This is a genomic window from Pseudoalteromonas nanhaiensis, assembly GCF_051235485.1.
Classification (GTDB): Bacteria; Pseudomonadota; Gammaproteobacteria; order Enterobacterales; family Alteromonadaceae; genus Pseudoalteromonas; species Pseudoalteromonas lipolytica_C.
In genome coordinates, this window is sequence record NZ_JBPNYQ010000016.1 from 1 (window position 1) to 57,671 (window position 57,671).

Below are 57,671 nucleotides of genomic sequence, written 5' to 3' on the forward strand. Positions count from 1 at the left end.
CGTTGGGTCATTTTCACACCTTTGTTGTTGGACTAATTATCCTTCACAAAAGTGTGCGGTGCCATTAAATCAGATCAAACAATCAAGTGAACGAAAGTACATTAAATAAATTTCGTACATGAACGTAATAAAATATAGTTATTCGTACACAACACGGATAGAAAATGAATGACAATTCTAACTATCAAGTGACTTAATTATTCCACACGCTTCAATGGTGTTTTCAGTTGTACACAAACTTGCCATTTGTTGAAGCTCAGCTTTTAGTGCTTTGAGTTCTCTCATTCGATTGTTAACTAAGGCCAATTGTTGAGCAATGAGCTTATTAACACTTGCACAGCTTTCTTCTGGCTTATTTTTCAGTTCCATAAGGCGTTTAACATCTGTTAGAGGGATATCCAAACTTCGGCAATGCTTTATAAACTCTAATTCTTTTAAAGCCCGTTCACCGTATAACCTGTAATTCCCTTCAGTACGTTCAGGAGTTGAAAGCAACCCTTCTTTCTCGTAATACCGAATTGTTTGTATCGAACACCCTGTCGTTTTTGAAAGTTCACCTATCTTCATAAAACTTTAGTCCTAAATCTTGACTCTATAGTCACTATAGACTTTATAGTTAAGTTATCAAGCAAATAACTAAGGCCGTGCAATGAGTGGTTGTGGTTGCGAAGTCGAACTAAAAGATGCGAAACAAAAACATGTGCTGTATTGGTTGCTAGGTATTAATGCGGTTATGTTCTGCATTGAGATTACTGTGGGCCTATATGCAAACTCAACGGCTTTGATAGCAGATTCAATGGATATGCTGGCTGACGCAATTGTCTATGGTATTGCTCTATATGCCGTGAGCCGATCTTTAAAGCATAAAGCCAATGCAGCCCTTATCAGCGGTTACTTTCAGCTGACACTCGGAATACTGGTAATCTTTGACATAGTAAGAAGACTCGGAGAAGGTGAGCCTCACTCTTGGTTCATGATCGGCTTTGGTTTTGTAGCATTAATAGCAAACGTCATTTGTTTAGTTTTAATCAGAATGCAAAGCAATGGTGAAGTCCATATGCGTGCAAGCTGGATATTTTCAGCCAACGATGTGATCGCAAACTTGGGGGTCATTGCTGCTGGTGTTTTAGTGATGCTACTTGATTCTCGCTGGCCTGACATTGTAATTGGTAGTGTGATTGCAACCCTAATTTTAAGAGGGGCTTACCTGATTATTACTGATGCGAAGAAAGAGCTGAGCAACGCAGAGTTAACAAGCGAAAACAATAGCTGTAGTGGAAGTAAATCAAAATCATGTTCTTAAAGGAGATGGATAATGAGTGCTAATTATTTAGAGAAAACACAAATATTAGACTTAGATGATCACAGCATCCAATCTCTAATAGCAGATCGGAATTGGAATACAATGGATGAATACAACACAATAGGAGCTGCTTACACCTTTGTTAAAGATGAGATTCAGTTTGGTTACAACCGCAGCGATGATATATCTGCGAGTGAAGTTTTAGCGGATGGCTATGGACAGTGCAATACCAAGGGAAACTTGTTAATGGCTCTATTCCGAGCGCTTGGTATTCAGTGCCGATTTCATGGTTTCACGATTGACCAACAGCTTCAGAAAGGCGCTATTCCTTCTTATGTATTTTGGCTTGCCCCAAAATCCATTATCCATAGCTGGGTAGAAGTGCTCTATGAAGGTAAGTGGATCAATTTAGAAGGCTTCATTCTCGACGAAGCTTACCTAAGTTCAATTCAATCCAAATTCAGTCAAGCTAAAGATAATTTTTGTGGTTATGGAATAGCTACTACCTGCATAAGTAACCCAGAGACGAACTGGGTTGGTAAAGATACTTATATTCAAAAAGAAGGCATACACGACGACTTTGGCTTTTATGACTCACCCGATGAATTCTATGCTGAGCAGGGAACCAATCTAACGGGTATTAAACGTTGGGCGTACCAAAACTTTATCCGTCATATCATTAATTGGAATGTACAAAGGCTTAGAAGAAAAAATGTAACCGCCGAGGCTCAACATGCATAACCACTCTCACGGTCATGATCACCCTCACAATGATGAGGACGCTTCGAGACGCATTGGCTGGGCTTTTTTTCTAAACCTCACGTTTACCATCATCGAATTTATCGGAGGTTGGTTAACCAATAGTACGGCAATCATGGCAGATGCTATCCATGATTTAGGAGATAGCATCTCCATAGGCACCGCATGGGGATTAAATAAGCTCAGTAACAAGCCTGCCTCTAGCCAGTTTTCATATGGTTACAAGCGCTTTTCATTGCTTGGCGCATTGATTAACGGTTTGGTATTAACTGTTGGTTCTGTTTTTATACTAATTGAGGCCATACCAAGATTAGCTAACCCCGAAATGCCTCAAGTCGAAGGAATGCTTTTATTAGCTATTTTTGGCATGGTGGTAAACGGTTACGCTGCCTATAAGCTAAGTCATGGAAAGACCTTAAATGAACGAGTTTTAAACTGGCACTTGCTTGAAGACGTTTTAGGTTGGATAGCTATATTTATTGTATCAATCGTATTGATGTTTGTTGAATGGCCCATACTCGATCCTATTTTATCAATTGGGTTTACCCTTTTTATTTTATTTAATGTTGTAAGAACACTGAAAACGACACTTATGCTCTTCTTGCAAGCGACACCAGATATTGATCTTATTGAAAATATTAAATCGAAAATAGTTTCTAAAGCCATTGTGGGTGAAGTACATCACTTACACATCTGGTCACTTGATGGTGAACACAACGTTTTAACCGCCCATATTGTTTTAAACACTGAAATATCTAACGAAGAGCTGAAATCGTACAAGCTAGAGTTGCGACAGGAGCTTAAAGAGTTTGATTTTGCTCATACAACAATTGAAATAGAGTTCATAGACGAGCAATGTCGTGACGCAAGCTAAACGATAGTGTTAACATTGGCATAACTAAGAGATAGTTGAAACGAAATGAATATTAAACAATTCCCTGCATACATCATGATAGTGCTGATATTACTTCAGTCATTTTCTGCTGTGGCAAAAGTTGCTGATGTTCATATTGTTGATTCCGAGCATATAAAAACCGAGCATGTTCATGCTTTAGATGACCACATTTCTTCTGAAAAATTAATACAATCATCAGCAGATAATGACCAACACAACCCCGCTGATTGTCATCATTGCGGACACTGCAATGGCTCGCATGTACAGTTTGCTACGCATGTTTACATCAGTAGAGACATTGATTTCAAATCAAGTCAGGTATTTGATTATTTAAAAGTAGTCATTGAAGCTCCCCCTTCCAGATTACTTCGACCTCCCAAAAGTTAGTCCTTTTATTTAATTGGCGCGTTAGGCGGTGAAGCCAACGCTCGTTTCATAAAATAAACAGGACAAAATATGAATATGTCTTATTTTAAGGCCCCCGTACTTGCTTGGAAGAAAGTAAAACGGTTGCTTCTGTTGTCGTTTTTAGTGACAACTAATAATGTATTTGCAAATGACTTAACTGTTGATTCAGTTTCATTGTCAGAGGCAATACAACGAACACTTGCAAACAACCCACAGCTAACAGCTTTTAAATACAAACAAAAGCGTTTAGACGGCGAGTTAGCTACCGCAGGGTTAAAACCTGAATATAACGTCAGCGCTGAATTGGAAAACTTTGCAGGTACAGGTGATGTATCTGGATTCAGCGACGCTGAACTTACCTTATCAATATCTTCCGTGGTGGAATTGGGAGATAAGGTAAATAGCAGAAAGCTTTATGTTAATGCCCAACAGCAAGCAATAGCTGTTGAAAAAAGAATACAAACACTCGATATTTTGGGTGAAGTAGCAGCTCGCTATATCGATGTTTTGACGTTACAGCAAATCATGCTCGTCAATGAAAATGCAGAAAAGCTAGCACGAGAAACCTATCAAACTGTCTCCAAAAAAGTTCGTGTTGGTTCGGCACCGTCATCAGAGCAAAAACGAGCTGATGCAGCTTTAGCAACAGCTCGACTAAAGACGCTAACCATTTCCAAGCAGTTAGAGGCCAGTGTTCGTAAGTTAGCTATTATGTGGGGAGAACAATCACCGCAATTCTCTCGTGTATCAGGCGATTTATTTGCACTTCCCAAAACAATATCACTCGAATACATCATGGCTCAACTTTCTCAAAGTCCTCATATATTAGCTTATGCAGAGCAATCGAGAATTCAGCAAGCTCAATTACAATCAATCAACGCACAAAGCCACGCTAATATAACGTGGAGCGCAGGTGTGAAAAGACTTGAAGGTAGCAATGAGACTGCGTTGGTTGCAGGAATTAGCGTCCCTCTGTTTACGAGTGATAGAAATAGAGGCAGCTATCAATCTCAAAAAGCAAAACTCGATGAAGTTGAGCAGCAACGGAAAGCCAGTGAGCGAGCAATTTACAGCCAATTAGCGACATTTTATGCGGCTCAGGAAGAGGCTCGCCTTACGGTTGAAACCTTACAAACCAGTATTATTCCGCCTCAAGAAAGTGCTTTGTCATTAGTGCAAAAAGCCTATTCGGACGGGCGCTTTAGTTATTTAGAGCTAGTTTCAGTTCAAAAAGAGCTTATTGAGATGCAATATGCGCTTATTTTTGCCGCAAGTGAGGTTCACAAACAAAGCGCCTCCATTGAGTCCTTATCAGGCATTCCATTAATTTCTTCCGGCAATACAGAAAGCCAACTTTCAAGCTTTATTGAGAATTAATCATGAAAAAGAAAAATATATTAAATTCACCAATCAGCCTTTTCAAATTAATGCTTGTTGCTGTAATTGGTTTCACCTCCATCACGACCTCAGCCAGTGAAGAACACAAAGATGAAATAGTCTCTATGTCTGTTGAGATGGCTAAACAAAACAGCATTGAAACAGTAGCAGCAACTAGCGGTGTTATTCATAACGAAGAAGTTGTATATGGAAAAATCGTTGCCGATCCTGCCTCACTTGCGCACGTTAACGCTAGATTCGATGGTGTTATTAAGGAAGTAAAAGTCAATCTCGGCGAAGAGGTCAAAAAAGGTGAAACGTTGGTAGTGATTGAATCCAATGAGAGCTTAAATCAATATTCGATAAAAGCACCAATGTCTGGGCGTATAGTCGCTAGGCAAGCCAATATTGGCGAGCTTACAAATGGTGAAAACTTGCTGACAATAGCCAATTTTGACGTGGTTTGGGCACAACTATCAGTGTTTCCTACTCAGCTAAGTAAGGTTAACGCTAACCAGCAGGTGCTAATTCATAGCACTGAATTTAATCAAAGTGCGCAAATTAGCTATTTAACACCATCACTAAACGACAAGCCATACTCATTGGCATTTGTAAAATTGGATAACAAAACCAACAAGTGGCCGCTTGGCACTGTAATTAAAGGTGCGGTTACGACCAGTCAACACTCTGCTCCAGTTGTTGTGCCAAAAGGAGCCATTCAAGAGTTTGAAGGCAAAGATGTTGTTTTTATTAAAGAAGGCAATGAATACCACCCTAGCGCCGTAAAAACTGGCGCTTCAGACGCTATCAATATTGCTATCATCGACGGTTTGAACGTCGGCGAAAGTGTGGTTGTAAAGAACAGTTATCTGCTAGTTGCTGATCTAAAAAAATCGGAGGCTGGACATGAACACTAATCTCCGACCTTTTTGTCCTCTACATATTGGCTTCAGTATTATCGAGGTGAAAATATGATCGCTTGGATACTAGAATTATCTATCCGTAGACGTGGTACTATGTTGCTTATGGCCTTGTTTATCATCGCTTTAGGAATATGGAACTATCAGAAGCTACCTATTGACGCTGTGCCAGATATAACCAATGTACAGGTACAAATAAACACGCAGGCTCAAGGTTATTCACCTTTGGAAACAGAGCAACGGATTACGTTTATCGTCGAAACGGGCTTGGCGGGTTTACCTAAGCTGGATTATACCCGTTCACTTTCTCGATATGGCCTGTCGCAAGTGACTGTTGTGTTTGAAGAAGGCACAGATTTGTATTTTGCCAGAAACCTAATCAATGAGCGACTTAGCGCAATTAAGGAGCAACTACCGTTTGGCATTGAACCAGAAATGGGACCAATTGCTACGGGCCTCGGTGAAATATACATGTACAGTATAACTGCCGACGAAAGTGCAAAGCAGAATAATGGCTTACCCTATGATGCGATGGCGTTAAGGGAGATCCATGACTGGGTAGTGAAACCACAACTTGCATTGGTTAAAGGGATTACGGAAATCAATGCAATTGGTGGCTATAAAAAGCAATACCATATCAATCCCGATCCGTTAAGGATGTTGCACTTCGGTATTACCAGTGAAGCACTATCAAATGCAATAATGCGAAATAATGCAAATCAAGGGGCTGGATTCATCGAAAGAAGCGGACAGCAAATTCTTGTTCGTTCACAAGCTCAGTTGCAATCTATTCAAGACATCCAAAACGTCATTATAAAAAGCGACGACGGCACACTTGTAAAAGTTAAAGATGTCGCCGAAGTTGCGATAGGAAAAGAGCTAAGGACAGGAGCTGCATCACTGGAAGGCAAGGAAAGTGTGATTGGCACCGCAATGATGCTGGTAGGAGAAAATTCACGCTCGGTGGCATTGGCTGTTGGTGACAAGCTTAGTGAAATCCAAAACAGTTTACCTCAAGGCGTGTCCATAGTTCCCTTATATGACAGGACAACTCTGGTTGATAAAGCAATTAGCACCGTACAGAAAAATCTTATTGAAGGTGCATTACTGGTTATCTTCGTATTGTTCCTATTACTGGGTAACATACGCGCCGCTTTGATTACCGCCGCAGTAATTCCTTTGGCAATGTTGGCAACAATCACGGGCATGGTTCAAAGCAAAGTCTCTGCGAATTTAATGAGTCTGGGAGCCTTAGATTTTGGATTGATTGTCGATGGCGCGGTAATAATCGTTGAGAACTGCATTAGGCGGTTAGCAGAAAGCCAAAAACGAAATAGTTCTGTCATTTCCCTGAAAGAACGCCTAGACATTGTTTATTCTGCTACCAATGAGGTTATACGACCTAGTGTTTTTGGCGTATTGATCATAACGATTGTCTATTTACCTTTGTTTACCTTATCGGGTGTCGAGGGCAAAATGTTTCATCCGATGGCCGCAACGGTGATAATCGCTCTATTGTCTGCAATGGTATTTACCTTCACGCTAGTCCCCGCTGCGGTTGCTTTATTCTTGAAAGGCAAAATCAGCGAAAAAGAAAGTCCAGTAATTGTCGGCGCTAAGTCAGTTTATAGTCCTGTTTTGAAGTGGGCTTTAAAACTACGTTGGCTAGTTGTTTGCGGCGCTGCTTTACTTGTGACATTTAGCATATTACTTGGTAGTAAATTAGGATCTGAATTTGTTCCTCAACTTAATGAAGGTGACATTGCACTGCACGCGATGCGTATTCCGGGCACGGGTATTGACCAAGCTGTAGAAATGCAGAAGGTACTTGAACAACAAATTATGAAATATGATGAAGTTGTTACGGTGTTTTCAAAAACGGGCACAGCAGAAGTTGCGACAGACGCGATGCCGCCAAATGTGACTGATACTTTTCTGATATTAAAGCCGAGAGAGCAATGGCCCGACCCTAATTTAACGAAAGAGGATTTTGTTGAAAGGCTGGAAAAAGATCTCAGCTCTATTCCCGGCAATAATTATGAGTTTACTCAACCAATTCAGATGCGATTTAACGAATTAATTAGCGGAGTAAGAGCTGATTTAGGGATTAAGCTCTACGGTGATGATCTATCCCAACTTGTCATTTCTGCACAAGAAGTTTTGGCTACACTCAATACAATTTCAGGTGTTGCTGATGCGCGGCTCGAACAAGTTGATGACGTGCCTATCTTTACCGTTAACCCCAAGCCTGAAGCATTAGCGCTATACGGGTTGGATGCAAGCGACTTACAGTCTTGGTTAAAAACAGTCGTGTCAGGTGAAGGCGCAGGGTTAATATTCGAAGGTGATCGTCGATTTGAAATTGTAGTTAGATATCCTGAGCTGTTGAGAGCCAACCTTGATCAGCTAGGTAATTTGCCAATCGCGACAGAAAGTGGTGAGTTTGTACCTGTAAGCGAAGTTGCAGAGTTAAATTATACGACAGTTCCAAGTCAAATAAGCCGAGAAAATGGTAAGCGACGAATTGTAATTACAGCAAATGTTAGAAACCGAGATCTAGGCTCATTCGTACAAGAGGCACAGCAAAAAATTCAACAAAATGTTGAATTGCCTGCTGGTTATTGGCTTGAGTACGGCGGAACATTTGAGCAACTTGAGAGTGCAACGCAAAGATTATCCATCGTAGTACCTGCCACATTGTTTGTAATTTTGACACTGCTTGTCATAGCATTTAGTTCAATAAAAGATGCCCTGATCATATTTAGTGGTGTGCCTTTAGCACTTACAGGCGGCGTATTGGCTTTGTGGTTAAGAGACATGCCTCTTTCAATTTCTGCTGCTGTTGGATTTATCGCTCTTTCAGGGATAGCTGTATTAAATGGACTGGTGATGCTGTCATTCATTAAACAGCGATTACTTGAAACAGGAGAGCTAATAAACTCAATTATCGAAGGTGCAACTATCAGGCTTCGCCCTGTATTAATGACCGCTTTGGTTGCTAGCTTAGGTTTCATTCCTATGGCATTAAACGTCGGAACTGGGGCTGAAGTTCAGAGGCCATTAGCAACGGTGGTAATTGGAGGGATTATTTCCTCTACTTTACTTACTTTAGTTGTTTTGCCTGTTCTATATAGAATTGTTTACAGTAAATACAAATCTTAACTTTAATTTAGAGGCTTCTCGTAATGTTTTCGAGAAGCCTTTTGTTAAGTTACTTTTGCTCGTTCAGGTGTGTAAAAAGACCTATTTAAAACTAAATTACTTTTAAGACGCCGCGATACATTTGTATCTGACAATGAAACTCATGCTCTCCCTGTGACAAGTTTAATAAGGTAATTTGAGTAATTTCATTTAACTTAAGCTGTTCGCTTATATCCAATGAAGGAATAAGCATTATTTCAGCGCAGGGGGATTGCTCTTTATGACCGTTATGAACGCACGTCATTATTGCTAATTGCGCAGATTATGAATGAAACTGGTAAACGGATTATCATTTTTTGTACTGACAGAACCATTAATAATCTTTGAACAATCGCCCCGTTTGTGAGTACTTTCAATGTCCTCAAGAATAGACTTTAATGATCGGCCTAGCCGATCAAGGCGAGTAACTATTACCTCATCACCCTACCTGATGAAATCGATTAGCTTCTTTAACTTTTTTCATTTCTAACCGAAGTACCAGACACATTGCCTTATAATATTTTTTTACAACCATAATAGCCCAACTGAACAGTTGAGCATTCAAATCTTGTTCTCTAGTAGATACTCTTGCAAAACCACTTTCATGTGTAGGAAACTTTTAGCTTTCGGACATGAACGAGATAAAAGATCAATATTCGTTCATTTAAAAAGTGAAATAAATGACAACTCTAACTATCAAGATTAATTCTTCCACATGCTTTAACTGTGTCTTCACTTGTACACGAGCTTACATTTGTTGAAGCTCAGCTTGTAGTACTTTGAGTTCCCACATTAGATTGTTAACTAAAGCCAATTCCGCCTGTGTCTATCACAAGTTCAAAACTCAAACTCTAAATATAAGCTGATTTGATCTCCTTCAAAGAAGATTTTTTGCCCATAAACTCTTACACCGAAATGTGTAGATTAGTACTGATTCACAATAATTGCGCTGAAATTGAGTCAATCGTATTACAAATACTCTTATTGATACTGGCTCATTACTTGCAATTTTTCGAGAACATGACCACATGTAGAGAATAATAGGCTAACAGTGGGAAATATTTACACTATCAATGTAAGGATTACTTATGAAATACTCAAGATTTGCTGCAATGATCATCACCTCAACCATTGCTATGTTTGTCATGATGTATCTCAACACTTACGCAGTATCACATATATGGTTTAGTGAAACGCGTATCTATATGGCGTTGTATATGGGAGCAGGTATGGCAATGATCATGCTGGCCTTTATGCTTGGCATGTACAGTAACAAGAAGCTCAACATGGCTATTTTTCTATTGGCGACAATACTGTTCGCCATATGTCTTTATCTTGTTCGCTCTCAAAGCACAATTTCTGACACTGCCTACATGAAAGCGATGATTCCTCATCACTCCATTGCTATTCTTACTAGTGAGCATTCAACTTTGGAGGATGTACGCGTGCGTGAATTGGCAAATGGTATTATTAAAGCCCAACGAAAAGAAATAAAAGAAATGGAATGGCTGATTAAGGATATTTCTGAAAATGGAAAGGTCAGCTCACAAGCTCAGGCTGAGCAACGACCGCTCCCAAAGTTTGAAGGCACACTGAACAAAGGAGACTAAGATGACTAAGACAGCTACCCTGTACAGAATGGTCACTGACGAACATATCTGCCCCTATGGTTTAAGGTCGAAAGATTTGCTGGAGAGGCAAGGGTATGATGTAGAAGATCATAAGCTCACGTCAAGACAACAAGCTGATGACTTCAAAGATAAGCATGATGTCAAAACTACGCCACAAACCTTTATTGAAGGAAAGCGTGTCGGAGGATACGATGACTTAAGAGAGTATTTTGGTAAAGATGAAGCAGGTCAAACTGGCACAACCTACACGCCAGTTGTAGCCATTTTCTCGATAGCTGCACTTCTTGCTGTCGCATCTCAACATTTTGCTTCCGGCTCATTTATCTCCATCAGAACACTGATGCTATTTATAGCTTTTTCAATGACGCTCTTAGCGGTGCAAAAACTGAAAGACCTATACAGTTTCACAAATTCGTTTATTACTTATGATTTACTAGCGATGAGATGGATAAGATATGGTTATATTTATCCCTTCATTGAAGCATATGCAGGTATTGGTATGGTTGCCCAACTACAGCCTCTCGCAGTGGCACCATTTTCATTGTTTATCGGCACAGTTGGAGCAATTTCAGTTTTCAAAGCCGTTTACATAGACAAACGCCAGTTAAAGTGTGCCTGTGTAGGCGGCGATAGTAGTGTGCCACTTGGATTTGTATCGCTATCTGAAAACTTATTTATGATCGCGGGAGCATTGATTATGCTGCTGATGTAAAGGTATAGCTCTATTCGGCGGCTCCTTAACTGTTAAGATTAGACCTAGGATGCCAGCCCACACCTTTCTAATCCATATGTAACATTTTTTCTGTCGTACTGGCATCAAGATAACCAGAACTGAGCAAACAATCTCAAAGGTTGTACAAAATAACACTAAAGCTTTTTCATTAAGTTTTATTGTTATGCTCTTGTGGTGGCTTTCGCCACCACTTTATTAGTTTTCAAGTTCCACCATATCTTTCGCTGCAATGTCACCAGACACTAGCTTTACAGTTGCGAAATGATCATTCACAATTTTAGTAATTTGTACCGTTCCTACCTTTTCGATAGTGTAGGGATCGTCACCTTCACTCAATACTATTCTTTCATGGAATCTAATAACACTGTATTTTTGCCCAACCTCTGCGCCATGCTTAGCACCAATACAGATTAGAGTTCGATTATCAGAACTTTCTACTACCTGACCTCTCATCATGTATTTATGATAAAAAGTGGTATTAGAACAACCCACTAAATATAAACCGAATGTAAGCAATAAAAGAGCTTTTATATAGGGTGTTTTCATCACTGTTACCTCATTTGACTAACTAATTATCTATACACTTTTTTATGAATTCATTTGTTTTTCCGGCCAGCCCCCGAAGGTGCTTGATGACAACTCCAAGGCTTATGAACAGAGTTATCTTTGATGTTCTGATCAACAAATTTATAGTAACTTTCTTTAGTATGTGTCCACCAATCATCATGAACATCTGCGCCATACTTACGGATTACCTCCTCAATCCCATCAAGGCTTACGTTTGCGGCATCATAGGCAAGGTGTATTTCACCTTCTTTGATGTTGTAACTAACTTCATCTATACCAAAAAGCTGATCTATTTCTTTTACTAACTCGTCACAGCTTTCTTCTGTGACATTGCTAAGCTTTAGATTTCGAACAACTAAATTCTGCTCTCTAACGCCAACTCTATGATCTAAATCGCTCATAATTTTTCTCCTAATGTTTGTGTGAATGCTGTTGATTGCTATCTTTAATTTCTTCCATTTTCCGGTTCATCTGCGGCATCATGTTTTCCATCATTTCCAGATGATGTTCAGCCATTGCAATTTGTTTATGTATAGGTTTGTCTTCCATATCTCGATGCATGATCTGCATAATTTTCATCATTGAACGTCTATGTTTATGCATCATTCTTTTTTGCTTTTCAGGATCTTGTTCAGATTTAATTGCTAAAACTTCTTTTTTCATTTCCATCATCTTTTTATGCATTTTTTCCATATTTTCATGCGACATTGCCATGCCTTGATGCATATCAGAATTATTCGCACCTTCATGTTTATGCTCATTGTTTTGAGCAAATAAACTTGTGGCCGCCAATAGTGAGCTGACAAATAAAATTGATTTACCTAACGTTTTCATGATTTTTACCTTCTATGTTTTTATTAAAATTTGGAATCCAACTTGGTGTCGATTCCATATATCTGTGGTACTCCGAACCAAACTCGGCAATCGCTTGTGCTTCTTCGCGTTTCGCTAGCTTGACGTAAACAACGACTAAGATTGGAAACATCGCAAGTGTTGGGATGGTCGGCCACTGCAATAAAAAGCCGAACATGATTAGAATGAATGCTACATACTGTGGATGACGACACCTTGCATACCATCCTGTGGTCGCTAATTGATGATTTTTTTGCGCGTGATGTAATACATTCCATGCTGAAGACAACATAAAGAAGCCAGCAACAATAAATACCATACTCGCTATATGAAATGGGTCCCAATGGGCATCACCTTCAAAACCAAAGAAAGTATGCAATAAGTGCCCATTTTCATGCGCAAAGAAGTTAACTTCTGGATAGGTCTCCGTCAGCCATCCCGATAGAAAATAGATAGTTAAAGGAAAGCCATACATTTCAGTAAATAGGGCAACAATAAAGGCGGAGAACGCTCCAAGGCTTCGCCAATCAGTAGATGTTTTTGGTTTGACAAAACTAAAGGCAAAAAAGATAAAAATTGCTGAGTTCAGTATCACCATTGACCATAAGCCATAATCATATGTCTCATTCATCACTGTTCTCCTTTTTATGTGATTCCTTACGTCCTTCTTCTAAACCTTGTATGTAGCCGTCACGATAGGCAGCATTTTTATCCGTGAGTTCTTGAAAGCTCTCTTCCTTTTTCTCATCAGGCGCATGTGAATGATCGTGGCCATGTTTGCCATGACTGCCATGCATAAATACGTGCATCAACGGGCATAGCAATAAAATCAAATAAGGAAGAAATTGCAGTACATGCTGTCCATGTTCAAAGATTAAAAAATAGGTGGCTGCCGCAATAAGCACCAATGCAGCCCAACCCGTGGGTGTTGACCAAAATTTAGGGTGCTCATTTTTCATATTGGCCTCCTATTGACCTTAAATCTTCCGCTGAAGCTTCAGACTTAGAATTTATCCAGAAGAGATTATCCACAGGGGAGATACTAACTAGTCCTTCTCCTTCAACGTTGGTATACGCTGCATCAAGCAAAACTTTAGCAACATGTTCTGCATCATCAAAAGCAACATAAATTGTCATAACTATATGTGCTGATAAGTGATTTCTGTTGTAAGTATCAGCATATGCACCTCTGCCCGTTGCTTTATGAATGGTAAAGCCTTTATAGCCATGTGAAAGTAGTGCCTCTTCTACTCGTGTTAACACCATTTCATCGAAAATGGCGGTCACTTTTTTCATGTTCATAAACCCTCCTAAACAACCTTTAAGACACCGCGATACATTTGCATCTGACAATGAAACTCATGCTCTCCCGGTGATAAGTTCAATAAAGTAATTTGAGTAATTTCATTTAATTTAAGCTGCTCGCTTACCTCCAATGATGGAATAAGCATTGTTTCAGCGCAGGGTGATTGATCTTTGCGCATAAACTTCAGAGTGACAGGTTGACTAGCAGACACTTGGATTGAGGATGGTGAATACACGCCATCCCTCACTTCAATGAGTACTTCATTACCTTGAACAATTGTTTTATTGGGTTTGAATAGCCAAAACCACCAAACAATCAGTGCGATTAACACTAAGCCTAATAAGTTAATTAACATCATCGTGTTTCTCCTTAATTCTCTTTTGCTTTAAACAAGCGAAGTCGATTTGCATTTGACACTACAGTCAATGACGAAAACGCCATTGCAGCACCTGCAATTACAGGGCTAAGCAGAATGCCAAAGAAGGGATATAGAATCCCCGCAGCAAAAGGAATCCCAGCTACGTTATAGACAAACGCGCCAAACAAGTTTTGTTTTATATTTCGTAAAGTAGCTTTGCTTACCGCTATGGCATCAGCTAGGCCATGAAGTGAACCACGCATTAGGGTAATGTCAGCACTTTCGATAGCTACATCAGTCCCTGTGCCTATTGCGAAGCCAACATCGGCTAACGCTAGCGCAGGAGCATCGTTGATGCCATCTCCTGTCATACCAACAATTTCGCCGCCTTCTTGTAGCTCTTTCACCTTGTTGGCTTTATCTTCTGGCAGCACTTCAGCAAGAAACTCACTAATACCCGCTTTTTTGGCAACAGCAGCAGCGGTTTCCTTGTTATCACCCGTTAACATGATGACGCGTATACCATTAGCCTGAAGTCGTTTGATAGCAGAGATTGAGTCTGACTTAATAGGATCTGCAACAGCAATGATTGCTGCAAGTTCACCATCTACAGCAAAGTACATAGGTGTTTTGGCTTCTTTGGCTAAAGACTGCGCTTGTTCAACAAAGCCTGTGAGGTCTATGCCTTTTAACTTCATTAGTTTATCGTTTCCGAAAAGCAGGGCATTATTGTTGCAGTTTGCTTCTACACCAAAACCCGTAATGGCGTTAAACGCTTCAATTTTTAGTAACTCAATATCCTTATCTAACGCACTTTCAACAATCGCTTGCGCTAAAGGGTGCTCTGAGCCGCTCTCTAAACTTGCAGCAAGCTGTAGTACGTCTTTTTCGTCCGTAGCTTTTGCTAAAACAATATCGGTTACCTTAGGTGCCCCTTCAGTAATAGTGCCCGTTTTATCTAAAATCATGGCAGTGATTTTAGAGGCGGTTTGCAGTGCTTCACCGTTTCGAATAAGCACGCCTGCTTCTGCGGCCTTTCCTACTCCGACCATGACAGACATGGGCGTTGCCAAGCCCAAAGCACATGGGCAGGCAATAATGAGTACAGTAGTTGCTGATACGATGGCAAAAGCAATTGCTGGCTCAGGTCCAAAGTTAAGCCATGCTAGCGCACTTAACACAGAGATGATCATGACAACAGGAACGAAAAAAGCTGAAATAACATCAGCCAAGCGGCCAATCGGCGGTTTAGAATTTTGTGCTCGTTTCACCATATTGATGATTTGCGCAAGCGCCGTGTCTTTTCCAACACGTGTGGCTTTAAACATAATCATGCCTGATTTGTTCAAAGTACCAGCGACAACCTCATCTTCTTCGGCTTTTTCAACAGGCATAGGCTCGCCTGTCAGCATGGACTCATCAATAGAGGTGTGCCCTTCCAATACCACACCATCGACGGGAATTTTTTCGCCCGGTTTTACCTTTACAATATCGTTAAGTAAAACCTGCTCAATACCAATCTGAACTTCTTTGCTATCACGAACTACGGTTGCCGTTTTGGCCTGCAAGCCGATAAGACGCTTAATGGCCTCAGAGGTTTTACCTCTGGCTTTTATTTCTAATGCCAGACCTAAATCAATTAAGCCAATGATCATGGCGGTAGCTTCAAAATAAACATGCCGTGCCATTAATGGAACGGCGTCAGGTGCAAACACGACAACCATCGAATACACCCAAGCTGTACCTGTTCCTAAAGCTATTAAAGTGTCCATATTAGCGGAGTGGTTTTTAAAGCTTTTCCAAGCGCCAACATAAAAATGCTTACCTGAAAAATACATAACACCAAAAGTTAAAATGCCTACAACCAGCCAAGACATGCGTTCAAGGTTTGTTTCAACCGTCATTTCTCCAACCACAATGCTGTAGATCATCAAAGGAACACCGAGTGAAAGGGCAATAAACGTATCGCGCATTAGTTTTTTATAATATGCCCAATCAGCCGCTTCTTTCTCGTCAAGCGCATCTGCTGCCGAGCTATCATCAATTGGCTTCGCGTTATACCCCACAGACTCAACAGCTTTGATCAATTCTTCTGTCTTAGCTGTCCCAGAAACTGTTACAGTCCTATCAGCAAAATTCATTTCCGCACTGACTACACCAAGAGTTGCCTTTAACGCCCCTTCAATTTTGCCTACACAGCTAGCACACCCAGCTCCTTCAATGATGAGCTGTTGGTTATGTGATACTTTCTCCAACGTATTCTCCTTACTTTTACACGAAGAGGATTGAGCTTTTGCCTGACAGCAACAGCCTGATTCGGTTTCTATATTTGTATTAGTAGTCACCATTTTTCCTCCTATGCCTTTTTAATTTGCTCAAAGTTTTCGATGAGATGACAAACCATGTTTGCAGTCGGCGCTTTGTCTTCCATTTCTTCCCATTGAGAAAGAGCTGAAGACATTTTTCCTCGAAGTGCCAACATTGCTTGAAACTGTTTTTCTGTTTCTTCAAGCCTCTCTTTGATCAGGCTTCTGACTAATGGGCACGCACTTTTACCATCTTCAGATTCATTAAGAATTTGCTTGATATCAGCAACGGAAAAACCAAGGTTTCTGGCACTTAAAATGAATTTAAGTCTCGATACCTCTTTATTCGAGTATGACTTGTAGCCGTTCACTGACTTAGCAGGTTTTAACAGTCCCAATCGAGTGTAATAGCGCACCGTATCAGCAGTCGTTCCAAGGCTTTTTGCCAACTCTGTTACTTTCATATTTACTCCTTAGTTTTTCACCTAAGTTTGTACTCTCATCTACAGCTTAGACCTGTGTCTAAGACACAGGTCAAGCGCTTCCTTATGATTTAATGTACTCAGCTATTGCTTTTATCTGTTGCTCGTTTAGCGGCATTTTAGGCATAGGCGAAGATGAGTTATTAAACTGAGGGTTTTGGAGCTTCTTAATAAAGAAGCCGATCCCTTTGTTTTTAATCGTTTCATCTAACGCTGGGCCAACAGTGCCACCATCACCTTTCAATGAATGGCAGCCTTGGCAACCAAATTGAGTAAACAATTGCTTTCCATCAGGCGCAATCATCTTTTCTGGCGCTACTTTTTTTGCTAAAGGTACGCTTTGGCTAGTTAGTTCCAAAAATTCAAGAACAGCTTGCGTTTCTTTACCTGTTAAATGCGCCTTTTCTCGCATATGCGGCATAATGACTTTCCATTCGGGAATAGAAAATTCATGAACAGCGCGAGCGTTATGGCATCTTGCACAATTGTTATTGATCACTTCCGCACCGGAAATCTTCTCTTCTGCATGAGAGCTAAAAGCAGACAAAAGAGATAAGCTGACAACCAGTAATATTTGAATAATTGATTTCATCTAAGTATCTCCCCTTAAAAGCCATAGCTGTATTGGATAGCGAAGCGCTTGTCGTCTTCCCCATCGTGAACGGTGGTATCTTCGTATGTCGCCTTAATGACAGCTCGACTGTCTAACCAGTAATTAATGCCATAAGCCCAACGCTCTGCTTCGTTAATTTTATTGGTCTCAGCATATTCAACGACGAAATCTGTTCCTTGTAATACATTGAACATTTTTCCTGCCATAAAAGTTGCTTGGAGATACCAGCCATTGCGATCAAATGTGATCACTTTGTTTTCTTCATGTTCATCTTCTTCGAAGGCATCAGTTTCTGTTTTGATGTATTCCCCTCTGACGATGTAATGGTTACCAATCCAGTTGATATCAAAGCCAGTTGCTGTAAACCCTAGCTCTTCATCATCATCATATTTTGCCGTGTAATAGGAAGCGCCAACCTCAATGCCCGGAAGAAAGGCATACGCAATACGCCCCCCAAATGCTTTGTCAGAGTTGTTATCCGCACTCGTTGCTTCAAACGCGAGTTCAGGAAGTTCCAAAGCGTGATCATCAACTTCTTCATGCTCGTCTTCCTCTTCAGCATGTTCATCGATAACCTCCTCTTCGTGTTCATCCTGCACAGGCTCTTCATCATGGGCATCTTCTTCATCTTCATGAGGAGCCTCGGCAGCAAGCCCATTTGTCATGTATACATCAAAGAAAATTTTCTGATTTTTACCCAAAGGAATTATGTGTTGAATGCCAATACCAATATCACTCATCACGGGTAACAAACCTTGCATAGGTTGATAACCACCATGACCACCTAACCCGCCATAAATACCGGGAGAGAACGCTGAGCGATTAATCCAGCTAGGATGTAGATTCGGCCCATACTGGCCAAATGGGAGTAGAAATTTACCTGCGGTAAAAGTAGTTGTATCTGAAAGGAAATAATGAATATCAGCGTATTCAAGCTCGACTTCAGTTTCCCCATTTTCATCGACTGAGATTTCAGTTTCAGCTTCTATATGCATTTTGTCATTGAGACTAAACAAGAAAATAGGTACAAATCGCGCACTGAATGCACTTGTATCCATCAATTTGCTGTCTTCGTATTTTACGTCTCCATACCCCGCTAACGCGAAGCGACTATTATTTTGTTGTTCATTCGCTAAGAGATGTCCACTCGCAACAGCGGTAGCTATTGCAAATGGCAATAATTTGAGCATGTTCATCGTGCCTCCCAAAAATATTGTGCTAATTGTTCAAAACAGTTGGTTATTTAAACCAATGAATAAATCGTTCTATTTTTGATGGGAGTGGCGAAAAAAAGACGCACTGATCCCGTGATTAGCCAATAATTGGTGGACGATAAAGTAAGAGATGGATACCAGATTTTGGTAGAGGTGTACGCTGTAGAAATAGCTCAGAGTAAATATTGCAAATACCTTCCTCTTGCGCTTGCACAAGATAGGCATTTAAATGAAAGCTTGAACAAAATCCCCCCTCACAACAAACACAATCACTAGCTTTGCATTTTTCACATACTTCATCACCATGACGGTGTTTAGAGTCTTGCGAGTTTACAGTGTGATAGTGACTATTGTCATTCATTGATTGATGGTGAATATTTTTGCTTCGTTGCATAATATGAGTGTCGGAAGATCCATTTTGATGTTCTTCACAATTCATTGGCTTAGCTGTAACAAAACTATGCTGCGTAAGCAACACAGTTATTATCACTATTTTAAACCACCTGAAAAGTCCAAACATTATCATTCCTTCTTTAGCACCTACAATATTAGCCACTTTGTAAAAATAATTTTATGATCTTGATCAAACTTTGAACTAAAACCTAAACTTTTTACTTTTTACTTTTTACTTTTTACTTTTTACTTTTTACTTTTTTAAACAGCTTAAACTTAACAAGTATAAAAGGGGTGTCTAATTTATACTCATGAGATTGAAGCCAAGCATGAGCACCATTAAAAAAATAAAAACCCTACGCTCATAACTAGGTATTGAGAAAGGGATCATTTTTCGAATTGTTCAGCTTTAAGCGCAGTACTTTGCAACAATCGGTTCTATCCCGAGCACACCCAATTCCCGTTCATCAAAAGTGATAAAATAGCCTATTGTACGTCTTTCAATGGCGATGTTTTTTGGCTTGACTCTTTAACCTTAAACATTCGCCAACTTTACTTCTTAGCTGATATTCCACCTTGATAGGTATACACCAGACTGGCACCGACTGAAAACAAGAAGTAGCTTACTATTACTGCTCTTAGTTCTTTCCAAAAAAACTATTAGCTAGGCCTTTCCTAACATAACTAAAATGGTTTAAATCCCAAAAAACGAAAGCTACCATCAATATAGTTGCGGTAGCTCTCATCAAGTCAATATAGTATTTCTTCACATCAGAGCCAGAACTTGATACCTGCAACAAAAGCAGTATCACGCGTACTTTGCCCATTTAACTTCGCAAAGTCGGCTGTATTACCAAATTTATTTGTCCACTCAACGCCAACATAGGGAGCAAACTGGCGGGTAAACTCATAACGAACCCGAAAACCAATAGCACTGCTAGATAAGCCACTACCAAGGTTATTTTGGACGTCATCCTTACCGTAAAGCGTCAACTCTGCTCGTGGTTGAACAATTAACTTTTGAGTAAGTAATAGCTCATACTCAGCTTCGATCGAAAATGCACTATTACCTTGCTCTCCTAAATACGCAGTCATATCAATTTCAAACCAGTAGGGGGCTAGACCTTGTAAACCAAAAGCTAGCCATTTGCGGTTTTCACCTTCGTTATTGTAATCAAGTCGAATACCGACTTGTGTATCCCAATAAGCAGATATTGCGTGGCCCCATAGAAAATCTGTTTGGTTCTCCTCTAAATTACCTTCGCTAAAATCTCCCTCAGTTTTGATGACTAATCTATCAAAAGTAGTGCCATACCATGCCTGAAAGTCAAAAACACCTGCGTTTGTTTGCTCATTATATTCAAGACGATCCCCTAGTAGCGCGTAAAATGAATGCTCATCTGCCAAAGTCAGTCGTTTGTCGCTATTGAGTGCATAAGGACCTTCAGTCAATGTTGTACCTGCGGCATAAGCATGAGGGTCTCTAGCATCTTTAGGTGCATCTCCACCTTGTGCTTGCATTTTAGAATCACCCATCTCAGTCATCTCATCTTTTGCAGATACAGATACACTTATAAGGGGCAAACCTATTAATAATAGTTTTAACGTATTGGTTAGTATTAATTTTCTCATGATACAACTACCTCTCTAAACATACCTGCATCCATGTGGAATAATAAATGGCAATGCCATGCCCAGCGACCTACGTCATGAGGTGTTGTTAAAAAACTAATTCTTTGCGCTGGTTGTACAGGGATAGTATGGCGACGAACCTGTACATCACCTTTTTCATTCTCCAAATCGCTCCACATACCATGCAGGTGCATTGGATGTGTCATCATTGTATCGTTTTGTAAAATAACTCTTAAACGTTGATTATGCTTCATGTGAACTGGCGTGCTTTTTCCAAATTCCAAGCCATCAAATGACCAGCTATAACGCTCCATGTTTCCAGTTAAATGTAATTCAATTTCAGCCTCTGGCTCTTGCTGGTTTGTAATTCCCTCAAGAGAATGTAAATCTGCAAGTGTTAAAACACGGCGTCCATTTTTACGTAAACCTATACCGGGATCATCAAGGTTTGTTCTAGGCATATCAACACGCATATCAACAGAAGCTCCATACTCTGTTTTTGCATGACGCACTTTAGTGCTAGCAACAGCTAATGGGTTTTTAGTCATTCCATGTTTACTATGCTCCATTGCCATCGCTCCATGACCCATTGCCATCGCTCCATGACCCATTGCACTATGATCCATTTTATTAGAATTCATGCCCGACATACCTGCCGTATCAGCCATTGTAGAATGCACACTATCATGGGTCATATTGCCCATCATATCTGTCATCGTTAACCACTCAACGGGGTCTAAAGAAGGTACTGGTGCATCAACGTTAGGTGCCATTGATAAAGTACCTTTAGCATAACCTGAGCGATCCATGCTTTGTGCAAAAATCGTATATGCGTCATTTTTTGGCTCGACAAGTACATCATAAGTTTCACCGGGACCAAATCTAAATTCATCTACTGTCACAGGTTCAACATTTTGTCCATCAGCTTGTACAACTGTTAACTTCAGCTCAGGTATTCTTACATCAAAAAACGTATTGCTAGAACCGTTAATAAATCTAAGCCTAACCTTTTCGCCAGCTTTAAACATTCCACGCCAATTTGTCAAAGGCGCACAACCATTCATTAAAAAAGTCATTGCAGATGCTGATAAGTCTGCAAGATCTGTAGGGTTCATTCTCATTTTATTCCACATTTCCCGGCGTTGTAGCGCATTTGAAACGCTGCTATTTGAAATGTCATCAAAAAACTCTGGAACAGTAGGTTGATTAAAGTTAAATACATCGCTCTGTACTTTTAACTTGCGAAACAAATCCATTGGGTCATCATCAGTCCAATCAGACAATTGGATGACATGCTCATTGTCAGCACTAATAATATCCTTTTCTCTTGGCTCAATAATTAATGCGCCGTACATACCTGTCATTTCTTGAAAACCACTGTGTGAGTGATACCAATATGTGCCGCTTTGTTGCAGCTTAAATTTATAAACAAAGGTTTCACCCGGCATTATACCTTTAAAGCTAATACCCGGTACGCCATCCATTTGATACGGAAGAATGATCCCATGCCAATGAATTGAACTCGGCACTGATAATTTATTCGTTACCCTGATAGTAACGTCATCACCTTCTCTGAGGCGCAAGGTAGGAGCTGGTATTGAGCCATTGATTGTTGTAGCCATTCTTACAACACCTGTGAAGTTTACTGGTGACTCATCTATCACCAGATCTATGACTTCCCCACTTAGTTCGGGCGCAGTACCTGTTGAAGTTCCAGCAAGCAAAGATGAAGCTGCATGAAGAACACTTGGAAAAGCAGCTAATACACCGCCAGCAGCTAATCCTTGTACAAAGCGTCTACGTGGCGTAGAAACTTGATGTAATGGATTGTTATTTCTCATTTTACTCTCCGTTGTTTGAACAATAAATTAATGTGACCAATGAATGTGCTTAATCTTCCATTCACCATTTTGTTTTTCCAGCACCATCGTTTCCATGCCTTGATAATCGCGTTCAACACCTTTATGAGTACCTGTAGTTTGACTGCGCGACGCAGAGATAGCGGTATTTCCAAGTATCGTCACTTGATGTTCAAGTGTGTCGCTCTTCATCGCTGCTAAATACTTCATATCCGACAACATATGATGATGAGCATATTCATCAGCGCTCCTTTCAACGCGGCCTCCCTCGAAAATGGTGACATCATCCGCTAACTGTGCTCTAGCCTGTTTTTGATTGCCAGTTTCAAGTGCTTGATGAAATGCCAAAACAACTTTTGCGGCTGGGGTATCTATACCTTTAAACAAACCTTTGTCTTTGTTCTTATCACCATGAGCGTTTGCTGCGAAACTAAACGTCATTAATAAAACGAGTAATATATTTATTGTTTTCATTTTCATTTTCATTCTCTCTTTTAGGTTTTAATTTGCAGGGCCAACAACACTAGTAAGCCCAGCCGTTACAGATAAAATGGCAAAAGCTACTACCATTTCTATCGAGATAGATTTAGATAAAGCCTCTCTGCCTTGACTATTTTTAAGTTGTGGAACGAGTATTAGTTTATGTTTAGCAGCAAGTGCCAAAATAGACACTACAAGGGCCAATTTAAACAACAGTGTTTGTCCGTAACTTGAGCTTATTAGTGCATCAAGACTTCCGACCAATTGAATCACGAGCCAGAGGCCTGCTACCAACAATAGGCTCAATGTAAAACTTGCTTGTTTGCCAAAGCTTTCCATCAGCAAATGAAGTTCTGCATAACTTAGCTGATGGCAAGCCTGTTTTAGTGGCAATAACGCCCCAAACCACCATGCCATAACGAGCACATGCAAAATAAGCAAGCCTTTTTCAATTGTGCCTAACTCAGAAATATGACCCAGTAACGTGAATGAGTATGCAAGGATTAATAAACTCAACATTAAAGCGCTTTGTTTTAAGTACGAGTTCACAGCGAGTTTGAACCTTAAAGCTAAAGCGATTATTGCGGTAACTAGCCCAAGCGCTCGAAGCAAAGCTCCAGTGCCGACAGAGGAGTCCCACATAATAGCCAATATATCAGCGTCTATCGCCCCCTGAATTCCCTCTTCTGCCATTGCACCAGTACTGGCAAAGAACCAAGTAATATTAGCGATCAAAGCCATAACTATATAAGTTCTTGTCCACGTTAAATTCGCTATTACAGCATTACTATGAGATTCATTATGCTCAAAAATTTGTCTGAAAAATGTATAGCCGGCAATACAGGCAAAGCCGACGTAAAATACAATTTTTGACAGTACAATGACTGTATTCCAGATATACATTTCCATATCAATCACACCGCCTATTTTAGTGAACCATAAAGCCGAAGCTATGTTTCATTTTATGACCATCGTTACCTAAGAAGGTTACATCCACAGTATAGTTTGCAGGAGCTAATTTAGGTAGTTTCCATGTAAATTTGCTAGTAGCGACTTTAGAAGGCTCGAATCCAAATTTAAATTCTTCGCCTTGTTTATTGGCCAATGAAACTTTTACAACCCGTACCTCTTTGGTGAACACCAAAGTTAACTCTTCTGGAGGATTCATTAGCATTGCATTATCAGCAGGCACACTTTTTTCAAGATGCACATGCGCAAATACCGCACTACTAAAAACGACACTGATTACGGTTAAAAATTTAATTAGTTTTTTCATATTTACCTCTATTTATTTAATGGATTAACGACTAAATTTATCTTTGAAAATTTGATTACTTGGAATCCCAGCATCTGTAATTATTTTTTCCACTTCACTCATCATTGCTTCTGGACCGCACAAGTAAAACTCAGCCAAAAGCAGTTCTGATTTTTGGTTCATATACGGCAGAAGTACTTTTTGAACATAGCCTGAGTGCCCTTGCCATTCTTCTGAAGGATTAGAAAGAGTAGGAATATAAGAGAAGTTTTTATGCTTCTCACTCAGTGACTTCAATTCATTATGGTATAGCAAGTCATCTTCAGTTCGCGCACCATAGATAAGAGTCAAACCACTTTTATCTTTATGCTTTTTCAACTGTTCAAAAATAATAGACCTTAGTGGTGCAAGTCCTGAACCCGCACCTATAAACACGCGACTAACTTTTTTATTTGAAGTGGCATAAAAATCAGAAAAAGGGCCTTTTGCAGTTATCGTTTCACCTACTTGGAGTGAACCTAAATAACTTGAACCTATTCCTGCTTTAAAACCATTCTTTGCGGTCTGCCAACGGATATTAAACATTAACTCATCAGACTCCTCGTCAAAGTTAACTAATGAGTAGTGGCGAGTTGCACCGTTATGAGAAAATTTTCCATGATAGTAGCTATCCCAGTATTTTTCATAGCACTCTGGCATATCATCTGGACGTAAGCTATTCATCCCTGCTGGCACATCAAATTGCATATATGCACCAGCTTTAAATGCCAACTGTTTGCCTGATTTCAGCTTAAATTTCACTTCCTTGATAAAAGGAGTAATGAAATTAGTCGCAACCACAACTAGCTCATGATTTTCAATATTGCGATCAGTATTAACTTCAATTGAACTAATTTCAGAGAACCTATGCTGACATCCAAGCCGATAACCTTCCTTAAGTTGCTCCTGAGATAAATGTTCCTCTTCAGATAGTGTGATAGGTAATTTAGTTGAACTTAAGAACACGCATTTGCCACAAGTACCGCCACCACCGCAACCTGAAGGAAGGTATACATGTGAACTAGCTAGCCCTTCTAATACAGTTGAGCGACCAACTGCTGAGATGTCAGTAATAGTATTTTCATTGGAAAACGTCACTGCCACTTTTTGCCTATTAGTGCCCCAACCTAGCTTCAGTAAACCACTTCGATACTGTTGTATCAGCCAAGTAACACCAGTAATTGAAAGGAATAGCGTTGCAAAAGCAAATGCAATGATCAACCAATGGTTAAATCCTCCAGAATTGCCATAGTCCATAAAGTGAAGCTTCATCATCAGATCTTTCAATCTGAAATCATCATTGGCATGGCGAAGTACTTGACCTGTAATACTATCTAAATAAATAGTTGTATTGTTCTCATCCTCAACGGCAACTTGCCACATAGGATTTTGCTGCCTTACGTGATCAGAAAACGGAGGTTGAGATAACACTGGAGTAGTTAACTTACCCTGTCCTGAGTAGGAGTTTTTTGCCAAAGTTAGTACTTGTTCTTCAGACAAATTAAATGGCTTTCCTGTTACAGCATCAAATAGCTTTGAGTGGCGTTCTTGATAGCTATGCTGCCCCTTATCGAACACAAAATGATAGTAAGGCTGATGTAAAACCCATATAAGGTTTACTTCCTGCGGAGCATTACTAGTAATGTCTTTAATAGGGAATAGGTCAAAGCCTGTAATGCTACCTTCATGATGAGAATGAACTCTAAGTTCATTACCACTGGCTTTACTGTGATCCATCAAATTGAAGTAAAGGCCCGTTCCCAACCAAATAAGCAGTTGTAAACCAACAAATAAAGAAAGCCACTTGTGTATCGTTGTATTTAACTTAAATAGTCGCATCAAATGACTCTCTTTTTATTTGGGGAAAGCACTCGGTAATAAGTCAATACTGCGCCAGTAATTGCTCCCATTAGACCTAGAGTTGCGACCAAGAACAAAAACCAGTTAGATACGTTTTCTCCATCATAGTAATCCATAATGTGGAACCGCCACATCCAATCAAACAATCGCCAGTAATCATGACGCTTGGCAACAAGTGATCCTGTTTGTTGACTTATATAAAATGTCGGTGTGGAGAATTGCTCAAACGTCACTCTCCAAACAGGTAAATGCCTTGGGGACAACTCAGCAGGCAAGTTTGTCGCTGACTTAATCAACCTTATGCTGTCGATTTGATGATTCAGCACATAATGGTATTGTGCGATTTCTTTAGCCTTGGTTTCATCTACAAGGGCCTGAACAGCTCCAGTTTTAGCATCTATTGCTACTTTTCCATTTTCTCCATTAATAAAAGAATACAAAGGACGGCCCATACTTTGAGTAAGTGTAACTTGGCTAGCTTTAGGATAATCCGCAGCTAGCTTTACAATGGAGTAATCCATACTTGCTAAATCTATTTTGGCTTCCTCACTCTTAGCCAAGGTTTCGCCGTGTATATAGTGAATATCCATAGTCACCATATACACACCAGTAATCGACCAGAAAAGGAATTGTATCCCTACAAATGCCATTAGCCATTTATGGTACTTCCTAGCTTTTCTAAGCATTGTTTTTTAGCTCCGAGTTAGAAAGTTCCTTGTTAAAGGCGTTTACTTCGGGCTTTTTAACGATTGAATAAATCGCGGGTAAAACAATTAGGGTTAGCAGGACTGCACTTGTCATCCCACCTACCATTGGTGCAGCAATACGACTCATTACCTCAGAGCCTGTTCCTGTACCATATAAAATAGGCATTAGGCCGATAATGATTGTCGCTACTGTCATCATTACAGGACGAACACGTAATCCAGCACCGTGCAATAAGGCATCTTGATATTCATCTTCTGAGATGAGTTCTGCTCGCTCTTTCGCTTTTTCCTTAAGTTCAGCGAGCGCCTGATTGAGATATACCAACATTATTACGCCAATCTCAACAGCTACTCCAGCCAGAGCAATAAAGCCTACACCAACTGCTACAGAGAAGTTGAACCCTTCTAAATACATCAACCATAACCCACCGATCATTGCCATCGGTAAAGTCACAATGATGATCGCAACTTCGCTAAACGCTCTGAAGTTCAAATAAAGCAAAATAACAATAATGGCGAGCGTCAATGGAACAACGTAAGTAAGCTTGGCTTTGGCTCTTTCCATATATTCGTATTGACCAGCCCAAGTAATCGAATAACCTGCTGGTAATATAAGATTTTTAGCTAAATGCTCTTTTGCACTTTCAACATAAGTACCTACGTCAACGCCCTCTATATCAATGAACGTCCAACCATTAATACGTGCATTTTCACTCTTGATCCCCGGAGGGCCTACTTCTACTTTTATTTCAGCTACGTCACCTAGTGCGATGCGTTGTCCATTTGGAGTGACAACAGGCAAGCGCGACAACTGCTCTGGAGAGTCACGATAATCTTGTGGGTATCGCAAGTTGACAGGATAACGCTCTTGACCTTCTACTGTTTGAGTGACATTCATCCCACCAATAGCAGTTGAAACTACTTGTTGTACGTCATCGATGTTTAATCCAAAACGACTTGCTTTCTCACGAGAAATATCAACTTTGATATATCGTCCACCTGCAACTCGTTCAGAATAAACTGAAGCGGTTCCTGTCACCTCTGGTAACAATTGCTCTATTTGTTGCCCTATCTCTTGAATCGTATTTAAATCAGCTCCTGCTACTTTAATACCTACTGGCGTTTTAATACCTGTTGCCAACATATCAATACGAGTTTTGATTGGCATAACCCAAGCATTCGTCAAGCCCGGAAACTTAACCAACTTATCAAACTCAGCTTTTAGAGATTCTGTTGTAACTCCCTCACGCCACTCTTCTTGAGGCTTCAACTGAATGAAGGTCTCAATCATAGTTAGAGGCGCGGGATCAGTTGCAGTTTCAGCTCTTCCTACTTTACCAAATACTGTTTCAACTTCTGGCACTGTTTTAATTAGCTTGTCTGTCTGCTGTAGAATTTCTCTTGCCTTACCAATGGAAATTCCCGGATAGGTAGTCGGCATATACATAAGATCGCCTTCGTCTAAAGGAGGAATAAATTCACTACCAATTTTATCGACAGGCCAAAAACCAACAATCGTCACTAATATTGCTGCTACTATTGTCGATTTAGGAAACTTCATAACTTGCTTTAAAACAGGCATGTAGATAGCAATAAGCAGTCTGTTTAAAGGGTTTTTCTTTTCTGAAACAATTTTTCCTCGAATAAAATACCCCATTAAAACAGGAACTAATGTTATCGCTAAGCCTGCTGATGCGGCCATTGCATATGTTTTTGTGTAAGCAAGTGGAGAAAACATTCTTCCTTCTTGCGCTTCCAAAATAAATACTGGCAAGAATGAGACTGTAATGATGAGCAAACTAAAAAATAGTGCTGGACCGACTTCACTTGCAGCTTTCGAGACTATTTGCCAACGATTTTCATCCGTTAGCGGTGTCTTTTCCATATGCTTATGCATATTTTCAATCATCACTATTGCGCCATCTGTCATCGCACCAATTGCAATAGCGATACCACCTAATGACATAATATTCGCATTGATACCTTGCATATGCATGATGATAAATGAAGCTAAGATGCCAATAGGTAGAGTGACAACTGCAACAATCGAAGATCGCAAATGAAACAGAAATGCAACACATACAATCGCGACGACAGCAAGCTCTTCGAGCAATTTACTCCATAGGTTTTCTACCGCCTCTCCTATTAAGCCAGAGCGATCATAAACCGTAACTATTTCAACTCCTTCGGGTAAACCTTTTTTTAACTCTTCTAATTTGGCTTTTACTCCATCAATAGTTTTTTGTGCGTTTTCACCAAAGCGCATAACAACAACACCACCAACGACTTCTCCTTCACCATTTAGTTCAGCAATGCCTCGTCTCATTTGTGGACCTAGGTTGACTTCCGCCACATCGCCAATGGTAAGCGGGGTTCCTTGTGCGTTAACACCAAGAGGGATCAACTCTATGTCGGAAATACTTTTGATATAGCCAGTTGCGGTAACCATGTACTCTGCTTCCGCCATTTCAACAACTGAGGCACCTGTTTCTTGGTTACCACGTTTAAGTGCCATTTGAATGTGACTAAGTGGTATACCGTAGGCTCTTAATTTATCGGGATCGACTTGTATTTGATATTGTTTAACCATGCCACCAACAGCAGCAACCTCAGAAACTCCCGGTACAGTTTGCAATTCATATTTTAAGAACCAATCTTGAATACTACGCAATTGGCTAATATCTAAGCTGCCCGTTTTGTCTACAAGGGAATATAAATAAACCCAGCCAACGCCTGTGGCGTCAGGTCCTAGTTGTGGGCGTGCGGTAGCAGGTAGCGAAGGGGCTACTTGACTTAAATATTCAAGTACTCTGCTCCTTGCCCAATATAAATCGGTGTCTTCATCAAAGATGACATAAACAAAGGAGTCTCCAAAAAATGAATACCCCCGAACTGTAATAGCCCCCGGAACTGACAGCATTGCTGTTGTTAAAGGGTAAGTAACTTGATCTTGCACTACTTGTGGTGCCTGACCGGGATAATTCGTTTTAATTATCACTTGAACATCAGAAAGATCTGGTAATGCATCAACTGGTGTATTTTTAATTGAGAATAACCCACCACCAATCAAAATTAAGGTAGCTAAGATGACAAAAAAGCGATTACCTATCGACCACCTAATAATTGATTCAATCATTATTTATCTCCTAACTTAATGATTTGAATGGTCAACAGCACTTTTAGGTTCATGCTTTAGTTGCTCATTTGATTCAAGATAGATTTCAGTGATAACCAAATTATTTCTCACCTCAAAAGTGAAAGTGACGTTATCACCAACATTGAAATCAACTATTTCTATATTGTCCGCGACGATAAAATCCATCGTCGCAGCAGGTCTATCCCATTTCTCTATTGGGCCTCGGCTAATATTTAGAATACGCGTATCAACATTAATCGCATTGATTAGACCTGATACTGTTGCAAAAGATACTTCTTCACTCATATCAGCAGACTCACTCATGATATGAATTCCAGTAATTTCATATCCACCATCTTCGGTTTTACTCACCTCAAAGTGCAAAGATTGACCAGACTTTAATGAGTCAATATCAACTTTTTCAGCCACAGTAAAATCCATAACCATCTCAGGCCAATCCCAAGCTTCAGCGGGGCCGTGACTGATATTAACCATGCGATGCCCAGTCATAACACTATTAACATCACCTTGCATCCAAACAGAGTTGGGCACTTCATCGTGAGTCATTCGTTTAAAGTCAGAGCTTTTACTTGATTCAGAATCAATCAAGAATTGAGCTGATGTCACCACAACATCATCTTCATTAAGGCCCTCTAAGATTTCGATACTATCGATATCAACACGGCCAATAGTCACTTCAATAGATTTAAACTGGCCATCCCCTAACGCAAGTACAACTCTGTCTTGTTTACCTGTTCGAATAACAGCTTCTTTAGGCACAAGTATGGTGCTATCAGCTTGATTAGCGTGAATAGAGACTTGTGCGAACATGTTTGGTTTTAATTGATAGTCAGGGTTGTCAAACTTCAACCTCACTCTGAGTGTGCGTGTTTTACTGTTCAAGGTTGGATAGACATAATCAACGACACCAGCCCAGTCCTCACCGGGTAAATAGTCAAGTGTCATTGATACAGGAAGTCCCTCTTTAATTAAGGCTGCGTCACGTTCAAACACTTCTGCTTCAACCCAAACTTGATCTAGCTGACCAATGCTTAATATGGTGTTTCCCGGCTTTACATAAAAACCCTCTCTAATCTTCAAACCATCAACAACACCTGCCTGAGGGGAGTAAAAGGTGATGTTTTGCTGAACCTTTCGTGTCTTTTCTAGCTTTTGAATAAAGTCTGCTGAAAGCTGTAACGCTTTAAGCCGATCTTTGGCCGCCGCAATTAAGGAACTATTATTGCGCTTTATAGCTATTAATAGTTCTTCTTGCGCGTTAACTAGCTGAGGAGAATATAGTGTATATAGAGGCTGCCCTTTCTCAACAGGATTACCTGCGGCTTTGACGTAGAGCTTTTCTATCCAACCATCTACACGTGGATGGATGTGAATTAGCTTATCTTCATCATATTGAACGTAACCTACGGTTGATATTTCAGTATGCATATTTTTAAGCTCAACAGGAGCAGTGCGAACCCCAAGATTATTCACTACATGAGGCGCGATTTTTACGGCTCCGGGGCCAAAGTCATCACCAGATGATCCTTCTTCATACACAGGAATTAAATCCATACCCATAGGCGACTTACCGGGCTTGTCACGACGGTAATTAGAATCCATCGGTGCAACCCAATACAGCGGTTTTTTCTCTCCTGATGTAGCTTCATTGCCATTACCGCTTGAACCTGTACCTTGATATAAACTTAATGCTCCAGCACCTAGTGCTGCCCCAATGATGATGGCGGCTACTAGTTTCAAATTTGGTGTTTTAGTATTCGTTGACATTATTTTTCTCCAAATTGCTGATTGGATAAGTGTTGATTCATTCTGTGCGAAGTGTGCATTGGCTTATGCTCAGCATTTGAGTTAGTTTGAGAGTACGAAAAGAAATAGTTAATGCGAGCAACTGTTTTAAGTGCGTCAACATCAATTTTTAAGGCTGCTATTCTGGCATTTAATTCTGCGATTCTTGCTCGAACAACTTCGGCAAAATCACCATCATCGTTGGTGTAAGCCGTCAATGACGCTTCAGCTTGGTCATGCGTTTGTTTGAGAAGTTGTTTTTGATAAATAGACTGCCTGTCAGATAAACGTTTAAGCTGTCTAAGCTCCTTTTCCACCGCACTGATCATTTGTTTTGTCAGCAATAATTTCTCGGTTTTTATAGCTTCTGAATCAGCAATAGAAGCTGCAACTTGCTTATCTTGTCTATTCTCAGTGAACAAAGGCAAATCAAACGTTACCCCAACAGAAAATAAATCAGCTCGGCTATCACCAGAAGGCATATTGTCACGATAGGCATAGCTCGCATTGACACCCCATTGCGGCTCATATTGCTGTTTGGCTAACTCAACTCCTTTTTCTGAAGCTTTGCGTTTTACATCAATTGCAAGTATGGCTGGATGATTAGCAAGTTCCTGAGCCAATAGATTTCTTGAGTAATTAGATGCTTTTAGGACTGTTGGATTATTCAGAGTAATTGCAGGTAACTTTTTAGAAACCCTAAACTCTAATGGTTGCGCGTCAAAGTTGAATGATTCATTCAAACGATCCGCATCGTAAATATGAAGCCACTCATTGAGACGAGCGATTGTCGTTTCTAGTTTCTGCTTTTGCGAAGTTAATCTGTCATCTAACTGCACGATTTCCAACTGAGCACGAATAACATCTTGCTGTCTAGTTTTACCAACAACGTTTGAATAGCTAGCTTTAGCCACTTCCGCCATCTGCTCAAAAAGAGACCAATCATCTTCAATCAATTTAATAGTTTGTTGGGCTAAGTAAGCATCTAACCAAAGTTGTGACACTTGGCTTTTCAACTTAGCTTTACGATCCTCTCGTAACAGTGGAAATTTCGTGGACTCAATTTGTAACTGGTCTTTCTTGATCTCTAGACTGTCGCCTCTCGGAAACATTTGAGAGACGCCAACCTTTAGCTGAGTCATTCCTTCCTGATCTAAATCCCAAGTATCTGTTGGTAAATTCATTATCCCTAGCGATACTTTCGGATCAGGCAAAGTACCTGAAGCAATACTTCTATTTTCAACTGCACTTTGTTTCAACCGGCTACCATGAAGCCAAGGATCATTTTGCTGAGCTAAGGTGATAGCTTGTTCAAGCGACACTACTTTCTCAGCTTGAGCTGAGAATACAGATAAGCCGAGTATTAATGCAGTTGAAAGTGAAGTAAGGTTTGAAGAGTTCAATTTCATTAGAATTGCTCCTCGTATGTTTTAACTTTTGCATAGACTTTGCTCGTTCCATCTTTAAATAGAATTAACACGTTGTATGGCATAAAGCGGTCATCGACTTCCATACCGGGAGAGCCAACTGGCATTGCTGGAACTGAAAGCCCAATCGCATTGGGATGTTCTTCTGATAAGAACTGCTGAATAAATTTAGCAGGTATATGACCTTCAAAGGCAAATCCATTTCTACTCACTGCCGTGTGGCATGAACGGTAATTAGGTTTGATACCATACTTAGTTTTGATGTTGCCGATGTTTCGGAAATCTTTGGAATGCGCAACGTTCCCTTTGTCTTCAATATGAGTTATCCATTTTTTACAACACCCACAATTAGGGGTTTTATAAACGATTAACTCCAAAGGTGTTACGTCGTTATTGTGTGCATGGTTATGTTCGTTGGCGTTTGCAAACGCAGGTGAAAGCAGCATTACTACTGCTATTTTTAAATACTTATTGATCATTTTTGCCCCCAGACATCGCTGGAAAATATCTATAGCGCTACGACGCTATATTGACTAACAGAAAAATTAATTACATGTGCGCGAAATTTGGACGCACTAATCCTGTATTAGGCAAAAATTGGTGGACGATAAAGGGAAGTGGAAATTGAATGAGGTTGTTTAGATTGCAGAGCAGCTACAGATTCACTGAATATTTGAATATCTGTCGAATCAATACTGGAATTTAGGACTGTCGTAGATGAGCAAGCATTTGCAGGACAAATACATTCAACGTCACAACAATCTTCTGATTGACCATTACTGCTTTTATTCATATCACCATGATCCATGTTCATGTTCATGTTCATGTTCATGTGTGATTCATGAGAACCTGATGACATTTCGCAAGGCATAGCAGAATACGCAAATGCTTGCCCTACAAAGGCAAACAGCATAAGCGTTATCACTAAGACTTTTGAAAATGCTTTAGACATAAAATTCTCATAAAAATATACATGTCTATGCTAATACAAATTTTCGAATAAGTAAATTGATGTCATGTAAACATTTATGAATATTTGACTAACGTCAACTTTTTCAAAGAGGTAAGTGACAAATAATAATCTCATCAGACTTCTTATCTTCGTTATTCAATGGCTTTTATTTTGAGACTTAAGTTGCTCTCTCATTTCTAAAACTCGATCTACCGAATAAGCTCCCGCCCTCATAACAACCAGTTCAACAAACGAAATATCAATTAACTTATGGTCAGCATCAATCACATAACAACTCTCACTATGTGTGTATATTTCTAACTTATCCTCATCAGCAGATTTGCTAACAATCTTTGAAGTTACCATTTGCTCAAATGGCCGAAATCTGAATGTTTCATCGTCAATAACAACCCCTGACAAAAACTCCCCAAGAAATGATTTTTCAAAGTCTTTATAGTCATAGACCGAGAGTATGTAAGCATCCTTTAAATATGTTTTGTCCATTTGTTACTCCCTACTAATAGCCAGCAGGGAGCATTTCTCGCAACTCTAATAGCTCATTTGGAGAGTACATACACTCATGCATTAAATTGAACTCAAATACATCTACATCAAACTTTTGGGGTTCTGCATCTAAGATATAAAAGTCAGCACCAAAAGTTCTATATTCAAGACCGTTTACTTCCATGACTTTCGTGGAAAACAAAGCCTCACCTTTTTTACCGTTCTTACTATCCTCAGCAAAAGTAGCGTAAAGCACCTGTTCAACCTTATCTTCTAAGTCAGATTTAATTGAGATAAGTGTTGCGTTAGTTAGTTTTACTCTTGGTCTCATGCTTTTGCTTCCTTCTTATCTTCTAGGCAAAACGGGCGGAAAAAACTAAGGTACTTAACTCCATTAACTTTTAGTAAATTGTTGTCAGCATCAAAATGTGACAGAACGCTAGACTGATACAACGAAATATATTTTTCATAATCGATGGTGTTAAAAAAATTGGTATCGACACGTCGTGCATGGAAAACAAGAGCTTGCTGATCGATACGAACAATGAACTTTTGATCACCATCTAGATTTTTAACCTGTAGACATAAATCAGGTTTGTGCCAATCAGATACAAAGGAAGGAATCAGTGGGAAGCCATATACCAAATAGCGCATACCTTCGATTTTGAAGGTTGTTGGATTGAACTGAGCCTTATTTACTTTGCCGCTACGGAATAATTCAAGTGTCAACACCAGCCAGTGCTCATGCTTAGAAAATGTATTTCCTTCAGAAATACAGCCTTCGAACTCACTATCATGGTTTACATGATTGATGTACATGTATTGTTTAATGTCATTCAAGGAAAGCTTTTCAACCGGAAACTTTGAAGCTATGAGCCTGAAATAACAACCATGAACTTTTAAATCTGCATATTGAACTATCAACGGATCATCAAAAGCATCGAAATATGGTCGCCACTCCAGCCTAAAGTCAGCACCAGTGTTTACAATAAACTTGGCATCTTCTGGCAACCCTAATACTTGGTATATCACTGAAACTAACTCTAATGTTTCGATATCTACCAGCATCAGGCTTTCAATACGGTTTGCCATTGACTCAATTTCTTTATGAAGCGATTCAATAATTTCTTGATCATCGTATTCATTGATCATTAAGTATTTCAGGGAATCGTGCTTTAGAATTGAATCCAGTTTTTTCTGTTCAAATGCTTCAGTGAGGCTATTATGGGTATCAGAAAAATGAGGGCAGTTATAAACACCTCTAGCCCACAGGCCTTGGGCGTAAAGATCAGGAAACTCTAATAACTCAGCAAACTCTTTTGCTTGTTTATTGAGTTTATTCTTTAATTGATAAAGTGAGATCATTTAGTTCTCCAAACAACTTTCTAATAAACAATGGCCTACCAACACATTGCTTTATTTATTGTTCAAATAACCAAATTTTTACGGATGCTCCGCTTCACTGTTCACGTTTTTCAAGGCGAAAAACATGTGTAGGCGTAGGCTGTCCGTTCAGCCTTCTTATTATAATATCGCCAAAAAACAAAATGACAACTTACGTATTTGTACAACTTTAGGTAGATATTTTGAGTTTGAACTCTGAAAAGCTAAGCCCAAACAAGGATACGACCATCTCTTCATTTATATTGGAGCCGGGAAATTTTTTTTCAAAATTTCCAATAATGCTATCTAGGTGGCTAGCTAATATTTTTACTAAAAATATTTCCGAGTTTGGTGAGAGTGCAGACAGTGCTATCAATGGGTTGTCAAAGGATTCAGCTTTTATTTTTACTAGTAAATCGCTGTAACTGTCACAGCCATATAGACAAATAGCTGCCCCTTCTTGGGCTTGTCCAAGGGGAATAGTTAATAATTTAGATAATCGTTTTGCCTGCCTTTTTATATTTACTAGCAGGTCTTCTTTTTTAAAAGACATCAATACACCAAAAAACGGCAACGCTAGGCCACGCACCTATGTCACTCAGTTTTTATGTGAATATTTAATCTTTTAGTTCAGAGTAAATCCATTTCGTCCTGTTTTCGTGGGAACGGGCTTCTCTGAAAAGCCACTGCAAAAAGCAGTGGCCATTGTCGCAATATTATAAGGAAATGTGAATGGTAGTTTGATGCCTACATATTCTTTTCAGTGAATTCAGCCAAGCTACTACGCTCTACTTCATCAAAAATCAGCACTGATCCTTTTTCATAATGACGAAACACATTAACAGCCGCACTTGCACCAGAAGAAGCAGGTGTTACAAACTTATCGTCAATCTGGGCTAGGTTGCCCAATACGATTGTCCGACAATTTTTGCCACCGCGACTAAGCATTCCTTTAATTTGAGCACGGGTCATATTTTGTGCTTCATCAATTATTAAAACAGCATCGTCTATTGAACGGCCACGAAAATAAGCCATACTGGTAAATTCTATATTAGCTCTTTCGATCACATGTTCAACTGTAGCGTGAATATTTCCTTCATGATTATCATCCGAGTGCATCGAAATTAATGCGTCAGTAATACCTGCCAGAAGAGGCATTGATTTTTCAGTTAAATCCCCCGGTAAGAATCCCGGATCGTCGTCCATAAAGTCTCTGGAGCGCACCACAACGATTTTTTTGTACTTTTTCAACTCCAATACTTGATGCAGCGCCGAAGCAACTGCCAAAAAAGTTTTTCCGGAGCCAGCAGGACCAAGGATGATATTTAAATCATAGTAAGTGTCTGTTAATTGGCTTAAAGCTACCGCCTGACGCTGGTTTTTAGGCAATATGCCCCATATCTTTTCTTGCTTACGCGGCAATAATTTTGTGTATACCTCAGTATCTGTTACTTCTGAAATCCGGCCAATGTGTCCGGCTTCATCGTACCAATACATGTTTGGCTGAACTTCATCGTTGAACAAGCTTATTGGGAATGTATAAACCTCTCCTGAGACTTTGAAATCTTTATCTGATTCAATTCGATCAAAAAGATCGCCTTCAAAAGCCTGTACTCCTGTGTATAAAAGATCAATATCTGATATTTGATTATCTACGGCAACGTCCTCAGCCCTAACCCCAACTGTTCGAGCTTTCAATCGCATATTAATATCACGGCTAACAATTGTTACGTCTTTATTGAGTTCTTTTTGAAGATATAAAGCATAATTAATTATTCTGTTATCAGCATCACTTCCTATCCCGTGCTTTAACTCCTTAGCCAGATCCAATTGAGTGTCAATTCCAATGAAAAGCTTTCCTCTCTGGGCTGTTTCGGTAGATGGTAAAGGAATACCTATTTCCATTTCCTCGGCTGTATGTCCATTTATAATGTCTTCAAGCATTCTAATGCACATACGGGCATCGGCACTTACCGATTTATTAGTTCTTTCTTTCAGGTTATCAAGCTCTTCAAGGACAGTTAGACAGATGTAAATATCATCTTTGTAGCTAAAAATAGATTTTGGATCATGTACTAATGCAGATGTGTCTAGTACACGAGGATTTCGATTATCAATAGAGCTTTTCATTACGCAGCCTCCCAAAAGATTGAATCGTTGCTAGGCTTTGTGTTGTACTTTTCTTGTAAATTACAAATTTTGAGTAAAGGTTTATTGTTGAGAGACTGCTCAGAGTAGCTAAGGTAATCAATTTTTTTGGAAATTCTTTTTACTTTTTCTACAGGCCAATAAAAACAAGGGGGTAAAAACTTTAAAATACCCCCAATTCGGGGTTGTAAAATAACAACGGCGTTTTGAATGCTACGGCCGCGCATAAAGTTCACCGATTTAAACTGTACGTTGGCTTTTTCCATAATGTAATTACGGCTCGAAATCGGGTTTTCATCCCCTTTATGCAACACCTCTAAAGTATCGGTAATTGCTGCTAACCAAGGGGCCATTTTCTCTTCTTCAGTACCGGGTAAAAAGCCAATTGATTCAGCAATTTCTGGCGTGTTACGGGTGACTATAACTTTATCGTAAATGCCTTTTTCAATGATCATTTCAAGGGCACTGGCAAGAGCAAGCAAAGTTTTACCACAGCCTGCTGGGCCCGTTAAAATCACTAGTTCTATACTTGGGTCAAGTAGCGCATCAAGTGCCATTCCTTGATACACATTCTTAGGTTTTACACCCCAAGCGGTATGGCTCATCAAACGCTCAACACTAATATCTTTTAAAGTAATTTGTTTATCATCGTAGCTTGTTACTCGAGCCGCAAAGTGATCACTATCATCTAAAATATATTCATTGCAGAACACATCACTAATCGTATTTTTTGCTACGTGGTGATAAGTATCTCGGCCTTGCTGCTCAGTTTCACACTCACCAACCTGTTGCCAAAAGTCTCCGTCAATTTTTTTATAGCCGCTGGTCAGTAAGGCTATGTCGTCAATTAATTGGTCTGTTCTGTAGTCTTCAACAAATTTAAGGCCGGCTCCCTTCGCCTTGAGGCGCATATTGATGTCTTTTGTTACAAGCACCACTTTGCTGTCGCTGTGCTGCTTTTGCAAATGCACTGCACAATTGATAATACGATGGTCATTTTCGTTGCCTGGTAAACCCGAAATACTGTCTGCAAATAAGTGATCATTAACGATAATTAGGCGGCCACGAGACTCTGTTTTCGCCTTTTTATTACTCGGCAGTGCCACCCCTTGCAACATCTGCTCAGGAGACGCGTCTTTTAACACTTCATCTAAACCACGAATAGCAACACGGGCGTCACGACTAACATCGTGTTTTCTATCTTTAATATGGTCAAGCTCTTCTAATACTGTCATGGGGATAACAACATCATGCTCTTGGAAAGATAAATAAGCGAGGGGTTCGTGGAGTAATACATTGGTATCGAGCACATACATTTTACTATCAAGGTTCGAAGCTTTTTCCATAGCACTTTCCTTACGTTTTATGATTTTTATGCTATACCCAATAAACTAAACAAGCGGCGGATGAAGCTATGATTTATTCGTTAGGTATATACTCAGTTTAGTCTATTTACGACAAAAGTCCTTTTTATGACAAACAAATATACAATTATTTAACTGGTTAAAATATATACAGATTTCACTAATATTTTCACCCGTAAAAATGACTTAAAAAGGTTGACTAAATTTAATTGTGTGCGGCGAGTTTACTACCTTGAAGTAGCATGGCGTTACAGGTAACATAGCCGCCTTTTTTCTTCATAGACGAGACATACATGAATTTTTCCTTAGGTCAGCGTTGGATCAGTGATACAGAGTCAGATTTAGGATTAGGCACCGTTGTTGCCCTTGAAGGCCGTCAGGTCAGCATTTTATTTCCAGCCAGTGGAGAAAACAGAGTTTATTCTTTAACTGAAGCACCTGTTACTCGTGTCGCATTTAATCCAGGTGATATTATTCGCAGCGTTGAAGAATGGGAATTAGAAGTCGAGTCTGTTGAACAGCAGGGCGAGTTACTATGCTATCACGGCACTCGCGTTGATAATGGTGAAAAAGTCCAGTTAAAAGAAACCTTTTTAGATCACTTTATCAAATTCAATAAACCACAAGACCGTTTATTTGCAGGTCAAGTAGACCGTTTTGACCGCTATACGCTTCGCTACCAAACTTGGCAGCATCAATTTGAGCGTCAACAATCACCTTTAAAAGGCTTAATTGGCCAACGTGCAAACCTTATTCCACATCAGCTTTATATCGCCCAAGAAGTGGGTAAACGTTTTGCGCCACGCGTATTACTTTCTGATGAGGTGGGTTTAGGTAAAACCATTGAAGCGGGTATGATTTTACATCAACAAATCATCAGTGGCCGCGCTAGCCGCGTATTGATTGTTGTGCCTGAAAATCTTCAGCATCAGTGGTTAGTAGAAATGCTACGCCGCTTTAACTTACGTTTTTCTATTTTTGATGAAGAACGTTGTGATGAAGCATTTGCAGACTCACCAAACGTATTCGAAACAGAACAGTTAGTACTTACTAGCCTTGAGTTTTTAAGCAAGAAAAAACGCTGGTTTGAGCAAGCAACTCTGGCTGATTGGGATTTATTAGTTGTCGATGAAGCACACCATTTAAGTATCAATAATGGTAAGCCAAGCACAGAATATCAACGTATGGCAGAGTTAAGCCAAGACATTCCGGGCCTTATCTTATTAACAGCAACGCCAGATCAACTTGGTCACCGTAGTCACTTTGCACGTTTGCAATTACTCGACCCAGATCGTTTCTATGACTACGATGCGTTTGTAGAAGAAGAAAGTAACTACAAAGAGGTTGCCGAAGCAGCCAACCAATTACTGGGTGAAAAAGGCCTTGATGATACATCTCGAGCAACTTTAAAAGAGCTATTAAAAGAAACCGACATCACTGACCTTTTAGCTAACGCAGAGCAAGGTGATGAAACGGCGCGTAACGAAATTCTATCAATGCTCCTAGACCGCCATGGTACAGGCCGTATTTTATTTAGAAATAGCCGCAGCGGTATTGATGGTTACCCAAGCCGTAAGCTTCATGCTTATCCAATGGCAATGCCTAAACAATATAAAACGGCAATGTCGGTACTAGGTAATATGGGCGGCATTCAAAATGCTGAGCTAACTGCACTTCGTGCTTTATTCCCTGAAAAAATCTTCCAAGAGTTTGAAGGTGAAAATGCCAGCTGGGGTGCATTTGACCCACGTGTTGATTGGTTAATTGAAACACTTAAAACCCTTAAGCACGAAAAAGTACTGCTTATTTGTGCTAAAGCCGAAACCGCACTTAGCCTAGAACAAATTTTACGTGAGCGTGAAGCAATTAAAGCCTCGGTGTTCCACGAAGGCATGTCGATTGTTGAACGTGACCGTGCAGCGGCTTACTTTGCCGATGAGTACGACAGCGCACAAATTCTACTTTGTTCTGAAATTGGTTCTGAAGGTCGTAACTTCCAATTCTCGCATCACTTAGTACTGTTTGATTTACCACTTAATCCAGACTTACTCGAGCAACGCATTGGTCGTCTTGACCGTATTGGTCAAACGCAAGACGTAAACATCCACGTACCGTATTTCGAAAACACCGCACAAGAAGTATTACTTCGATGGTACAACGAAGGTTTAGATGCGTTTGAAACAACATCGACAACAGGACAAATGCTGTATAAAGAGTATGGCGAAGAACTACTTGAGTTTATTGGTGCACACAACTGTGACGAAGAAGAGCTAGACCCACTACTAGAACAAGTTGCCAGCCAAAATGCTAAACTTCGTAAACAAATGGAAAGTGGTCGTGACCGTTTATTAGAGCTGCACTCAAGTGGCCAAGGACGAGCCGAAAGTCTTGTTGCTGATATCGAAGAGTTAGATGATCAATTCACGCTACCAAGTTATATGATCAATGTGTTCGACACCTTTGGTGTAAGCCAAGAGGATAAAGGTGAAAATACCATCATCTTAAAGCCAACTGAGCACATGCTAAATCCATCTTTCCCATGCTTGAAAGATGATGGCATCACAGTAACGTTTGATCGTAGCACCTCGCTTTCGCAAGAAGACGCGCATTTCATCAGCTGGGACCACCCTATGGTGCAAGGCAGCTTAGATATGATTTGTGATGATGACTTTGGTACTGCCTCTGTGGCGTTACTGAAAAACAAAAAGCTACCTGCTGGTACCTTCTTTGTTGAGCTCATTTTCATTGCTGAGGCGATGGCGCCTAAAGCACTTCAGGTTGGCCGCTTCTTGCCACCAACGCCAATTCGTATCTTATTAGATAAGAGCAGCAATAACTTAGCCGACAATGTTGCCTTTGATGCCTTCAACCAGCAGTTGTCTGCAGTTGGTCGCCAAACTGCAAGTAAGTTAGCCAGTGCGTTACAAAGTGCCATTCACCCAATGATCACCAGTGCACAAGGCATGGCACAAACTAAGCTTGAAACACTCCGTGCGGAATCACTAGAGAAAATGCAAACAGCCCTTGGTGAAGAACAAGCTCGTTTAACAGCACTTAAGCAAATCAACCCGAATATTCGTGACGAAGAGCTTAGCTTCTATGATAAGCAACGCAGTGAACTCACTACTTACATCGAAAAAGCCCAAGTTAAACTGGATGCTATTCGTTTAATTGTCGTTTCACACTAACGTTAAATAGCTAAACTCAAAACTACAAACGCGATGCGCTTTCACATCGCGTTTTTTATGCCAAACAAAACAAGGGGAAAAAATCAGAGTCCTACTTGTTAGCATATACTCGAAAACCAGCCCTGCCATTGTGTATGCGCTCATACTCCTTTAAAATAGCGCCCTTGCATATCATCGAGGCTGGCTGTGTTACTCAATTATAATCCCCCAATGACACCTTATTTAAGTATTGTTTATCAAGATGATGACTTGCTTATTGTTAATAAACCAAGTGGTTTACTTACTGTGCCGGGAAAAGATCCAAAACACGCCGATTGTCTTATTGCTCGCATTAATCGCGTTTTTCCAACGGCGAAAATTGTTCACCGCCTTGATATGGCAACCTCAGGCATTATTTGTTTAGCCATGCACAAAGAAGCACATCGTAATTTAAGCATTCAATTTCAAGATAGAAAAACTGCGAAACGCTACATTGCTCGTGTATTTGGTAAGCTTGAGCAAGAAACTGGTTCGGTAGATTTACCACTTATTTGTGATTGGCCAAACCGACCAAAGCAAATGGTTGATCACGACAATGGCAAACCGTCATTAACCCACTTTAAAGTGCTTGAGTATGAACAGAATGCAACTCGCGTCGAGCTGACCCCTATTACAGGGCGCTCTCACCAACTACGTGTGCACATGTTGTCTTTAGGTCACCCTATTTTAGGCGATAAGTTGTATGCGCACCCCGAAGCATTCGCCATGGCTTCTCGCTTACAACTGCATGCCGAAATGCTAACCTTAGCTCACCCTGCCAGTGGTGAAACGCTTGTTTTTGAGGCAGCTCCTGAGTTTTAAGACAATTAGCTAAATATTTTACCAACACTGCCGATAGTTAATTTAATCACTGATTTAATTTAAGACTCAGGAAATTTCGGCATGAAGTTAAAACCCGCACATTGCTTAGTTTACGCAGCCTGTTTTGCGTTGATGGGTAATGTGAATGCTGCCGATTTTATTAAACCCACCCCTTGGTCAAGTTTGGTCACTAACGATATTCAACGCTTTTTACCAAGTGATGAAGTACGTACTCTGCTTGCCGGTGAAGATGAGTTTATTAGTTTATATCGCCAATCTATGGCAGCGAGTCAACGCGGAATTGTACTCATTATTCCTGATTGGCAGCATGTTCCAACTAATAATGCCGGAATCAACTTTTTACGTAAGCAGTTAAATGAAATTGGCTATGCGACCCTTGCCATGACCATGCCTGACATTGACTGGCACCCTGCTGATATAACGATGCCAGAGCCCACTGAGAATTCTGAAACTGAGTCAACAACACAAAATGACCAGCAAGCTGACTCAGCTCCACCAGCTAAAACACAACAAGCACCTCATTTTGTAACTGGTGAACCAAATATTAGCGAAGCAGTGCTTGATGATTACAAACTAAAGTTAATTGCTAGATTCAATGCCTTGTATAACAGTGCCATGGATGAAGGTGGCAATATTATTGTCGTGGCGCAAGGTGCCAGTGCGGGGCTCTTGATTGAGCATTATGCTAGCTTTCCAAATAACGAACTAAATGCCTTTATTAGCTTAGGAAGCTATTTACCTAACAGTATTCGTAACCAGCATCTTAATGCCACGCTTTCAACTATCAGCCCACCATTACTGGATATTTTTTACAGTGAAGGTAACCCTGACACTCTGCAAAGCGTAAAAGATAGAAAACGTTGGGTTAGAAAGCACGCAAAATATGACTACCGACAAAGAGAGTTATTTGGTGTGCCTTCAGAGCCAGAGCAGCACGAAAGGCTACTCAAAGAAATTGATGGCTTTTTACGCCGCCTTTTTTAAATATTCATAAGCCGCTTGAATATCTTGGCTTTTCTTTACCGCTACTTCCATCATGTGTTTTGGTAAACCTTGCGATACTAATTTATCGGGGTGATGCTGAGCCATGAGCTTTCGATAGGCAACTTTAATATCTCGTGCAGAAGCATCACTGTTTAAGCCTAAAAGAGCCAATGCCTGCGCGCGATTCATACCATTATTAGGTGGCACACTGTGCCCTCTTTGTTCACTATAACTGCTGCGACTTTGATGGCCATGTTGGCGTTGCTGCTCATAAAAGCGCTGTTGTTGCTGGCGAAATGCAAACTCAGCTTGGTAGCGCTTTAACAAAAATGCGAACTGGGTGCGCGAAATACCTAACTGCTTGCTCACCTCTTGCAATAGCTGCTTTTCTTGCTCTGCAAGGTGGCCATCAGAAAAGGCCATTTGAATTTGGATTTCAAGGAATAATTGCAATAAATCATGGCGTCGAGCAAAGCGCTCTTTAAAGTCATGAACGGTTTCTTTTAATGAAAAATCTGTTTCTTTACCACTACGAAAGGCATCTTGTGCTTCACGACGTTCATCACCCGATAGCCTCATTTCGTCCATAAAGACACTGGCAGCTCGAATATGAGTTTCACTAACACGACCATTTGATTTGGCAATATGCCCCATCACCGCAAAACAACTAGAAAAGAAAAGCGCTTGACGTTCGTTAATATCATCGCCTTTAAACAAACCAGAAAACCCACCGGCTTTATCAAAGTCTTGTTTTAAGCTGCGATCGAACATATGGCCTAAGTATAAGCCTAGTAAGGCACCGATGAACTTGCCAAACATAAAGCCAAAACAAAAACCAAGTACTTTTCCCCACATAATTGGCAAACCTCTGTTGTTATTGCAAAGCGAAACGCTGATTGATTTCGTCTAATCTGGCTGGTGTGCCAATGTCATCCCACTGACCTAAGTAAAGCTCCGTTGATGCTTGATGTGCACTGAGCTTTTCACGCAAAATTGGTCCAAGTGGACGAACACCTTCGGTTAAACCATTAAAAAAATCAACATGGTAACGACTTATACCTGAAAAAGTATACTTTTGGCTATCAGGACTTAAATGACTAAGGGCAAAATCACCATCAGGATTATGAGCAGGATTTTCAACAAGTACGATGTGCGCCTCTCCCGCTTGCAAATGAATCTGCATCAACGAAGTCACATCGTAATCAGTATACACATCACCATTTATGACAATAAATTGCTCACCCAATAACGGCAATGCTTGAATGATACCACCTGCGGTTTCAAGCCCCCCCGCCTGTTCTTGACTGTAAGTGATCGATACACCAAACTGCGAGCCATCAGCAAAATACTCTGTTATTTTGTCGCCCTGCCATGCAAGGTTAATGACAATGTCGGTAATGCCTGCTTGACGTAAATTATTAATATGATGCTCTAATAATGGCTTGCCATTAATCCTAAGCATCGGCTTTGGCATTGTTTCTGTTAGCGGCATCATACGCTTACCGCGCCCAGCCGCTAGGATCATTGCTTTCATTTCATCTCTTTTGTTAAGCGCAGCTTGGTACGTGGAATAACAGTGTGTTCTATCCACTGACCAAGTGCTGTTAACTCTGGGTATTCTTTGCTTACATTACTAATGTATTTAAGGGTTGGCAGTACATTATTCAAATAACCAGACTTATCGTCACGAAGTTTTAAGCGGCAAAATATACCTGCTGCTTTTAAATGACGCTGTACACCGGTTAAATCAAACCAACGTTTAAACATGGCAAATGAGGTGTCTTGCAATAACTGTTGCTGATTAAACTCGTCATATGCGTAATGCAAAAGATAGTCGAGCTCTTGCTCAGGTAACTTGAAGTAGCAATCTCTTAATAACGAAACAAGGTCATAACACACAGGCCCTTGTACAGCATCTTGATAATCAATGATCGCCCATTGCTGCCCTGTGCGCATTATATTGCGACTATGGAAGTCTCGGTGCACCGTCACAATCGGTTGTTCAAGCGCATTGTTAACTAATAACTCACAAGCTTGTTGCCACATTTGCTGCTCAGCAACAGAAAGTTGCTCACCAATAAAGGTATCAACTAACCACTCTTTAAAAATACTCAGTTCAAACTGTAAAAACTCACCATCAAATACTTTCATGTATTGAGCTGGCGGTATTTGTGCCCACTGCGCACTTAACTTTATTAGGTGTTTGTAGTGTAAAGTGCGGTCTTCATCGCCTAGTAAATCAGCCAAGTGTGTATTGCCTAAATCACTAAGTAAAAAGAAACCTTGTTTTTCATCAGCCTGAAGAATTTTAGGTAATTTAAAACCGTGCTTAGAAAATACCTTGTTGAGCTCTATGTAAGGCGTGTTGTCTAATTTGTTGGGGTCTGAGTCCATGACAATATAGCTCTGATCACTTGTATTTACGCGGAAATAACGGCGAAAGCTCGCATCTCCAGTGATGGCGGCTAATTGATATTCATCCTCTTTAAAGTGAGGATTTAAAAACTGCTGTAAACTTTTATAACGATTCATTTAGTAAGATATCTATTTTTCACTAAGTCAATTACTGTATTTGCCATTGTTTTCCTTTATTATGTCTAGCTTATATCCAACCAAAGAGCATTAAGGTCATTAAATGAGCAAAACCTGGGGCATAATGATGCTAAGCGTACTTAGCGCACCATCGTTCGCCGAAACTGAACTGGCACACAATTTTTGTGGCACTTCAATGCAAACCAGAGCTTGGCAACCGCTCCCTGGCCTTGAACTTAATATGATCGATATCAAATCCGATGATATTGAACTATTGGGTACCCAAAGCGCAGAATTTACCGGTAATGTAGATATTAACACCCTAACGATGAATTTGTCCGCACAAAGTGCACTGATTGACAAACAACGTGGGTTACTTAATGCAACCGGCCCTATCGTGTATCGCGATAAAGTAAGCCAAATTAACAGTTCTGGGCTCAATGCGGATTTAAATAATTCTGAATTAAGCTTGCTTGGTGCTGATTATAAGCTCACCGACCAACTTGGTCATGGTGGCGCAGAAAAACTAACAGTCAACGAGTCTGGCTTAAACCTGATGAACGCAAGCTTTACTACTTGCCCTGGCGAAACACCCGTATGGGCAATCGAAGCTGACGAAATTGACTTATCAAGTGAAGATGGCTGGGGCGAAACCCACAATACTGTATTACGTGTATTTGACACACCGGTTCTTTATATTCCCTATTTTACGTTTCCGTTAGACGACCGCCGTAAATCAGGTTTATTAACGCCTAACTTCTCAAGTTCTGGTCGTTACGGTATTGAAACAATCACGCCATACTATTGGAACATTGCACCAAATTACGATGCCACCATCACGCCGCGTTATATGTCTAAACGAGGCTTACAAATGATTGGTGAGTTTCGTTATTTAACTGAGCAAAACAATGGCCTCGTTGCGGTCGAGTATCTTGATAAAGATGACGAAGAACCAAATGTTGACTCACGTTATTTATTTCACTGGCAACAGCAAAGTTACTTTGGTGAGAGCTGGCGCGGCAATATCGATATTACTAACGTTAGTGACGATAACTACCTAACAGACTTAAACTCTAATTATGCAACTCGTACAGACACTCAGTTATACCGTACTGGTTCACTGACTTACTTGGGAGATACTTGGCATACAAACATTAAACTACAGAGTTTTGAAGTACTTGGTGATCACAAAGAATCCTATGCAGCGTTACCACAAATTACTTTTTCACAAATGGATGCCTATGATTTCTACGGTATCGATTTAACGCTTGACGGTGAGCTCAGTTATTTTACCAATGATAAAGCCATCATTGATGAAGCGAGTAGACTTCACATTGAACCAAAAGCAAGTTTTGGCTATCAAGAATATGCTTGGTCGTTTTTATCTGAATTCAGCTTACTCCACACTGAGTATAACCAGCATGGTGATTTAACAGGCACCGACTTCGACGAAAGAGTAACACGTACTATGCCTAAAGTACGCTTGTACAGCCAGTTAAACTTCGAGCGAGAAACTGCCTTTTTCTTTAAAGATGGCATTCAAACGCTTGAGCCACAAATTCAGTACTTGTATACGCCAAATAAAGACCAATCGAACATTGGCCTTTACGATACAGCTAAATTACAAGATGATTTTTTTGGTTTATTTAGAGACCGTCGTTTCTCAAGTATCGACCGTATTGCCACTGCAAACCAATTCACATTGGGTGCCACAACTCGCTTATTCAGTAATGAAAACGAAGAAGTGTTTAATTTTAGTGCCGGCCAAATATTTTATTTAAGTAATGATGCTAAACCAACATCACAAGGGCTTCAGTCAGATACTAACTACAATGCCTTGTTTGCAGCGCAAACCATGTTACATTGGCACCGTCGCTGGTATTTATCGGGTGGTATTCAATATGACACTGACGGTAAAGAAATTATTCAATCAAATATCACCTTAGATTATAAAGGTGACGATAAACAGCTCGTACAATTGAACCATCGCTATGCAAATGATGTCTCAGGCAATACAATCGAGCAAGTTGGTCTATTCACCAGCATTCCGCTAACACAAAATTGGCAGTTTGTTGGTAGCTACCACCGCGATTTAGAAAGTGGTCGTAGCATTGAGGTTTTCAGTGGTCTTCAGTATGAATCTTGCTGCTGGGCGTTTCAAATCACAGGCCGTCGTCAAATCGAAACTGATTTGAATCAAGCGATTGGTCAAGAGCAAGCTACTTTTGATACCAGTATTGGTTTCAATATCGTATTAAAAGGGCTTGGAAGTAAAAGCCGTTATGATGCACAAAAATTATTACAACAAGGTATTTTTGGCTATCGTAGACCGTATTTTCTTAATAACTAGTACCGCAGTACTATTAGCAAGAGTATTAGAAAAAGTATGAATTTAAAAAAACTATTTGCATCAGCATTATTAACAGTTGGCCTATGCCAAAGTGTTTTCGCAAAACCTGTCGAAATCGACAAAGTCGTCGGGGTTGTTAACCAAGGTGTTATTTTACAAAGTGAAGTTGACACCATCATTAACCGTGTTAAAACTCAAGCAGCAGAGCAAGGCCAGCAACTGCCTTCTGATGACACGCTACGTATTCAAGCGATTGAACGTTTAGTAAACCAAACGCTTATGATGCAACTTGCAGAGCGTATGGGTCTAGAAATCTCAGATTCTCAATTAGACCAAACACTTGAAAACATGGCCCGTGAGCAAGGCGGTACGATTGCAGATTTACGTCGTACGATTGAGGCTGCAGGTGAAAGTTACACCGCGTATCGTGAAGAGATCCGTAAAGAAATAACGACTCAGCAAGTGACTCGCGCCAATGTTGATCGTCGAATTTACATTAGCCCACAAGAAATCGATAACTTATTAAAAATCATGGAAACTCAAGGTAAAAATGCCGAAGAGTATGACATTGGTCACATCCTGATTGATATCCCAAGCGATGCAACAGCTGATGAAATCGCAAGTGCAAAAACACGTGCAGACAAAGTAATCGAATTTTTAAATGAAGGTAAAGAATTTAAACGTATTGCTATCTCATCATCAAGTGGCTCAAAAGCCCTTGAAGGTGGTCAACTAGGTTGGATGAGCATCAATGAAATGCCATCGTTGTTTGCTGAAGCAGTGAAGGGTCATAAGAAAGACGATATTGTTGGCCCGCTTCGTTCAGGTGCTGGTTTCCACATCATCAAAGTTCAGGATGTTCGTGGTCGTCAAGTGGTTGAAACAACAGAAGTTCGCTCACGTCACATTTTAATCAAGCCATCAATTATCTTAAGCGAAGAAAAAGCGCGTGACATGCTAAAAGGCTTTGCTAAAGACTTACGTGAAGGAAAGGCAGACTTTGCTGAACTAGCAAAAGAATACTCTGAAGACCCGGGTTCTGCATTAAAAGGCGGTGAGTACGATTGGACTGATCCAAGTACTTATGTACCTGAGTTTAAAAATACTCTGCTTTCACTTGATAAAAATGAAATCAGTGAGCCTTTCAGAACGCAATTCGGTTGGCACATTGTGCAGTTACTTGATAAGCGTGTAGCAGACAAAACAGAGCAAGCTAAACGTAACCGCGCGCATCAACTGCTGTTTAATCGTAAATTTAAAGAAGAAAGTTTCAACTGGCAGCAAGAAATGCGCGAACAAGCCCATGTTGATATTTTCCCAGCAGAATAACGATCATGACTATACGAATTGCAATAACACCCGGTGAGCCGGCCGGTATAGGCCCTGATTTACTAATAAAATTAGCTCAACATCACTGGGATGCCCAGCTTGTTGTGATTGCTGATGGTGCGCTGTTAAAACAGCGCGCAAAATTATTAGGGTTAGAATTAAACCTAATTAAGTTTGACGAAACGCAAGCTCCAACCGACACACCAGCTGGAAGTGTTTACCTTCATCAAGTCGATTTAGGTGAAGACGTTGAAGTTGGCGTTTTAAATGACGCTAATGGCCAATATGTACTTGATACCTTACGTATCGCCAGTGAAAAGAATATGGATGGAACCTTTGCTGCTGTTGTGACGGGTCCAGTTCATAAAGGCATTATCAATAAAGCAGGTATTTCATTCAGTGGTCACACCGAATATTTTGCTCAGCAATCAAATACTGCCGATGTCGTCATGCTTCTTGCAACCGAAGGTTTACGCGTTGCACTTGTTACAACGCATATTCCACTGGCGTATGTATCACGTGCCATTACAGTTGAACGATTAAGTAAAGTTATCTCGATATTAAACCATGACTTACAGACAAAGTTTGGTATCGAGAAGCCGCGTATTTTAGTGTGCGGATTAAACCCACATGCAGGTGAAGACGGTCACTTAGGTACTGAAGAGATTGACACAATTACACCTACCCTTGAGCTTTTAAATAACCAAGGTATGAATTTAATTGGCCCTTTACCAGCTGATACTCTTTTCCAAGATAAGTATTTATCGCAAGCAGATGCAGTGCTGGCAATGTATCACGATCAGGGCTTACCTGTGCTAAAATACAAGGGTTTCGGCAAATCAGTCAATATCACTCTTGGCTTGCCATTTATTCGCACATCAGTAGATCATGGCACAGCACTTGATTTAGCCGGTACAGGCACTGCTGATGTGGGTAGTTTTGAATTAGCGATCCGCGAAGCAATTAAGCTCGCCCATGAAAAAGCACAGAATCAATGACAGATAAAGTACATTTAGGACACCGCGCCCGTAAGCGTTTTGGTCAAAACTTTTTAAACGATGACATGATTATCGATAAAATCGTCACGGCTATCGATCCTAAACCTGAAGACAATTTAGTAGAAATCGGCCCGGGTCTTGGTGCAATCACTGAGCCTGTTGCTGATTTAAGTGGCCATTTAACTGTTGTTGAGTTAGACAAAGACTTAGCAGAGCGTTTAACAAGCCATCCATTTTTAGGTCCAAAACTTACAGTGCATCAAGGTGATGCAATGAAGTTTGATTTTAGTACCTTAATCAAAGCGGATGAAAAACTAAAAATATTTGGTAACTTACCTTACAACGTTTCAACTCCGTTGTTATTCCACTTATTTGAATTTGCAGACAACGTTGAGCATATGCACTTTATGCTGCAAAAAGAAGTGGTCAAACGTATGGTCGCAGGTCCGGGCAGCAAAGCTTTTGGCCGTTTAAGTGTGATGACACAATATTACTGTCATGCGATGCCAGTGATTGATGTGCCACCTGAGTGCTTTAAGCCCGCACCAAAAGTTGACTCAGCAGTGATCCGCTTGATCCCTAAAAAGCCTGAGCAACGTACAGCAAAGAGTACCAAACTTTTAAATACAGTCTGTTTAGAAGCGTTTAACCAACGCCGTAAAACACTGCGTAATAGTTTATCTAACTTACTGACAGCTGAAGAGTTAACTGGCATAGGTATTGATATTACGCTTCGCGCAGAAAGCCTGTCTTTACAACAATTTATTGATATAGCTAATTGGATTTATGACAACAAGCAGTAATTTAGGTTCGCCAATTAAGGTCTCTGTTGAGACCTTCTATGTTGAAGGCCAATCAGAGCCTGAACAAGATAAATACGTTTTTGCTTACTCAATCACCATTAAAAACCACAGCTTATGCAGTGCAAAACTTTTAAGTCGCTATTGGTTAATTACCGATGCCAACGGCAAAGAAGTCGAAGTACAAGGTGAAGGGGTTGTTGGTGAAACGCCAACAATTGCCCCTGGAGAAAGCTATAAATACACCAGCGGAGCAGTTCTCGATACTCCTGTGGGCACGATGCAGGGCCACTACACAATGCGCAATGAGTTTGGAACTGAATTTGAAGCGCCTATCGAAGTGTTTCGTTTAGCACGTCCAAATATACTGCATTAGGTAAGCATGGCTGACTACGCAATAGGTGATCTACAAGGCTGTTTTACTGAGTTTGATGCGTTACTAAAACGTGTTAACTTCAACCCTAGCCAAGATCATTTATATTTAGTGGGTGATATAGTCGCAAGAGGTCCTGATTCACTTGCGTGTCTTGAGCGGCTATATAGCATGCAAGGTAGTGTTAGCATTACATTAGGCAATCATGATTTGCATCTGATTGCCTGTCACCATTTGAATAAGCCAGCCAATCCTAAAGATAAATTAGAACCGCTTTTTAATAGCTCAAAACGCGCTGATTATATTCAATTTTTACAGCAACAACCTTTAGCTATTTGGCTTGAAAACTATAATATGTTTATCAGTCATGCGGGGCTAAACCCTAACTGGTCAGTCAAAAAAGCCCTCAAACGTGCTCGCTTCGCCGAATCCTGTTACCAAGGTGACGATGCGCATCATTATTTTACGCATATGTATGATCCTCACCCGTTTGAGTGGTTAAAATCTTTAAGCAATGAGGAAAAGTTTCGCTACATCGTTAATTACTTTACTCGGATGCGGTTTGTCGACCATGATGGCAAGTTAGATTTAAATAATAAAACCAATACAAGTATCGATACTTCATTTATTCCTTGGTTTGAGCATCAAAATATTCTGAAATTAAAACAACAGATTACATTTGGCCACTGGGCTGCTCTAGAAGGAAAGGTTGAATATAAAAATATTCATGCCCTCGACACAGGCTGTGTATGGGGAGGTGCTATGACACTAATGGAACTAAGCAAAAATAAGTACCTCACAGAAAGTTCTCATTCTTTTATCTAAATAAACTGAAAAATAACTGAACATCTGTTAGATTTATACAATTAAAGTAAATTTAAATTAAAGCTACTTAAATTTAAATACTTAACTAATTGGCAACCTTGCCGATAAGTGTTGATTAGTACTATTTTGTGGAATTACATATGAACTTGACCGTTAGACAGCGTATTTGGGGTGGCTTTATTGTCATTACCTTGCTCCTGCTTTTTATTGGTGGTAACTCGTTGGTCAGAATTACCAATATTGATCAATCAACGCAGCGTGTTAATCAGCTGTCGCTACCAGCGCTTGATAAAAGCTACGAGCTGCAGGTCGAATTTATTTTAATGAGTAAAGCTGCACAAGCCAGTTTTTATACATCATCACAAGAAGAACTAACAACAATACGTAATCGCTTTAATGAACAGAAAAAACGTTATGATAGCTCTTATCAAGAATTACAACGCATTGTCAGCGATGATCCTGAACTAAAAAGCAGCAGCCAACAAGTTGAGCAGACCTACAAGCGGTTCAATAAATCTGTCGAAAATTTATTTGCTGATAAGAAAACACAACTCGATTTAAACAAAACACTCGCAAGCCAGCTTGAGAATATAGAAATTAGCGCAGAAGATGCGAACTCAGTAGTTCTTGATATCATTGATATTGACGGTCTTGAAGAAAACCATTCTCGCGCCTACCAAGCCGCCAACAACATGGAAAACAACTTCCAGTCAGTGGTTACAAACAGCACTGATATGCTTACGGTGAAAACGCTAAATACCCTCGATATCATTAAAAATGAGCAAGTATATTACCTAGAAGAGATTGAGCGAAGCCTTGGTCTTATACGCCCAGCAATTATTGATAACAACGCTGGACTATACAATGATTTAAATAATTACTTTGAATCTTTGGCTAACAATGTGCGTGGTAACAACAGTTTATCAGCCAACAAAAAGCGCTTAATCGATGCCATAGCGCAAACACAAGCAGAACTTGCTAATGCAGAAAACTCAACCACCGAAGCATTAAAGCAGTTAAGAGACCTTGTAAACGAAGCAACTGTCTTAGCATTTGATCTACAACAAGATGTGAGCGGTAATGTATCGACAGCGACAATTTGGACATGGATTGCGATGGCTATTGCGACCTTAATTGCTATTGTTGTCGCAGTCATTACGGTTAACCGTATCACGAAACCTCTGCTTGAGGTGAATCGTATTCTTGATATCGTTGCCAGCGGCGACATGACGCAACGTTTAGATGATTCAGCAAAAGATGAATTCGGTGAATTGTCTCGTAGTTGTAATACCCTGATTGAAAGTTTACGAACACTTATTCAAGGTATTATTTCTCGTTCTACGCAACTTGCAGCCGCATCAGAAGAGACTTCTGCGATCACTGAGGAATCTAGCCAAGCGATTCGCAATCAGCAAGCACAAGTTGAACAAGCAGCCACTGCAACCACTGAAATGAGCAGCACATCACAAGCAGTAAGCAGCAGTGCACAACAAGCACTTAGCGAAATCAAAAATGCGGACAAAGAAGCTGATCGTGTTAAAGGTATTTCTTCGCAAAACAAAGCAACCATTGAACAACTTGCGCGTGAAGTTGATGATGCATCACACGTTATTAATCAGTTACACAAAGACAGCGCGTCAATTGGCGGTATTTTAGATGTAATTCGTGGCATTGCTGAACAAACCAACCTCCTTGCACTCAACGCGGCTATAGAAGCGGCACGTGCAGGTGAACAAGGTCGTGGTTTTGCGGTTGTAGCAGACGAAGTACGTTCACTAGCAAGTAAAACACAAGAGTCGACCCAAGAAATTCAAGCAATGATTGAATCTCTGCAAGTAGGCGCAGAAGCTGCTGTAGCAGCAATGTCTAAAGGTAAACAACAAGCTGAATCATGCGTTGAGCAATCAGATCTTGCCAACACTGCACTAGACTCAATTACTGCAGCTGTTGCTCAAGCGCACAATGTAAGTGAAGAAATTTCCACTGCGGCTCATGAGCAACAACAAGTATCGCAAGAGATCAGTGAACGATTGGAGTCTATCGTGGCAATTGCAGAGCAAACAGCTGAAGGCGCAAACCAAACTAACATCTCAAGCTCAGAAGTTGCTAAGTTAGCAGAAGAGCTTCGATTATCGGTCGATGCGTTTAAAGTTTAATAAGCATAAATACAAACAAAAAAACCGTGTTCAAAACACGGTTTTTTTATCTTTAAAAAAGGCTATGACTTAATTTGCACTAAGTCAAAATCTGCCATTCCAGGCACTATTTTTTGTAATCTTGATTCAGTTACATCTAAAGAGTTTAAACATTCACAGTACTCAGAAGCTTTCATCTCAAGCTGCTCTGCTTTTTTTTGCAGTGATTTATCAATTTCTTTTGAGATTATATCCATTCGCTGTCCCATATCGTTGATACGATCTTCGATATTTCCTTCGCGCGATTTAAACGCATCCCCCAGCGACACTAAAATAGCCCCCAGTGAACCGTGAACTGCGGAGTGAATTTTTTGGCTAATTTCCTTAGTGAAGAAATCATCGATTTTCGACAGCGACTGCGGAGCAATAAAGAAAAAGTCATCGCCACGCTTAAACTTATCCATCAGCGCACGTTCAACATATTGCAGCTGAGTTTTTAGTACTTCAGGCTCTTTATCTGACATACCTTCAACGACCTGTTCAATCGCACTTAAACCGAGATTTACACCATCAGTCGCAAGGTCTACTAGCTCTGGGACGGTTTGTCTGATACCACGGCTAAACTGTTCAACAACTTTGCTTTCTTCGGGGCTCAAATCAACCCAGTAACCACGAATAAATAATTGCTTATCGTTATTAATTTGTACCCGTGTCTGACCTTTATCAACAATACGAATAACATCGTCAGTAATAATTAAGCCATGACTAAGCTCAACATCACATTGTTTTTTTTCAAGGGTAGCGTAGCTGGAAAAACTAGAGAATGTAATGGCCGCTGCCAACAACGAGCGAGAAAAGAACGCCATATACACCTCAATAAGACAAAAAAGGAAGGCCGCTAGATTAGCAAATATCCAGTTTTATGCAAGTAAAACGCCTAGCTATGCTAGGCGCCTTAAAACACAGGAAGGTTAAATTGGCGAACCCGGTGGCATTGGCAACACTTTAAAGTTGGCAGGCCATTCACCACTTTCTAAAAAGTGACTTATTTGCTCGCTTAAATACTGCTTGAATGCACTGTTACCAACTGATGCGCTGCCTAGCATTGATTCTTGCTGATAACTCTTTGCTAGTTTAGCTAAGTAGTAACGAAGTTGGGCTTGTACCTCGGGTGCGACTTCGCTGCTTGCGATTAAATCGGCAAACTGTTTCGCAGTTAAAAGCTGCACACGCTGGCTAATTTTACCTGCCATCCCTGAAGCAATTTTTTGCTCAAAAACTTGCTGATAAGTTTGCGCTAATAGCGCATCTAAACCATAAAATGCATCACTTCTTGCTTGCTGCTGCGCTAAGCGGTTAATGCGTTGGCTATTAAAAAGTAGATTCAAACTATGTGCAGCAGCCACCTCAGGCAGTGCCATAGCATCAAGCGTAAGTCCTGTGCGAC

The 57,671-nt window shown here is 40.2% G+C and carries 57 protein-coding genes (1 of these 57 running past the window's edge); 19 read left to right on the top strand and 38 right to left on the bottom strand.

What is annotated here, in order from left to right:
- Positions 1-177: 177 nt before the first annotated feature.
- Positions 178-567: a Cd(II)/Pb(II)-responsive transcriptional regulator gene (gene cadR / locus ACSFVZ_RS13850; RefSeq protein WP_016708229.1), complete on the bottom strand. Its 390-nt coding sequence runs from the start codon at positions 565-567 to the stop codon at positions 178-180.
- A gap of 82 nt (positions 568-649) precedes the next feature.
- On the opposite strand from cadR, the gene ACSFVZ_RS13855 reads away from it, so the two are divergent.
- The 7 genes from ACSFVZ_RS13855 to ACSFVZ_RS13885 all read left to right on the top strand — a co-directional run bounded on the left by ACSFVZ_RS13855 (position 650) and on the right by ACSFVZ_RS13885 (position 8,824).
- Entirely contained in the window at positions 650-1,303 is a 654-nt protein-coding gene (locus ACSFVZ_RS13855) for a cation efflux transmembrane domain-containing protein (RefSeq protein WP_435559092.1), read from the top strand.
- A gap of 12 nt (positions 1,304-1,315) precedes the next feature.
- Entirely contained in the window at positions 1,316-2,044 is a 729-nt protein-coding gene (locus ACSFVZ_RS13860) for a transglutaminase-like domain-containing protein (protein WP_016708231.1), read from the top strand.
- Positions 2,037-2,936 (top strand): cation diffusion facilitator family transporter, encoded by a 900-nt coding sequence (locus ACSFVZ_RS13865; RefSeq protein ID WP_016708232.1) that lies wholly within the window; start codon positions 2,037-2,039, stop codon positions 2,934-2,936. The genes ACSFVZ_RS13860 and ACSFVZ_RS13865 overlap by 8 nt, the downstream gene beginning before the upstream one ends.
- A gap of 45 nt (positions 2,937-2,981) precedes the next feature.
- Complete coding sequence (locus ACSFVZ_RS13870) at positions 2,982-3,344, top strand: hypothetical protein (protein ID WP_016708233.1); 363 nt, start codon at positions 2,982-2,984, stop codon at positions 3,342-3,344.
- A 69-nt stretch (positions 3,345-3,413) separates the two neighbouring features.
- Positions 3,414-4,742 carry a TolC family protein gene (locus ACSFVZ_RS13875; protein ID WP_029216105.1) on the top strand — a complete coding sequence of 443 codons (1,329 nt, stop codon included), beginning with the start codon at positions 3,414-3,416 and terminating at the stop codon, positions 4,740-4,742.
- A gap of 2 nt (positions 4,743-4,744) precedes the next feature.
- The gene (locus ACSFVZ_RS13880; protein WP_016708235.1) at positions 4,745-5,659 is read left to right on the top strand and encodes an efflux RND transporter periplasmic adaptor subunit; all 915 of its coding nucleotides are present in this window, start codon (positions 4,745-4,747) and stop codon (positions 5,657-5,659) included.
- A 54-nt stretch (positions 5,660-5,713) separates the two neighbouring features.
- Positions 5,714-8,824 (top strand): efflux RND transporter permease subunit, encoded by a 3,111-nt coding sequence (locus tag ACSFVZ_RS13885; protein ID WP_016708236.1) that lies wholly within the window; start codon positions 5,714-5,716, stop codon positions 8,822-8,824.
- A 91-nt stretch (positions 8,825-8,915) separates the two neighbouring features.
- On the opposite strand, the gene ACSFVZ_RS13890 is transcribed toward ACSFVZ_RS13885, so the two are convergent.
- Together ACSFVZ_RS13890 and ACSFVZ_RS13895 are read right to left on the bottom strand one after the other, a co-directional pair.
- A complete protein-coding gene (locus ACSFVZ_RS13890; protein WP_227006812.1) occupies positions 8,916-9,107 on the bottom strand; it encodes a cupredoxin domain-containing protein in 192 nt (63 codons plus the stop codon).
- 5 nt (positions 9,108-9,112) lie between these two features.
- Entirely contained in the window at positions 9,113-9,274 is a 162-nt protein-coding gene (locus ACSFVZ_RS13895) for a recombinase family protein (RefSeq protein WP_353956868.1), read from the bottom strand.
- 656 nt (positions 9,275-9,930) lie between these two features.
- Here ACSFVZ_RS13895 and ACSFVZ_RS13900 point away from each other — a divergent pair.
- Positions 9,931-10,452 carry a DUF305 domain-containing protein gene (locus ACSFVZ_RS13900; RefSeq protein ID WP_008109672.1) on the top strand — a complete coding sequence of 174 codons (522 nt, stop codon included), beginning with the start codon at positions 9,931-9,933 and terminating at the stop codon, positions 10,450-10,452.
- A 1-nt stretch (position 10,453) separates the two neighbouring features.
- On the top strand, positions 10,454-11,185 hold the full coding sequence (locus tag ACSFVZ_RS13905) for a MauE/DoxX family redox-associated membrane protein (RefSeq protein ID WP_016708238.1): 732 nt from the start codon (positions 10,454-10,456) through the stop codon (positions 11,183-11,185).
- Positions 11,186-11,401: 216 nt separating this feature from the next.
- Here the strand turns inward: ACSFVZ_RS13905 and ACSFVZ_RS13910 are convergent, their stop codons facing one another.
- The 30 genes from ACSFVZ_RS13910 to ACSFVZ_RS14055 form a co-directional block, all read right to left on the bottom strand.
- Positions 11,402-11,752 (bottom strand): hypothetical protein, encoded by a 351-nt coding sequence (locus tag ACSFVZ_RS13910; RefSeq protein ID WP_062566151.1) that lies wholly within the window; start codon positions 11,750-11,752, stop codon positions 11,402-11,404.
- A 50-nt stretch (positions 11,753-11,802) separates the two neighbouring features.
- On the bottom strand, positions 11,803-12,174 hold the full coding sequence (locus ACSFVZ_RS13915) for a hypothetical protein (protein WP_019677951.1): 372 nt from the start codon (positions 12,172-12,174) through the stop codon (positions 11,803-11,805).
- A 10-nt stretch (positions 12,175-12,184) separates the two neighbouring features.
- Positions 12,185-12,607: a hypothetical protein gene (locus ACSFVZ_RS13920; RefSeq protein ID WP_130244331.1), complete on the bottom strand. Its 423-nt coding sequence runs from the start codon at positions 12,605-12,607 to the stop codon at positions 12,185-12,187.
- Entirely contained in the window at positions 12,591-13,256 is a 666-nt protein-coding gene (locus ACSFVZ_RS13925; RefSeq protein WP_130244332.1) for a methyltransferase family protein, read from the bottom strand. The genes ACSFVZ_RS13920 and ACSFVZ_RS13925 overlap by 17 nt, the downstream gene beginning before the upstream one ends.
- Entirely contained in the window at positions 13,249-13,584 is a 336-nt protein-coding gene (locus tag ACSFVZ_RS13930) for a DUF2933 domain-containing protein (RefSeq protein WP_063529849.1), read from the bottom strand. The genes ACSFVZ_RS13925 and ACSFVZ_RS13930 overlap by 8 nt, the downstream gene beginning before the upstream one ends.
- A complete protein-coding gene (locus ACSFVZ_RS13935; RefSeq protein ID WP_435559093.1) occupies positions 13,574-13,921 on the bottom strand; it encodes a P-II family nitrogen regulator in 348 nt (115 codons plus the stop codon). The genes ACSFVZ_RS13930 and ACSFVZ_RS13935 overlap by 11 nt, the downstream gene beginning before the upstream one ends.
- 14 nt (positions 13,922-13,935) lie before the next feature.
- Positions 13,936-14,289 (bottom strand): cupredoxin domain-containing protein, encoded by a 354-nt coding sequence (locus ACSFVZ_RS13940; RefSeq protein ID WP_239977758.1) that lies wholly within the window; start codon positions 14,287-14,289, stop codon positions 13,936-13,938.
- An 11-nt stretch (positions 14,290-14,300) separates the two neighbouring features.
- The gene (locus tag ACSFVZ_RS13945; RefSeq protein WP_332393811.1) at positions 14,301-16,544 is read right to left on the bottom strand and encodes a heavy metal translocating P-type ATPase; all 2,244 of its coding nucleotides are present in this window, start codon (positions 16,542-16,544) and stop codon (positions 14,301-14,303) included.
- Between the two features lie 101 nt (positions 16,545-16,645).
- Positions 16,646-17,059, bottom strand: a complete 414-nt coding sequence (locus tag ACSFVZ_RS13950) for a MerR family transcriptional regulator (protein WP_138522053.1) — start codon at positions 17,057-17,059, stop codon at positions 16,646-16,648.
- 82 nt (positions 17,060-17,141) lie between these two features.
- Entirely contained in the window at positions 17,142-17,669 is a 528-nt protein-coding gene (locus ACSFVZ_RS13955) for a c-type cytochrome (RefSeq protein WP_239977760.1), read from the bottom strand.
- A gap of 14 nt (positions 17,670-17,683) precedes the next feature.
- Positions 17,684-18,886 (bottom strand): porin, encoded by a 1,203-nt coding sequence (locus ACSFVZ_RS13960; protein ID WP_435559095.1) that lies wholly within the window; start codon positions 18,884-18,886, stop codon positions 17,684-17,686.
- A 115-nt stretch (positions 18,887-19,001) separates the two neighbouring features.
- Positions 19,002-19,424, bottom strand: coding sequence for a hypothetical protein (locus tag ACSFVZ_RS13965; protein ID WP_435559096.1), 423 nt, complete (start codon positions 19,422-19,424; stop codon positions 19,002-19,004).
- Between the two features lie 644 nt (positions 19,425-20,068).
- Positions 20,069-20,929 (bottom strand): copper resistance protein B, encoded by an 861-nt coding sequence (locus tag ACSFVZ_RS13970; protein ID WP_016708246.1) that lies wholly within the window; start codon positions 20,927-20,929, stop codon positions 20,069-20,071.
- Positions 20,926-22,770 (bottom strand): copper resistance system multicopper oxidase, encoded by a 1,845-nt coding sequence (locus ACSFVZ_RS13975; protein ID WP_435559098.1) that lies wholly within the window; start codon positions 22,768-22,770, stop codon positions 20,926-20,928. The genes ACSFVZ_RS13970 and ACSFVZ_RS13975 overlap by 4 nt, the downstream gene beginning before the upstream one ends.
- Positions 22,771-22,797: 27 nt before the next feature.
- Entirely contained in the window at positions 22,798-23,268 is a 471-nt protein-coding gene (locus ACSFVZ_RS13980; RefSeq protein WP_008467847.1) for a YybH family protein, read from the bottom strand.
- A 21-nt stretch (positions 23,269-23,289) separates the two neighbouring features.
- Entirely contained in the window at positions 23,290-24,177 is an 888-nt protein-coding gene (locus ACSFVZ_RS13985) for a CopD family protein (protein WP_045979603.1), read from the bottom strand.
- A 19-nt stretch (positions 24,178-24,196) separates the two neighbouring features.
- On the bottom strand, positions 24,197-24,544 hold the full coding sequence (locus ACSFVZ_RS13990; RefSeq protein WP_008132134.1) for a copper resistance CopC family protein: 348 nt from the start codon (positions 24,542-24,544) through the stop codon (positions 24,197-24,199).
- Positions 24,545-24,568: 24 nt separating this feature from the next.
- Entirely contained in the window at positions 24,569-26,401 is a 1,833-nt protein-coding gene (locus ACSFVZ_RS13995) for a 2Fe-2S iron-sulfur cluster-binding protein (RefSeq protein ID WP_239977239.1), read from the bottom strand.
- A complete protein-coding gene (locus ACSFVZ_RS14000; protein WP_008109638.1) occupies positions 26,401-27,108 on the bottom strand; it encodes a hypothetical protein in 708 nt (235 codons plus the stop codon). The genes ACSFVZ_RS13995 and ACSFVZ_RS14000 overlap by 1 nt, the downstream gene beginning before the upstream one ends.
- Complete coding sequence (locus tag ACSFVZ_RS14005) at positions 27,101-30,265, bottom strand: efflux RND transporter permease subunit (protein ID WP_074988939.1); 3,165 nt, start codon at positions 30,263-30,265, stop codon at positions 27,101-27,103. The genes ACSFVZ_RS14000 and ACSFVZ_RS14005 overlap by 8 nt, the downstream gene beginning before the upstream one ends.
- Positions 30,266-30,280: 15 nt before the next feature.
- Entirely contained in the window at positions 30,281-32,053 is a 1,773-nt protein-coding gene (locus tag ACSFVZ_RS14010; RefSeq protein ID WP_075594016.1) for an efflux RND transporter periplasmic adaptor subunit, read from the bottom strand.
- Entirely contained in the window at positions 32,053-33,480 is a 1,428-nt protein-coding gene (locus ACSFVZ_RS14015; RefSeq protein ID WP_235378252.1) for a TolC family protein, read from the bottom strand. The genes ACSFVZ_RS14010 and ACSFVZ_RS14015 overlap by 1 nt, the downstream gene beginning before the upstream one ends.
- Positions 33,480-33,977 (bottom strand): DUF411 domain-containing protein, encoded by a 498-nt coding sequence (locus ACSFVZ_RS14020; RefSeq protein WP_063528221.1) that lies wholly within the window; start codon positions 33,975-33,977, stop codon positions 33,480-33,482. The genes ACSFVZ_RS14015 and ACSFVZ_RS14020 overlap by 1 nt, the downstream gene beginning before the upstream one ends.
- A gap of 107 nt (positions 33,978-34,084) precedes the next feature.
- Complete coding sequence (locus ACSFVZ_RS14025; RefSeq protein WP_290209146.1) at positions 34,085-34,450, bottom strand: hypothetical protein; 366 nt, start codon at positions 34,448-34,450, stop codon at positions 34,085-34,087.
- Positions 34,451-34,606: 156 nt separating this feature from the next.
- Complete coding sequence (locus tag ACSFVZ_RS14030) at positions 34,607-34,954, bottom strand: hypothetical protein (RefSeq protein WP_045979609.1); 348 nt, start codon at positions 34,952-34,954, stop codon at positions 34,607-34,609.
- A gap of 13 nt (positions 34,955-34,967) precedes the next feature.
- Positions 34,968-35,285, bottom strand: coding sequence for a hypothetical protein (locus tag ACSFVZ_RS14035; RefSeq protein WP_045979610.1), 318 nt, complete (start codon positions 35,283-35,285; stop codon positions 34,968-34,970).
- Positions 35,282-36,319: a hypothetical protein gene (locus ACSFVZ_RS14040; RefSeq protein WP_239977233.1), complete on the bottom strand. Its 1,038-nt coding sequence runs from the start codon at positions 36,317-36,319 to the stop codon at positions 35,282-35,284. Before ACSFVZ_RS14040 ends, ACSFVZ_RS14035 begins: the two co-directional genes overlap by 4 nt.
- 208 nt (positions 36,320-36,527) lie before the next feature.
- Positions 36,528-36,890, bottom strand: a complete 363-nt coding sequence (locus ACSFVZ_RS14045; RefSeq protein WP_016708261.1) for a hypothetical protein — start codon at positions 36,888-36,890, stop codon at positions 36,528-36,530.
- 194 nt (positions 36,891-37,084) lie between these two features.
- Positions 37,085-38,467, bottom strand: coding sequence for a PhoH family protein (locus ACSFVZ_RS14050; RefSeq protein ID WP_016708262.1), 1,383 nt, complete (start codon positions 38,465-38,467; stop codon positions 37,085-37,087).
- Complete coding sequence (locus tag ACSFVZ_RS14055) at positions 38,467-39,831, bottom strand: PhoH family protein (protein ID WP_235381755.1); 1,365 nt, start codon at positions 39,829-39,831, stop codon at positions 38,467-38,469. The genes ACSFVZ_RS14050 and ACSFVZ_RS14055 overlap by 1 nt, the downstream gene beginning before the upstream one ends.
- Before the next feature lie 311 nt (positions 39,832-40,142).
- Between ACSFVZ_RS14055 and rapA the strand changes: the two genes are divergently transcribed.
- The 3 genes from rapA to ACSFVZ_RS14070 all read left to right on the top strand — a co-directional run bounded on the left by rapA (position 40,143) and on the right by ACSFVZ_RS14070 (position 44,882).
- Positions 40,143-43,037 (top strand): RNA polymerase-associated protein RapA, encoded by a 2,895-nt coding sequence (rapA, locus tag ACSFVZ_RS14060; protein ID WP_435559102.1) that lies wholly within the window; start codon positions 40,143-40,145, stop codon positions 43,035-43,037.
- A 186-nt stretch (positions 43,038-43,223) separates the two neighbouring features.
- The gene (gene rluA / locus ACSFVZ_RS14065; RefSeq protein WP_135923569.1) at positions 43,224-43,877 is read left to right on the top strand and encodes a bifunctional tRNA pseudouridine(32) synthase/23S rRNA pseudouridine(746) synthase RluA; all 654 of its coding nucleotides are present in this window, start codon (positions 43,224-43,226) and stop codon (positions 43,875-43,877) included.
- A gap of 81 nt (positions 43,878-43,958) precedes the next feature.
- Positions 43,959-44,882, top strand: a complete 924-nt coding sequence (locus ACSFVZ_RS14070; protein ID WP_135923568.1) for a DUF3530 family protein — start codon at positions 43,959-43,961, stop codon at positions 44,880-44,882.
- Here the strand turns inward: ACSFVZ_RS14070 and djlA are convergent.
- From djlA to ACSFVZ_RS14085, 3 genes are read right to left on the bottom strand one after another with little or no spacing between them, the layout of a single operon-like run.
- Positions 44,865-45,737, bottom strand: a complete 873-nt coding sequence (gene djlA, locus ACSFVZ_RS14075; RefSeq protein ID WP_435559104.1) for a co-chaperone DjlA — start codon at positions 45,735-45,737, stop codon at positions 44,865-44,867. The two genes, ACSFVZ_RS14070 and djlA, sit on opposite strands and share 18 nt — an antisense overlap.
- Before the next feature lie 19 nt (positions 45,738-45,756).
- The gene (murU, locus tag ACSFVZ_RS14080; protein ID WP_435559105.1) at positions 45,757-46,416 is read right to left on the bottom strand and encodes an N-acetylmuramate alpha-1-phosphate uridylyltransferase MurU; all 660 of its coding nucleotides are present in this window, start codon (positions 46,414-46,416) and stop codon (positions 45,757-45,759) included.
- Positions 46,413-47,414: an aminoglycoside phosphotransferase family protein gene (locus tag ACSFVZ_RS14085; RefSeq protein ID WP_295508111.1), complete on the bottom strand. Its 1,002-nt coding sequence runs from the start codon at positions 47,412-47,414 to the stop codon at positions 46,413-46,415. Before ACSFVZ_RS14085 ends, murU begins: the two co-directional genes overlap by 4 nt.
- A 103-nt stretch (positions 47,415-47,517) precedes the next feature.
- On the opposite strand from ACSFVZ_RS14085, the gene lptD reads away from it, so the two are divergent.
- The 7 genes from lptD to ACSFVZ_RS14120 all read left to right on the top strand — a co-directional run bounded on the left by lptD (position 47,518) and on the right by ACSFVZ_RS14120 (position 56,245).
- Positions 47,518-49,764, top strand: a complete 2,247-nt coding sequence (gene lptD / locus ACSFVZ_RS14090) for an LPS assembly protein LptD (protein WP_435559106.1) — start codon at positions 47,518-47,520, stop codon at positions 49,762-49,764.
- Positions 49,765-49,800: 36 nt separating this feature from the next.
- A complete protein-coding gene (surA, locus tag ACSFVZ_RS14095; protein WP_135923563.1) occupies positions 49,801-51,093 on the top strand; it encodes a peptidylprolyl isomerase SurA in 1,293 nt (430 codons plus the stop codon).
- Positions 51,094-51,098: 5 nt separating this feature from the next.
- A complete protein-coding gene (gene pdxA / locus ACSFVZ_RS14100) occupies positions 51,099-52,091 on the top strand; it encodes a 4-hydroxythreonine-4-phosphate dehydrogenase PdxA (RefSeq protein ID WP_135923562.1) in 993 nt (330 codons plus the stop codon).
- Positions 52,088-52,894 (top strand): 16S rRNA (adenine(1518)-N(6)/adenine(1519)-N(6))-dimethyltransferase RsmA, encoded by an 807-nt coding sequence (gene rsmA / locus ACSFVZ_RS14105; RefSeq protein ID WP_135923561.1) that lies wholly within the window; start codon positions 52,088-52,090, stop codon positions 52,892-52,894. The genes pdxA and rsmA overlap by 4 nt, the downstream gene beginning before the upstream one ends.
- Positions 52,878-53,267, top strand: a complete 390-nt coding sequence (gene apaG, locus ACSFVZ_RS14110) for a Co2+/Mg2+ efflux facilitator ApaG/CorD (protein WP_054550996.1) — start codon at positions 52,878-52,880, stop codon at positions 53,265-53,267. Before rsmA ends, apaG begins: the two co-directional genes overlap by 17 nt.
- Before the next feature lie 6 nt (positions 53,268-53,273).
- Positions 53,274-54,089 carry a symmetrical bis(5'-nucleosyl)-tetraphosphatase gene (locus ACSFVZ_RS14115; protein WP_435559107.1) on the top strand — a complete coding sequence of 272 codons (816 nt, stop codon included), beginning with the start codon at positions 53,274-53,276 and terminating at the stop codon, positions 54,087-54,089.
- Between the two features lie 140 nt (positions 54,090-54,229).
- Positions 54,230-56,245 carry a methyl-accepting chemotaxis protein gene (locus ACSFVZ_RS14120; protein ID WP_135923559.1) on the top strand — a complete coding sequence of 672 codons (2,016 nt, stop codon included), beginning with the start codon at positions 54,230-54,232 and terminating at the stop codon, positions 56,243-56,245.
- A 62-nt stretch (positions 56,246-56,307) separates the two neighbouring features.
- Here ACSFVZ_RS14120 and ACSFVZ_RS14125 read toward each other — a convergent pair whose 3' ends face one another.
- Both ACSFVZ_RS14125 and ACSFVZ_RS14130 read right to left on the bottom strand, forming a co-directional pair.
- A complete protein-coding gene (locus tag ACSFVZ_RS14125) occupies positions 56,308-57,090 on the bottom strand; it encodes a YggN family protein (protein ID WP_135923558.1) in 783 nt (260 codons plus the stop codon).
- Positions 57,091-57,195: 105 nt separating this feature from the next.
- Positions 57,196-57,671: the 3' end of a zinc-dependent metalloprotease gene (locus tag ACSFVZ_RS14130; protein WP_435559108.1), read on the bottom strand. It continues 1,954 nt past the right edge of the window; only the last 476 of its 2,430 coding nucleotides appear in the window; its start codon lies off the right edge, out of view — the gene reads right to left on this strand; the stop codon is at positions 57,196-57,198.

Excerpts from the sequence above, each read along its gene's own strand:
- ACSFVZ_RS13930 (WP_063529849.1), bottom strand. The coding sequence starts at position 13,584 with ATGAAAAATGAGCACCCTAAATTTTGGTCAACACCCACGGGTTGGGCT.
- apaG (WP_054550996.1), top strand. The coding sequence starts at position 52,878 with ATGACAACAAGCAGTAATTTAGGTTCGCCAATTAAGGTCTCTGTTGAG.
- ACSFVZ_RS13865 (WP_016708232.1), top strand. The coding sequence starts at position 2,037 with ATGCATAACCACTCTCACGGTCATGATCACCCTCACAATGATGAGGAC.
- ACSFVZ_RS13935 (WP_435559093.1), bottom strand. The coding sequence starts at position 13,921 with ATGAAAAAAGTGACCGCCATTTTCGATGAAATGGTGTTAACACGAGTA.
- ACSFVZ_RS13980 (WP_008467847.1), bottom strand. The coding sequence starts at position 23,268 with ATGAAAATGAAAACAATAAATATATTACTCGTTTTATTAATGACGTTT.
- ACSFVZ_RS13940 (WP_239977758.1), bottom strand. The coding sequence starts at position 14,289 with ATGATGTTAATTAACTTATTAGGCTTAGTGTTAATCGCACTGATTGTT.
- murU (WP_435559105.1), bottom strand. The coding sequence starts at position 46,416 with ATGAAAGCAATGATCCTAGCGGCTGGGCGCGGTAAGCGTATGATGCCG.
- ACSFVZ_RS13890 (WP_227006812.1), bottom strand. The coding sequence starts at position 9,107 with ATGACGTGCGTTCATAACGGTCATAAAGAGCAATCCCCCTGCGCTGAA.
- ACSFVZ_RS13855 (WP_435559092.1), top strand. The coding sequence starts at position 650 with ATGAGTGGTTGTGGTTGCGAAGTCGAACTAAAAGATGCGAAACAAAAA.
- ACSFVZ_RS13860 (WP_016708231.1), top strand. The coding sequence starts at position 1,316 with ATGAGTGCTAATTATTTAGAGAAAACACAAATATTAGACTTAGATGAT.
- ACSFVZ_RS13950 (WP_138522053.1), bottom strand. The coding sequence starts at position 17,059 with ATGAAAGTAACAGAGTTGGCAAAAAGCCTTGGAACGACTGCTGATACG.
- ACSFVZ_RS13970 (WP_016708246.1), bottom strand. The coding sequence starts at position 20,929 with ATGAGAAAATTAATACTAACCAATACGTTAAAACTATTATTAATAGGT.
- surA (WP_135923563.1), top strand. The coding sequence starts at position 49,801 with ATGAATTTAAAAAAACTATTTGCATCAGCATTATTAACAGTTGGCCTA.
- ACSFVZ_RS13965 (WP_435559096.1), bottom strand. The coding sequence starts at position 19,424 with ATGTTTGGACTTTTCAGGTGGTTTAAAATAGTGATAATAACTGTGTTG.
- ACSFVZ_RS13870 (WP_016708233.1), top strand. The coding sequence starts at position 2,982 with ATGAATATTAAACAATTCCCTGCATACATCATGATAGTGCTGATATTA.
- ACSFVZ_RS14115 (WP_435559107.1), top strand. The coding sequence starts at position 53,274 with ATGGCTGACTACGCAATAGGTGATCTACAAGGCTGTTTTACTGAGTTT.
- ACSFVZ_RS14000 (WP_008109638.1), bottom strand. The coding sequence starts at position 27,108 with ATGCTTAGAAAAGCTAGGAAGTACCATAAATGGCTAATGGCATTTGTA.
- ACSFVZ_RS13900 (WP_008109672.1), top strand. The coding sequence starts at position 9,931 with ATGAAATACTCAAGATTTGCTGCAATGATCATCACCTCAACCATTGCT.
- ACSFVZ_RS13875 (WP_029216105.1), top strand. The coding sequence starts at position 3,414 with ATGAATATGTCTTATTTTAAGGCCCCCGTACTTGCTTGGAAGAAAGTA.
- ACSFVZ_RS13960 (WP_435559095.1), bottom strand. The coding sequence starts at position 18,886 with ATGAACATGCTCAAATTATTGCCATTTGCAATAGCTACCGCTGTTGCG.
- ACSFVZ_RS14030 (WP_045979609.1), bottom strand. The coding sequence starts at position 34,954 with ATGGACAAAACATATTTAAAGGATGCTTACATACTCTCGGTCTATGAC.
- djlA (WP_435559104.1), bottom strand. The coding sequence starts at position 45,737 with ATGTGGGGAAAAGTACTTGGTTTTTGTTTTGGCTTTATGTTTGGCAAG.
- ACSFVZ_RS13975 (WP_435559098.1), bottom strand. The coding sequence starts at position 22,770 with ATGAGAAATAACAATCCATTACATCAAGTTTCTACGCCACGTAGACGC.
- ACSFVZ_RS14085 (WP_295508111.1), bottom strand. The coding sequence starts at position 47,414 with ATGAATCGTTATAAAAGTTTACAGCAGTTTTTAAATCCTCACTTTAAA.
- ACSFVZ_RS14005 (WP_074988939.1), bottom strand. The coding sequence starts at position 30,265 with ATGATTGAATCAATTATTAGGTGGTCGATAGGTAATCGCTTTTTTGTC.
- lptD (WP_435559106.1), top strand. The coding sequence starts at position 47,518 with ATGAGCAAAACCTGGGGCATAATGATGCTAAGCGTACTTAGCGCACCA.
- ACSFVZ_RS14070 (WP_135923568.1), top strand. The coding sequence starts at position 43,959 with ATGAAGTTAAAACCCGCACATTGCTTAGTTTACGCAGCCTGTTTTGCG.
- ACSFVZ_RS13995 (WP_239977239.1), bottom strand. The coding sequence starts at position 26,401 with ATGCGACTATTTAAGTTAAATACAACGATACACAAGTGGCTTTCTTTA.
- pdxA (WP_135923562.1), top strand. The coding sequence starts at position 51,099 with ATGACTATACGAATTGCAATAACACCCGGTGAGCCGGCCGGTATAGGC.
- ACSFVZ_RS13955 (WP_239977760.1), bottom strand. The coding sequence starts at position 17,669 with ATGAAATCAATTATTCAAATATTACTGGTTGTCAGCTTATCTCTTTTG.
- ACSFVZ_RS14125 (WP_135923558.1), bottom strand. The coding sequence starts at position 57,090 with ATGGCGTTCTTTTCTCGCTCGTTGTTGGCAGCGGCCATTACATTCTCT.
- ACSFVZ_RS14015 (WP_235378252.1), bottom strand. The coding sequence starts at position 33,480 with ATGAAATTGAACTCTTCAAACCTTACTTCACTTTCAACTGCATTAATA.
- ACSFVZ_RS14020 (WP_063528221.1), bottom strand. The coding sequence starts at position 33,977 with ATGATCAATAAGTATTTAAAAATAGCAGTAGTAATGCTGCTTTCACCT.
- ACSFVZ_RS13915 (WP_019677951.1), bottom strand. The coding sequence starts at position 12,174 with ATGAGCGATTTAGATCATAGAGTTGGCGTTAGAGAGCAGAATTTAGTT.
- ACSFVZ_RS13880 (WP_016708235.1), top strand. The coding sequence starts at position 4,745 with ATGAAAAAGAAAAATATATTAAATTCACCAATCAGCCTTTTCAAATTA.
- cadR (WP_016708229.1), bottom strand. The coding sequence starts at position 567 with ATGAAGATAGGTGAACTTTCAAAAACGACAGGGTGTTCGATACAAACA.
- ACSFVZ_RS14045 (WP_016708261.1), bottom strand. The coding sequence starts at position 36,890 with ATGTCTTTTAAAAAAGAAGACCTGCTAGTAAATATAAAAAGGCAGGCA.
- rapA (WP_435559102.1), top strand. The coding sequence starts at position 40,143 with ATGAATTTTTCCTTAGGTCAGCGTTGGATCAGTGATACAGAGTCAGAT.
- ACSFVZ_RS14120 (WP_135923559.1), top strand. The coding sequence starts at position 54,230 with ATGAACTTGACCGTTAGACAGCGTATTTGGGGTGGCTTTATTGTCATT.
- ACSFVZ_RS14025 (WP_290209146.1), bottom strand. The coding sequence starts at position 34,450 with ATGTCTAAAGCATTTTCAAAAGTCTTAGTGATAACGCTTATGCTGTTT.
- ACSFVZ_RS13985 (WP_045979603.1), bottom strand. The coding sequence starts at position 24,177 with ATGGAAATGTATATCTGGAATACAGTCATTGTACTGTCAAAAATTGTA.
- ACSFVZ_RS14055 (WP_235381755.1), bottom strand. The coding sequence starts at position 39,831 with ATGGAAAAAGCTTCGAACCTTGATAGTAAAATGTATGTGCTCGATACC.
- ACSFVZ_RS14035 (WP_045979610.1), bottom strand. The coding sequence starts at position 35,285 with ATGAGACCAAGAGTAAAACTAACTAACGCAACACTTATCTCAATTAAA.
- ACSFVZ_RS13885 (WP_016708236.1), top strand. The coding sequence starts at position 5,714 with ATGATCGCTTGGATACTAGAATTATCTATCCGTAGACGTGGTACTATG.
- ACSFVZ_RS13905 (WP_016708238.1), top strand. The coding sequence starts at position 10,454 with ATGACTAAGACAGCTACCCTGTACAGAATGGTCACTGACGAACATATC.
- ACSFVZ_RS14050 (WP_016708262.1), bottom strand. The coding sequence starts at position 38,467 with ATGAAAAGCTCTATTGATAATCGAAATCCTCGTGTACTAGACACATCT.
- ACSFVZ_RS13990 (WP_008132134.1), bottom strand. The coding sequence starts at position 24,544 with ATGAAAAAACTAATTAAATTTTTAACCGTAATCAGTGTCGTTTTTAGT.
- ACSFVZ_RS13920 (WP_130244331.1), bottom strand. The coding sequence starts at position 12,607 with ATGAAAACGTTAGGTAAATCAATTTTATTTGTCAGCTCACTATTGGCG.
- ACSFVZ_RS14040 (WP_239977233.1), bottom strand. The coding sequence starts at position 36,319 with ATGATCTCACTTTATCAATTAAAGAATAAACTCAATAAACAAGCAAAA.
- ACSFVZ_RS13925 (WP_130244332.1), bottom strand. The coding sequence starts at position 13,256 with ATGAATGAGACATATGATTATGGCTTATGGTCAATGGTGATACTGAAC.
- ACSFVZ_RS13910 (WP_062566151.1), bottom strand. The coding sequence starts at position 11,752 with ATGAAAACACCCTATATAAAAGCTCTTTTATTGCTTACATTCGGTTTA.
- rsmA (WP_135923561.1), top strand. The coding sequence starts at position 52,088 with ATGACAGATAAAGTACATTTAGGACACCGCGCCCGTAAGCGTTTTGGT.
- ACSFVZ_RS14010 (WP_075594016.1), bottom strand. The coding sequence starts at position 32,053 with ATGTCAACGAATACTAAAACACCAAATTTGAAACTAGTAGCCGCCATC.